The sequence below is a fragment of the Streptosporangium sp. H16 genome, assembly GCF_051918855.1.
Classification (GTDB): Bacteria; Actinomycetota; Actinomycetes; order Streptosporangiales; family Streptosporangiaceae; genus Streptosporangium.
The window spans coordinates 1-57671 of record NZ_JBPXMD010000036.1 but is presented as its reverse complement, the minus strand read 5'-3'; the positions used below and the strand labels follow the sequence as shown (position 1 = coordinate 57671).

50 protein-coding genes (1 of these 50 running past the window's edge) are annotated in these 57671 nt (G+C 68.9%); 21 read left to right on the top strand and 29 right to left on the bottom strand.

The annotated features are described in order from the left end of the window. The 3 genes from ACTOQ2_RS37100 to ACTOQ2_RS37090 form a co-directional block, all read left to right on the top strand. Positions 1–305, top strand: the final stretch of a protein-coding gene (locus ACTOQ2_RS37100) for an HD-GYP domain-containing protein (RefSeq protein ID WP_440105631.1). The gene continues 1051 nt to the left of window position 1, outside the view; 305 of the gene's 1356 nt are visible here — the last part of the coding sequence; its start codon lies off the left edge, out of view; it ends in the stop codon at positions 303–305. Continuing rightward, the gene (locus ACTOQ2_RS37095) at positions 302–1582 is read left to right on the top strand and encodes an HD-GYP domain-containing protein (protein ID WP_440105629.1); all 1281 of its coding nucleotides are present in this window, start codon (positions 302–304) and stop codon (positions 1580–1582) included. The genes ACTOQ2_RS37100 and ACTOQ2_RS37095 overlap by 4 nt, the downstream gene beginning before the upstream one ends. 171 nt (positions 1583–1753) lie before the next feature. Next, on the top strand, positions 1754–1966 hold the full coding sequence (locus ACTOQ2_RS37090) for a biotin/lipoyl-binding carrier protein (RefSeq protein WP_440105627.1): 213 nt from the start codon (positions 1754–1756) through the stop codon (positions 1964–1966). Here the strand turns inward: ACTOQ2_RS37090 and ACTOQ2_RS37085 are convergent. Then, positions 1956–2354, bottom strand: a complete 399-nt coding sequence (locus tag ACTOQ2_RS37085; RefSeq protein WP_440105625.1) for a thioesterase family protein — start codon at positions 2352–2354, stop codon at positions 1956–1958. The two genes, ACTOQ2_RS37090 and ACTOQ2_RS37085, sit on opposite strands and share 11 nt — an antisense overlap. Between ACTOQ2_RS37085 and bsaP the strand changes: the two genes are divergently transcribed. Both bsaP and ACTOQ2_RS37075 read left to right on the top strand, forming a co-directional pair. Beyond that, positions 2353–2562 (top strand): biotin synthase auxiliary protein BsaP, encoded by a 210-nt coding sequence (bsaP, locus tag ACTOQ2_RS37080; protein ID WP_440105623.1) that lies wholly within the window; start codon positions 2353–2355, stop codon positions 2560–2562. The genes ACTOQ2_RS37085 and bsaP overlap by 2 nt on opposite strands. Positions 2563–2886: 324 nt before the next feature. Continuing rightward, positions 2887–4638: a serine/threonine protein kinase gene (locus ACTOQ2_RS37075; RefSeq protein WP_440105621.1), complete on the top strand. Its 1752-nt coding sequence runs from the start codon at positions 2887–2889 to the stop codon at positions 4636–4638. A gap of 101 nt (positions 4639–4739) precedes the next feature. Here ACTOQ2_RS37075 and ACTOQ2_RS37070 read toward each other — a convergent pair whose 3' ends face one another. The 5 genes from ACTOQ2_RS37070 to ACTOQ2_RS37050 form a co-directional block, all read right to left on the bottom strand. Beyond that, positions 4740–6392 (bottom strand): acetolactate synthase, encoded by a 1653-nt coding sequence (locus ACTOQ2_RS37070; protein WP_440105620.1) that lies wholly within the window; start codon positions 6390–6392, stop codon positions 4740–4742. Positions 6393–6641: 249 nt separating this feature from the next. Beyond that, positions 6642–7637 carry a biotin synthase BioB gene (bioB, locus tag ACTOQ2_RS37065; protein WP_440105618.1) on the bottom strand — a complete coding sequence of 332 codons (996 nt, stop codon included), beginning with the start codon at positions 7635–7637 and terminating at the stop codon, positions 6642–6644. 39 nt (positions 7638–7676) lie between these two features. Further along, on the bottom strand, positions 7677–8399 hold the full coding sequence (gene bioD / locus ACTOQ2_RS37060) for a dethiobiotin synthase (protein WP_440088577.1): 723 nt from the start codon (positions 8397–8399) through the stop codon (positions 7677–7679). A 99-nt stretch (positions 8400–8498) separates the two neighbouring features. After that, a complete protein-coding gene (locus tag ACTOQ2_RS37055; RefSeq protein WP_436764206.1) occupies positions 8499–9218 on the bottom strand; it encodes a GntR family transcriptional regulator in 720 nt (239 codons plus the stop codon). Next, positions 9215–10375 (bottom strand): 8-amino-7-oxononanoate synthase, encoded by a 1161-nt coding sequence (locus tag ACTOQ2_RS37050; protein ID WP_440105616.1) that lies wholly within the window; start codon positions 10373–10375, stop codon positions 9215–9217. The genes ACTOQ2_RS37055 and ACTOQ2_RS37050 overlap by 4 nt, the downstream gene beginning before the upstream one ends. Positions 10376–10443: 68 nt before the next feature. Between ACTOQ2_RS37050 and ACTOQ2_RS37045 the strand changes: the two genes are divergently transcribed. Beyond that, a complete protein-coding gene (locus ACTOQ2_RS37045) occupies positions 10444–11907 on the top strand; it encodes a sensor histidine kinase (RefSeq protein ID WP_440105614.1) in 1464 nt (487 codons plus the stop codon). Positions 11908–12108: 201 nt separating this feature from the next. On the opposite strand, the gene ACTOQ2_RS37040 is transcribed toward ACTOQ2_RS37045, so the two are convergent. After that, positions 12109–12363, bottom strand: coding sequence for a WhiB family transcriptional regulator (locus ACTOQ2_RS37040; protein WP_362697760.1), 255 nt, complete (start codon positions 12361–12363; stop codon positions 12109–12111). 280 nt (positions 12364–12643) lie between these two features. Beyond that, positions 12644–13603, bottom strand: a complete 960-nt coding sequence (locus ACTOQ2_RS37035; RefSeq protein ID WP_440105612.1) for a diacylglycerol/lipid kinase family protein — start codon at positions 13601–13603, stop codon at positions 12644–12646. 78 nt (positions 13604–13681) lie between these two features. On the opposite strand from ACTOQ2_RS37035, the gene ACTOQ2_RS37030 reads away from it, so the two are divergent. Then, entirely contained in the window at positions 13682–14077 is a 396-nt protein-coding gene (locus ACTOQ2_RS37030; protein ID WP_440105610.1) for a hypothetical protein, read from the top strand. Here the strand turns inward: ACTOQ2_RS37030 and ACTOQ2_RS37025 are convergent. From ACTOQ2_RS37025 to sodN, 3 genes are all read right to left on the bottom strand, one after another. Further along, positions 14074–14853 carry an RNA polymerase sigma factor SigF gene (locus tag ACTOQ2_RS37025; protein WP_362697768.1) on the bottom strand — a complete coding sequence of 260 codons (780 nt, stop codon included), beginning with the start codon at positions 14851–14853 and terminating at the stop codon, positions 14074–14076. The genes ACTOQ2_RS37030 and ACTOQ2_RS37025 overlap by 4 nt on opposite strands. Before the next feature lie 17 nt (positions 14854–14870). Beyond that, positions 14871–15296, bottom strand: a complete 426-nt coding sequence (locus ACTOQ2_RS37020; RefSeq protein ID WP_030924831.1) for an anti-sigma factor — start codon at positions 15294–15296, stop codon at positions 14871–14873. A gap of 339 nt (positions 15297–15635) precedes the next feature. Beyond that, positions 15636–16037 (bottom strand): superoxide dismutase, Ni, encoded by a 402-nt coding sequence (gene sodN, locus ACTOQ2_RS37015; protein ID WP_362697771.1) that lies wholly within the window; start codon positions 16035–16037, stop codon positions 15636–15638. A 90-nt stretch (positions 16038–16127) separates the two neighbouring features. On the opposite strand from sodN, the gene sodX reads away from it, so the two are divergent. Continuing rightward, positions 16128–16430, top strand: coding sequence for a nickel-type superoxide dismutase maturation protease (gene sodX, locus ACTOQ2_RS37010; RefSeq protein WP_440073009.1), 303 nt, complete (start codon positions 16128–16130; stop codon positions 16428–16430). A 75-nt stretch (positions 16431–16505) separates the two neighbouring features. Here sodX and ACTOQ2_RS37005 read toward each other — a convergent pair whose 3' ends face one another. Continuing rightward, complete coding sequence (locus tag ACTOQ2_RS37005; protein WP_362697777.1) at positions 16506–17036, bottom strand: CGNR zinc finger domain-containing protein; 531 nt, start codon at positions 17034–17036, stop codon at positions 16506–16508. Positions 17037–17307: 271 nt separating this feature from the next. Here ACTOQ2_RS37005 and ACTOQ2_RS37000 point away from each other — a divergent pair, with 271 nt between their 5' ends. Further along, on the top strand, positions 17308–18510 hold the full coding sequence (locus ACTOQ2_RS37000) for an NAD(P)-dependent malic enzyme (RefSeq protein ID WP_440105608.1): 1203 nt from the start codon (positions 17308–17310) through the stop codon (positions 18508–18510). Positions 18511–18806: 296 nt separating this feature from the next. After that, complete coding sequence (locus ACTOQ2_RS36995) at positions 18807–20165, top strand: hypothetical protein (RefSeq protein ID WP_440105607.1); 1359 nt, start codon at positions 18807–18809, stop codon at positions 20163–20165. Between the two features lie 244 nt (positions 20166–20409). On the opposite strand, the gene ACTOQ2_RS36990 is transcribed toward ACTOQ2_RS36995, so the two are convergent. From ACTOQ2_RS36990 to ACTOQ2_RS36970, 5 genes are all read right to left on the bottom strand, one after another. Then, entirely contained in the window at positions 20410–22026 is a 1617-nt protein-coding gene (locus ACTOQ2_RS36990; RefSeq protein WP_440105605.1) for a hypothetical protein, read from the bottom strand. Positions 22027–22938: 912 nt separating this feature from the next. Beyond that, positions 22939–24555, bottom strand: a complete 1617-nt coding sequence (locus tag ACTOQ2_RS36985) for a hypothetical protein (protein WP_440105605.1) — start codon at positions 24553–24555, stop codon at positions 22939–22941. 513 nt (positions 24556–25068) lie between these two features. Beyond that, complete coding sequence (locus ACTOQ2_RS36980; protein ID WP_440105603.1) at positions 25069–26229, bottom strand: trypsin-like serine peptidase; 1161 nt, start codon at positions 26227–26229, stop codon at positions 25069–25071. 134 nt (positions 26230–26363) lie between these two features. Further along, positions 26364–27584, bottom strand: a complete 1221-nt coding sequence (locus tag ACTOQ2_RS36975) for a trypsin-like serine peptidase (protein ID WP_440105601.1) — start codon at positions 27582–27584, stop codon at positions 26364–26366. Between the two features lie 211 nt (positions 27585–27795). Further along, the gene (locus ACTOQ2_RS36970) at positions 27796–29388 is read right to left on the bottom strand and encodes a hypothetical protein (protein ID WP_440105599.1); all 1593 of its coding nucleotides are present in this window, start codon (positions 29386–29388) and stop codon (positions 27796–27798) included. A 318-nt stretch (positions 29389–29706) separates the two neighbouring features. Between ACTOQ2_RS36970 and ACTOQ2_RS36965 the strand changes: the two genes are divergently transcribed. Beyond that, entirely contained in the window at positions 29707–30357 is a 651-nt protein-coding gene (locus tag ACTOQ2_RS36965; RefSeq protein WP_440105598.1) for an SSI family serine proteinase inhibitor, read from the top strand. A gap of 155 nt (positions 30358–30512) precedes the next feature. Here the strand turns inward: ACTOQ2_RS36965 and ACTOQ2_RS36960 are convergent, their stop codons facing one another. Then, complete coding sequence (locus ACTOQ2_RS36960; protein WP_440105596.1) at positions 30513–31628, bottom strand: trypsin-like serine peptidase; 1116 nt, start codon at positions 31626–31628, stop codon at positions 30513–30515. A gap of 693 nt (positions 31629–32321) precedes the next feature. Between ACTOQ2_RS36960 and ACTOQ2_RS36955 the strand changes: the two genes are divergently transcribed. Further along, a complete protein-coding gene (locus ACTOQ2_RS36955) occupies positions 32322–33206 on the top strand; it encodes a hypothetical protein (RefSeq protein WP_440105594.1) in 885 nt (294 codons plus the stop codon). Positions 33207–33330: 124 nt separating this feature from the next. Beyond that, the gene (locus tag ACTOQ2_RS36950) at positions 33331–34293 is read left to right on the top strand and encodes a zinc-binding dehydrogenase (RefSeq protein WP_440105592.1); all 963 of its coding nucleotides are present in this window, start codon (positions 33331–33333) and stop codon (positions 34291–34293) included. A gap of 33 nt (positions 34294–34326) precedes the next feature. Here ACTOQ2_RS36950 and ACTOQ2_RS36945 read toward each other — a convergent pair whose 3' ends face one another. The 9 genes from ACTOQ2_RS36945 to ACTOQ2_RS36905 all read right to left on the bottom strand — a co-directional run bounded on the left by ACTOQ2_RS36945 (position 34327) and on the right by ACTOQ2_RS36905 (position 45223). Next, positions 34327–35016 carry a PadR family transcriptional regulator gene (locus ACTOQ2_RS36945; protein WP_440105590.1) on the bottom strand — a complete coding sequence of 230 codons (690 nt, stop codon included), beginning with the start codon at positions 35014–35016 and terminating at the stop codon, positions 34327–34329. Next, entirely contained in the window at positions 35013–35810 is a 798-nt protein-coding gene (locus ACTOQ2_RS36940; RefSeq protein ID WP_440105589.1) for a DUF4097 family beta strand repeat-containing protein, read from the bottom strand. The genes ACTOQ2_RS36945 and ACTOQ2_RS36940 overlap by 4 nt, the downstream gene beginning before the upstream one ends. Before the next feature lie 70 nt (positions 35811–35880). Continuing rightward, entirely contained in the window at positions 35881–36057 is a 177-nt protein-coding gene (locus ACTOQ2_RS36935; RefSeq protein ID WP_329094229.1) for a DUF6104 family protein, read from the bottom strand. A gap of 148 nt (positions 36058–36205) precedes the next feature. Next, entirely contained in the window at positions 36206–39904 is a 3699-nt protein-coding gene (locus ACTOQ2_RS36930; protein WP_440105587.1) for a multifunctional oxoglutarate decarboxylase/oxoglutarate dehydrogenase thiamine pyrophosphate-binding subunit/dihydrolipoyllysine-residue succinyltransferase subunit, read from the bottom strand. A gap of 193 nt (positions 39905–40097) precedes the next feature. Beyond that, the gene (locus tag ACTOQ2_RS36925) at positions 40098–40763 is read right to left on the bottom strand and encodes a B3/B4 domain-containing protein (RefSeq protein ID WP_440105585.1); all 666 of its coding nucleotides are present in this window, start codon (positions 40761–40763) and stop codon (positions 40098–40100) included. A 46-nt stretch (positions 40764–40809) separates the two neighbouring features. Beyond that, positions 40810–41088, bottom strand: a complete 279-nt coding sequence (locus ACTOQ2_RS36920) for a helix-turn-helix domain-containing protein (protein WP_362846078.1) — start codon at positions 41086–41088, stop codon at positions 40810–40812. Positions 41089–41095: 7 nt separating this feature from the next. Continuing rightward, complete coding sequence (locus tag ACTOQ2_RS36915) at positions 41096–41461, bottom strand: type II toxin-antitoxin system RelE/ParE family toxin (RefSeq protein ID WP_440105584.1); 366 nt, start codon at positions 41459–41461, stop codon at positions 41096–41098. 114 nt (positions 41462–41575) lie between these two features. Beyond that, the gene (locus tag ACTOQ2_RS36910; protein ID WP_440105582.1) at positions 41576–44113 is read right to left on the bottom strand and encodes a glycoside hydrolase family 9 protein; all 2538 of its coding nucleotides are present in this window, start codon (positions 44111–44113) and stop codon (positions 41576–41578) included. Positions 44114–44329: 216 nt separating this feature from the next. After that, a complete protein-coding gene (locus ACTOQ2_RS36905; protein ID WP_440105580.1) occupies positions 44330–45223 on the bottom strand; it encodes a glutathione S-transferase family protein in 894 nt (297 codons plus the stop codon). A gap of 320 nt (positions 45224–45543) precedes the next feature. Here ACTOQ2_RS36905 and ACTOQ2_RS36900 point away from each other — a divergent pair, with 320 nt between their 5' ends. After that, the gene (locus ACTOQ2_RS36900) at positions 45544–46326 is read left to right on the top strand and encodes an ABC transporter ATP-binding protein (protein ID WP_440105578.1); all 783 of its coding nucleotides are present in this window, start codon (positions 45544–45546) and stop codon (positions 46324–46326) included. Between the two features lie 260 nt (positions 46327–46586). After that, positions 46587–47093, top strand: a complete 507-nt coding sequence (locus tag ACTOQ2_RS36895) for a flavin reductase family protein (protein WP_440105577.1) — start codon at positions 46587–46589, stop codon at positions 47091–47093. Between the two features lie 361 nt (positions 47094–47454). Here the strand turns inward: ACTOQ2_RS36895 and ACTOQ2_RS36890 are convergent, their stop codons facing one another. Beyond that, entirely contained in the window at positions 47455–48513 is a 1059-nt protein-coding gene (locus tag ACTOQ2_RS36890) for an NAD(P)H-dependent amine dehydrogenase family protein (protein ID WP_440105575.1), read from the bottom strand. A gap of 338 nt (positions 48514–48851) precedes the next feature. Between ACTOQ2_RS36890 and ACTOQ2_RS36885 the strand changes: the two genes are divergently transcribed. Continuing rightward, positions 48852–49748: an SDR family oxidoreductase gene (locus tag ACTOQ2_RS36885; protein ID WP_440072986.1), complete on the top strand. Its 897-nt coding sequence runs from the start codon at positions 48852–48854 to the stop codon at positions 49746–49748. A 159-nt stretch (positions 49749–49907) separates the two neighbouring features. Here ACTOQ2_RS36885 and ACTOQ2_RS36880 read toward each other — a convergent pair whose 3' ends face one another. Beyond that, entirely contained in the window at positions 49908–50399 is a 492-nt protein-coding gene (locus tag ACTOQ2_RS36880; protein WP_440105573.1) for a MarR family winged helix-turn-helix transcriptional regulator, read from the bottom strand. 114 nt (positions 50400–50513) lie between these two features. Here ACTOQ2_RS36880 and ACTOQ2_RS36875 point away from each other — a divergent pair, with 114 nt between their 5' ends. The 5 genes from ACTOQ2_RS36875 to ACTOQ2_RS36855 all read left to right on the top strand — a co-directional run. Further along, positions 50514–51317 carry an SDR family NAD(P)-dependent oxidoreductase gene (locus tag ACTOQ2_RS36875; RefSeq protein ID WP_440105571.1) on the top strand — a complete coding sequence of 268 codons (804 nt, stop codon included), beginning with the start codon at positions 50514–50516 and terminating at the stop codon, positions 51315–51317. 206 nt (positions 51318–51523) lie between these two features. Continuing rightward, positions 51524–52147: an NAD(P)H:quinone oxidoreductase gene (gene wrbA, locus ACTOQ2_RS36870; RefSeq protein ID WP_440105569.1), complete on the top strand. Its 624-nt coding sequence runs from the start codon at positions 51524–51526 to the stop codon at positions 52145–52147. A gap of 493 nt (positions 52148–52640) precedes the next feature. After that, entirely contained in the window at positions 52641–56168 is a 3528-nt protein-coding gene (locus ACTOQ2_RS36865) for a ThuA domain-containing protein (protein WP_440105567.1), read from the top strand. A 131-nt stretch (positions 56169–56299) separates the two neighbouring features. Further along, positions 56300–57481 (top strand): ROK family protein, encoded by a 1182-nt coding sequence (locus ACTOQ2_RS36860; RefSeq protein ID WP_440105565.1) that lies wholly within the window; start codon positions 56300–56302, stop codon positions 57479–57481. Continuing rightward, the coding region (locus tag ACTOQ2_RS36855) for an ATP-binding cassette domain-containing protein (protein ID WP_440072976.1) at positions 57478–57671 on the top strand (194 nt) is incomplete at its 3' end. The genes ACTOQ2_RS36860 and ACTOQ2_RS36855, both read left to right, overlap by 4 nt.

The following is a 57671-nucleotide window of genomic DNA, read 5'->3' as shown; positions in this document are numbered from 1 at the left end:
GGCTGGCGGGCGACGAGATCCCGGAGTTCGCCAGGATCATCGCGGTGGCCGACGCCTTCGACTCGATGACCTCCGACCGCTCCTACCGCAACGCCCGCTCGCGCGAGGTGGCACTGGCCGAGCTGCGCAAGGGCGCCGGCACCCAGTTCGACCCGGTGATGGTGGTCGCGTTCGTCAAGGCCGTCGACCGTGACGGCTGGGAGCCGCCGCGCACGATCGTCACGCCCCCGGCCGACGTGTCGGAGACCACGGCGAAGGACCACGACGACCCGACCGTACCCATCCAGGTGGTGTCCGAGCGATGAACGGCTCCGGCGCCAACCGGGTTTTCCAGACGCTCGACTCGGGCCAGCTCCTGCTGATCTGCGCGGCCGGCCTCCTGGCGGTGGCCGGGGTGGCCCACACGGCCGCGACCGGCCTGCTCGACCCCCAGATCGCCGTCGCCTTCGGTGCTCTGATCGCGATCGGGGAGCTGGCCAGGCTCACCATGCCCGGCAACAGGGAGGTGGCGCCGATCGGCGCGGCGGCCGCGCTCGGTTACACGCTCCTGCTGGACATGGGCGGCGATCCCGCGCGGCACTCGGCGCTGCAGGTCGTCGCGGTGCTGGCGGCCGGCATGGTCGCGGGGGCGCTGCCGCATCTCGCGGTGGGCCGCCCGCCCCAGCTGGACGGGATGGCGCGCAGGCTCTTCACCGGCGCCCTGCTCGCGCTGGCCTACCGGCCCCTGGCCGGGCCGTTGTTCGACCTGGCCAGGGAAGGGGAGAGCGGCTGGTGGCCCGCGCTCGGCGTGATGGCCCTGTTCATCCTGCTCATGGTGGTGGTCGACGTGCTGCTGGCCGCCGTGCTGCGGGCCGAGCAGGTGCGGGCCGCCCTCAGGGTGGCCGTCCACGACGAGCTGTGGATGGCCGCGCCGCTGGGGGCCGCCGTCGCCGCCTCGGGCATCCTGCTCGCGCTCGCCTCGCACAGCATGGGCATGACCGCGCTGCTGGTCTTCGCCGCGCCGCTGCTGGTCACCCAGGTCGCCTTCCGCAAGTACGCCGGGATCAGGGCGACCTACCTGCAGACCGTACGGGCGCTGGCGCGGGTCACCGAGGTCGGCGGGTACGTCGAGCCGGGGCACTCCCGCCGGGTGAGCCGCCTGTCGGTGGCGGTCGGGCGGGAGCTCGGCACGGCGGAGCCCGAGCTGCTGGAGCTGGAGTACGCCGCGCTCATGCACGACATCGGCCAGCTGTCGTTGCGCGATCCCATTCCCGGCGGCGCCACGGTCCTCACCGACCCCGAGCAGGCGCGGCGCATCGCCGAGCTGGGCGCGGAGGTGATCAAGCAGACCGGGGTGCTGGACCGGGTGGCCGAGATCGTCCGCCGCCAGTGCGACACCTGCGCGGAGCAGCCTCCGGTGGCCAGCCGCATCATCAAGGCGGCCAACGCCTACGACGATCTCGTCGGTGGTTCCAGTGACCGCGACCGGGCGGGTGCCGCCCTGGAGCGGCTCCGGCTCGGCGTGGGGCGGGAGTACGACCCGACGGTTGTGGAGGCGATGGCCCGGGTGATCGACAGGCTGGCCCCGATTCACCGTCTCTAGGCCTCACGCGGGACGCGCGGGCGCCCCTGGGCGGTTCCTTCGTTCTACGCCGGGTCGCCCGAGCTGCCGGAGCTCGTCGGCGAAAACCGCGATACGAAACTGGCGGCCCGTATACGGACGTGATCGGCTCTGTCTGGCACAGTTGAGGAACGTTGACGATGGGAGTTTCCGGTGGCTGAGATCCGCGCCGAGATGGTGGCGAACGTCTGGAAGATCCTCGTGGCCGAGGGCGACCCCGTCGAGGCCGGTGACACCGTGGTCATCCTCGAGTCGATGAAGATGGAGATCCCGGTTCTCGCCGAGGACGGCGGCGTGATCGCCAAGCTGCAGGTCACCGAGGGCGACGTCATTCAGGAGGGCGACCTGATCGCCGTCATCGAGTAGTCCCGTCGTCGCGGACGAGCCGGGCGAGGAAGCGCTCGCGGTCGACGACCACGCGCTCGATCGTTCCCGAGGCGACGAGGGCCTTCCGGTCGCGGGCGGTGAAGCCGAAGACCAGGCGGCGCCCGTCGACCTCGGTGAGCTCGACGGCGATCTCGACATGCGTGCCGATCGGGCTGGCCTCCAGATGCTCCAGGGAGACCCGGGTGCCCACGGAGGTCTGGCCCGGGGTCAGGGCGCCCGCGATCGCCTGGACGGTGGCCCGCTCGGCGAAGGCGAGCAGGCGGGGAGTGGCCAGCACCGGCACGTCACCGCTGCCGACCTTCGTCGCGGTGTCCTCCCCTTCCACCATGATGAGAAGCCGTGCCTGCAGACCGGGAGCGAGCGTCATGCGCGTCAGCATAGGGTCTGGTCCCGTGACCCCGTACTGCGACCACTGCGGGCGCCCGGAGGGCGAGGCCGACCACGCCGCGTGCCTGGTGGCCCGTGAGATGGAGCCGCCCCGTTACTGTTCCCGCTGCCGTCGCCGGATGGTGGTGCAGGTGACCCCCGGCGGCTGGTCCGCGCGCTGCGCCGAGCACGGCACGACGAGCGGTTGACACCGGCCGGTTTCACCCCGGCTTAGGTGTTTTTTGCGGACCCTTGTAGGGTTTTAGGGAGTTCGCCCCGGATATCTCGGGGTGACGCCGTGGCACCCGGGTTGGCTGTTTCCTGCGTGACTCCCGAGTGGCCCTGGACACAAGGGTCTGCAAGGTGCACAAGTACGCCCAAAAGTGCCAGGTTTTGTGCGATGCTACGGCACGCGTCTCGTTTGTGAGCCATCCGGCACGCAGGGTTTCGTTACAGCGCCGTGACGATGCCGCGATACGGGTGCGCTTTGTTGAGAGCTCTGAGGTAGGAGTGGAGAGGGTTACGGGGGAGTCATGGTGGCCCAAGGCACGACGCTGGCGGGGCGGTATCGCCTAAGCACCCGCATCGGCGCCGGCGGTATGGGCGAGGTGTGGAAGGGCGAGGACATGGTCCTGGCCCGCACTGTCGCCGTAAAGGTGCTGCTCCCGGGCCGTACGGACGATCCGGGCTTCCTGGTTCGCTTCCAGGGTGAGGCCCGGGCGATGGCGACGATCAACCACCCCGGGGTCGTCGACGTGTACGACTACGGGGTTCACGAGGTGCCCGGCGCGGGGGCGACGGCATACCTGGTGATGAAGTTCGTCGACGGCGAGCCGCTCGACCGCCTGCTCGGGCGGCTGCGACGGGTCGCCCCCGGGGCCGCGATGGACCTCATCGCCCAGGCGGCCTCGGCACTGCAGGCGGTCCACGACCAGGGCATCGTCCACCGGGACATCAAGCCGGGCAACCTGCTGGTGCGCTCGGACGGCACGCTCGTGCTCACCGACTTCGGCATCGCCAGGTCCGACACCGCCAGCCGGTTGACGGACGCGGGCATGGTGCTCGGCACCGCCGCCTACTGCGCGCCCGAGCAGGCCGAGGGCGCGCCCGTCACGCCCGCCGTGGACATCTACGCGCTGGGCGTGGTGGCGTACGAGTGCCTGGCCGGGCAGCGCCCGTTCGACGGCGACACGCCCGTCACCATCGCGCTCAAGCACATCCGCGAGGCGCCGCCGCCGCTGCCGCCGGACATCCCGCCCGCGGTTCGCGCGCTTGTGGAGCGCTCCTTGGCCAAGGATCCGGCCCGGCGTTTCCCCAGCGCCGCGGCCATGAGCGCCGCCGCCAGGCAGGCGGCCTTCGGCGCGGAGGGCGGCGACACGCTGTCGGCGTCCGCGCAGCAGGCCGAGCCGCCGGGGACCGGATGGCAGGCGCAGGTCCCCCAGCCGGGCCCGCAGGGGCAGACCGGCCGGCAGCAGGGCCAGGGGTCGGCCACGCCGCAGACGGGCCGGCAGGGCGCTCAGGCTCCCGCCGGCGGCTGGCAGGATGCCCAGGCGCCGACCGGAAACTGGCAGGGATCGCAGGCGCCGACCGGCAGCTGGCAGGGAGGCTCGCAGCACTTCACCGCGCCGACGGCGGGAGCCGGAGCGGCCGTCGAGGCGGGCGCGCAGGGCCGTGGCCGCCGTGCCGCGCAGAAGCCGCGGCGCAAGAGCGGGCTGGTCGTGGCGTCGGCGGTCGCGGCCGTGATGTGCGCGGGCCTCGTCGCGGTGGCGATCAACGGGATGGCGGCCACCGGGCAGACGTCGAACACCGATCCCATGAGGTACCCGGTGGTCACGCCCAGCGCCGGCAAGCCGTCGAAGGTGTCCGGGACGAAGCCGCCCCGCAAGACGCCGACGGCCACTCCGAGAGCGTCGCGCCCGTCACAGAACCGACCCACCCCGAAGCCCACTCCGGACGAGGGGTCACCGACCCCCACCCCGACGACGGCGACGAAGAAGCCGACACCGACTCCCACCCCCACACCGACCCCGACGCCGAAGCCGAAGAAGAACGTTCCGGACACCATCGGCATGAAGCCCGAAGCGGCGACCGCGGCGCTCAAGCAGGCGGGTTTCAAGGTGACGCTCTCCTACAGCGCCGACGTCAAGCCGGAGAACTGTACCCAGATCGTCGAGTCCCGCCCGGGCGGGGGCACGATGTGGGACCCGTCCAAGCCGGTGGAGATCATCGCCGCCATCGCCGACTGCCCGCCGACGCCCACCCCGACGCCGACCGGCAAGCCCTGAGTTCCACAAGGTGAGGACCGGCGAGCCCCGGTCCTGCGAGGTGACGACCGGCTCGCGCCGCGGACCTTCCGGTCCTCGTGCGCGAGCCCGGTGGTGCTCTCCTAGACGCCCGTGGTGTGCCGGGGGTAGGCCACCGAGGGGTCGGTGGCGATGTTGACCATGTAGGGGATGCCGGAGTCGAACGCGCGGCGCAGGGCCGGGCCGATCTCCGACGGGTCGGTGACGAGCTCGCCGCCGCCGCCGAGGGCGGTCACCACCTGGTCGTAGCGGCACTGCGGCTGCAGCTCGGCGGCCACGTCGTAGCCGTAGAGCATCTGCATGGGGTGCTTCTCCAGGCCCCACATGCCGTTGTTGCCGCAGATCATCACGACGGGCAGGCGGTGTCGCACGAGCGTGTCGACGTCCATCAGCGAGAAGCCGGCCGCGCCGTCGCCGAGCAGCAGCACCACCTGCGAGGAGGGACGGGCGATCCTGGCGGCGATGGCGTATCCCAGGCCGGTGCCCAGACAGCCGTACGGGCCCGGGTCGAGCCAGTTGCCCGGCTGCCGCGGCTCGACGTACTTGCCCGCGTACGAGACGAAGTCACCGCCGTCGCCGATCACCACGGCGTCGTCGGCGAGGATCTTGCTCAGCTCCCCGTAGATCCGCATCGGGTGGATCGGGTTGGACGCGGACTCCAGCAGGGCGGTGTCGGCGGCGATGGCCGCCGAGGCGGCCTCGGACAGCTGCGTCACCCAGGGCGCGTAGGTCTTGGGGGAGACGCCCGCGTTGGCACAGGCCGCGCCGAGGCTCCAGAAGAGCAGCGAGAGGTCGCCGGCGGCGACGGCCGCGGGATCCATGTGCGTGGTCAGCTGCGACGGCGCGTCGGCCAGGTGCACGACCTTGGCGAGCGGAGCGCCGTCCTTGCCGCCGAACCAGCCGTAGCCGAGGCGGAAGTCGATCGGGGCGCCCGCCACGATCACCAGGTCGGCCTGCGAGAACGCCATCCCCCTGGCCCGGGTCACCAGCAGCTCGTGACCGGCGGGCAGGATGCCGCGGCCCTGGCCGTTGGGGATGACCGGCAGGCGGTACTCCTCGACGAAGCTCCTGGCGACCTCCTCGGCGCGGTCCATCCACACGTCCGAGCCGAGCACCAGCACCGGGTGCTGGGCCTCGGCGATCAGCTGGGCGATCGCGGCCAGCGCCTCGGGGTCGGGCTCCAGCGGCGACGGGGTCAGCGTCTCGGGGGCCTCCTCGAGGGCGGGCGCGGCCGAGAAGAGATGGTCCATGTGGAAGTCGAGGAACACGGGACCGCGGTGCGGGGCGAGGGCCGTGCGGAAGGCCATCTCCACGTCCTGCGCGACGGAGTCGGCGCCGGAGCCGGTGAAGGCCAGCTTGGTGATGGGCGCGAACAGCGGCGGGTGGTCGATCTCCTGCAGCGCGCCCGACCCCCAGCGCGACTGCGGGGCACGGCCTCCCATGACCACCACGGGGGACCCGTTGAAGTGCGCGGTGGCCACCCCGCTGACGCCGTTGGTGATGCCGGGGCCCGCGGTGAGCACGGCCAGCCCGGGTTTGCGTGTCAGCCGCGCGGTCGCCTCGGCGGCGAAGACGGCACTCTGCTCGTGGCGGACGTCCAGGATGGGCATGCCCTCGTGGACCGCACCGTCGTAGAGCGGGAAGACGTGCCCGCCGGACAGGGTGAACATGGTCTCGATGCCGTATGCCTTGGAGACGGCGACCGCTATGTCACCTGCGTGCTTGGGAGACTCCATATCGCGCAACCTACCAGTCAGTCACTTAGCGGGACAGGGATTGTTCTCCCTGCCCAGATCCCTTCGCCTAATGCGGCCGTCGCATATCCCGTCTATCCGGAAATAGGCCACGCAACCCCTGGTGGCGAGTCCGCGCGGGCCGTACGGCACCGGCGGGGGCTCGGGTACGGGCCGGAGTGCGGACCAGCCGGGGTGATCGCCGGCTCGCGGGGCTTCTCGCGTCTCTCACGAGGAGCCTTCGCGCGGGGCTCAGAGGGTGTCGGAGAGCGCCTTGATGGGCATCTTGAGGTCCGCCAGCAGGCCGAGGTCGGCCTCGGGCGTACGGCCCAGGGTGGTCAGGTAGTTGCCCACGATGATCGCGTTGATGCCGCCGAGCATGCCGTCCCGGGTGCCCAGGTCGCCCAGGGTCAGCTCGCGGCCCCCCGCGTAGCGCAGGATCGTGCGGGGCAGCGCGAGCCTGAAGGTGGCGATCGTCCGCAGCGCCTCCGACCCCTCCAGCAGCGGGAAGGACGCGAAGGGGGTGCCGGGACGCGGGTTGAGGAAGTTCAGCGGGACCTCGTCGGGCGCCAGCTCGCCGAGCTGCCCGGCGAACTCGGCGCGCTGCTCCCGCGTCTCGCCCATGCCCACGATGCCGCCGCAGCACAGTTCCATCCCGGCCTCGCGCACCATCAGGCAGGTGTCCCAGCGCTCCTCCCAGGTGTGGGTGGTGACGACCTCGCCGAAGTGCGACCTCGCGGTCTCCAGGTTGTGGTTGTAGCGGTGCACGCCCATCTCGGCCAGCTCGTCCACCTGCTCCTGGGTGAGCATGCCCAGCGAGCACGCGACGTTGATGTCGACCGCCTCGCGGATCGCCTTCACACCCTGGCGGACCTGGTCCATCAGCCGCCGGTCGGGGCCCCGCACGGCGGCCACGATGCAGAACTCGGTGGCTCCCGTCGCCGCGGTCTCCCTGGCGGCCTCGACCAGCGAGGGAATGTCCAGCCAGACGGCGCGGACCGGGGAGGAGAACTGCCCCGACTGCGAGCAGAAATGGCAGTCCTCCGGGCAGCCGCCGGTCTTGAGGGAGACGATCCCCTCGACCTCCACCTCCGGGCCGCACCACTTCATCCGCACCTCGTGGGCGAGGGCCAGCAGCTCGGCCAGGCGGTCGTCGGGCAGCTCCAGGCAGCGCAGCGCCTGCGCCGCGTCGAGGCCGCGTCCCTCCTCCAGCACCTGGGTCCGGGCGATCTCGAGGATGTCGCTCATCAAATACCTCCAGCGTGGCGAAGAACTCCGCGGCTCCGGCTACGGGGAAAGCCTAAGGGTGGCGCGGAAGGAAGGGGGGTCGAAGCCGCCGCCCAGCGCCGGGCCCAGTCCCGCGCGGGCCGCGCGGGCGAAGGCGTCGCGCTCCAGCGACCCGGCCCCCTCCGGGAGGGCGCCCGCCAGCGGCCGGGCGGCCAGCATCTCCAGGTCCGCCACGTTGCTCCGCTCGGCGAGGCCAGGCTCGGCCGGCCAGGAGCCGATCACCACTCCGGCGGGCTCCAGTCCCCGGTGGGCCATCGCCTCCAGCGTCAGCGCGGTGTGGTTGAGCGTGCCCAGCCCGGCCCTGGTCACCAGGAGCACCTGGGCCGAGAGCGCCCGGGCGAGGTCGGCGAGGGTCGCCCCCTCCTCGTCGAAGCGGACGAGCAGCCCGCCCGCCCCCTCGACGATCACCAGCCGGTGCGAGTCGGCCAGCTCCTTGATCCGGGCCGCCGCCCGCGTGACGGAGACCGGCGGCAGGCCGGACAGGCGCGCCGCCGCGGCGGGGGACAGCGCGGCGGGATACCTGGCCAGCTCGAAGGTCGTCCGTACCCCGGACAGCCGGATGACGTCGTCCACGTCGCCCGGCTCGGCACCGGACACCCCGGTCTGCGCGGGCTTCACCACCGCCACCGAGGAGCCCCGCTCCCTGGCGAGCGCGGCCACCGCCGCGGTGACGACCGTCTTTCCCACCCCGGTGTCGGTCCCGGTGACCACGAGAATGCTCACCCGTCTCACCTTAGGCGGGCGGGGCCGCGCGGGCGCGTGCGTCCGCGCGGCCCGGCGCCGTCGTGGGCGTCAGGGGGCTGTCAGGGGGGCGGGGCCGGGTCAGGGGCGGTGCAGGCGGGTGACGAACTTGTAGCGGTCTCCCCGGTACAGGGACTGGGCCCACTCGACCGGGTTGCCGTCCGCGTCGAAGGCGTGCCGGGTGAGCAGGAGCATCGGCAGGCCGACGTCGACGCCGAGCACCTGCGCGTCGTACGGGGTGGCCAGCACGGTCTCGATGATCTCCTCGGCGTCGGTCAGCCGTACGTTGTACGCGTTGTACAGCGTCTCGTACAGCGAGGAGTGCACCTCGAGCTCCCGCCGGAGGCGGGGGAAGCGCCGGGCCGACAGGTGGGTGGTGTCGATCGACATCGGCTCGCCGTTGGCCAGGCGCAGGCGGTGGATGCGCAGTACGCGGCCACCGGCGTTGATGGCCAGGCGGCGGGCCAGCGGCTCGTCGGCGGTGACGTAACTGGTGTCGAGGATCTTGGTATCGGGTTCGAGGCCGGCGGTCCTGAGGTTCCCGGTGTAGGAGGTCAGCTGGAGGACCTGGGCGACCTTGGGCTGCGCGACGAACGTCCCCTTGCCCTGGATGCGCACCAGGCGGCCCTCGACCACGAGCTCGGACAGGGCCTGGCGCACGGTCGTGCGCGACGTCTCGAAGCGGACCGCGAGGGCCCGTTCCGGAGGCAGGGCGCTGCCCGCGGGCAGGCTCTTGGTGAGGGTGAGCAGGCTACGTTTTACGTCGTAGTACTTCGGGATCCTCGGGGAGTCGTCGCTCACATGGTCACCTTCATCTCGGCCACGGCGGTGAGTGCACCCCGGATCACCGTTAGATCATCGGAACTCAGATTGGCCCGTGCCGTCAACCGCAGGCAAGAGCGGCCGACCGGCACCGAGGGCGGCCGGAAGCATCCGGCGCGCACCCCGTGTTCCGCGCAGATGAGGGCGGCCCGAAGCGCGGTCTCGGGTGGGCCGAGCACGATGGGGACGACCGCACCCGCCGGATCGCAGGTCTCCAGGCCGAGATCGCGGGCCATCGCGGCCAGCTCCCTCGCCCTGGTTCGCACGCGTCCGGGCAGTTCGGGCTGATGGTGAAGGATATCGACGGCGGCGAGTGCCGCCGCCACGCTGCCCGGCGCCAATCCGGTGTCGAAGATGAACGAGCGTCCCGTGTCGACGAGGGTCTGGATCACCTCGGGGGCGCCCAGCACGGCCCCGCCCTGCGATCCCAGGGATTTGGACAGTGTGATCGTTCTCACAACGCCCGGTTCGGCCGCGAGCCCGGCGGCGTGCACCGCGCCCTGCCCGCGAGCGCCGACGACCCCGATCGAGTGGGCCTCGTCGACGACCAGCAGCGCGCCCTGCCGCACCGCCGCCGCGTGCAACCCCGCGAGCGGGGCCAGGTCGCCGTCCACGGAGAAGACCGCGTCGGTGACCACGATCGCGTGCTCCTCGTCCCGGCCGGCCAGCGCCTTCTCCACGGCCGCCACGTCCTTGTGCGGGGTGACCACGACCCGCGAGCGCGACAGCCGGCAGGCGTCCACGATCGACGCGTGGTTGCCCGCGTCCGAGACCACCAGGGCGTCCCTGCCCAGGGCCGCGACGGCGGCCAGGTTGGCCAGGTAGCCGGAGGAGAACACCAGGGCTCCCCGCGCTCCGGCGAAGGCGCGCAGGCGCGTCTCCAGGCGCGCGTGGAGGGCCGTGGAGCCCGTGACCAGGCGGGAACCCGTGGAGCCGGTGCCCCAGTCTCGCGTGGCCGCCACGGCCGCCTCGACCAGCCGCTCGTCCCTGGCCAGGCCGAGGTAGTCGTTGGAGGCCAGGTCGATCAGGCCGTCGTCGTCGGGGGTGCGGGCGCGCAGGACCCGCCGCAGCCCTGCCGCCTCCCTCGTGGCCGCCGCCGTGCGGAACCGGGCCAGCGGGTCGGGGGTCTGCTCCATAATCGGCATCTTTCCAGCCGGACTCACCCGATTCGCGTTCGGGCCTGCAAAGAACGCATGATGCACGGGTGCCGACTCTAAGCGACCTGGCGGTCCGTCACACCGCGCTCGACGATGCGGACCTGGAGTGGATGCACTCGCTGGTCTCCGACTGGCAGCTCCTCGCCGACCTCTCCTTCGCGGACCTGATCCTGTGGATCCCGCTGAAGGAGGGCTCAGGCTGGATCGCGATCGCGCAGATGAGACCCACCACGGGGCCGACGGTCTACCACGACGACATCGTGGGGATGACGGCGGCCAAGGGGGAGCGGCCGCTCCTGGAGACCGCCTGGAACGAGCGGCGCATCTGCCGCGAGGGCGACCCCGACTGGTCGAGCGGGGTGCCGGTCCGCGAGGAGACCATCCCGGTACGGCGGGCCGACCACTTCCTCGGCGTCATCCAGCGCTCGACGAACCTGTCCTCCGCCCGCACTCCCTCCAGGCTGGAGCTGACCTACCTGCAGAGCGCCTCCGACCTGGCCCAGATGGTGGCCGAGGGCCGCTTCCCGTTCTCCGGCGCCGAGCCGATCCTGGTCCGCTCGCCGAGGGTCGGCGACGGCCTGCTCAGGCTCGACCGGGCGGGCCGCGTCACGTACGCCTCGCCGAACGCCCTTTCCGCCTACCGGCGGCTGGGCCTCAACGCCGACCTGGTCGGCGCGGAGCTGGGCCGTACGACCGCGACGCTCTGCTACTCCGACGAGCCGATCAACGAGAACCTGATGCTCGTCGCGAGCGGGCGGGAGCCCAGGGAGACGGAGGTGGAGTCGGGCGGCACGGTCGTGCAGCTGCGGGCGATCCCGCTGGTCGTCGGCGGCGGGAGGATCGGCGCGCTGGTGCTCATCAGGGACGTGACCGAGCTGCGGCGCCGCGAGCGGGAGCTGATGACCAAGGACGCCACCATCAAGGAGATCCACCACCGGGTGAAGAACAACCTGCAGACGGTGGCCGCGCTGCTGCGGCTCCAGGCCAGGCGGATGCAGCTGCCGGAGGGCAGGGAGGCGCTGGAGGAGGCGGTGCGCAGGGTCGGGTCGATCGCGATCGTGCACGAGACGCTCTCCCACACGCCCGAGGAACAGGTCGACTTCGACGACATCGCCGACCGGGTGATCGCGATGACGGGAGAGGTCGCGGCCCCGGAGACGCAGGTGGTGCCGCTTCGCGTCGGGACGTTCGGGGTGTTGCGCTCGGAGGTCGCGACGCCGCTGGCGATGGTTCTCACCGAGTTGCTGCAGAACGCGGTCCAGCACGGGCTGGCACAGCGCCAGGGCAGGCTGCAGGTGATCGTGTCACGGGGGGCCGAGCGGCTGGACGTGATCGTGTCCGATGACGGCAGCGGGCTGCCCGAGGACTTCGATCTCGACCGGACCACCAGCCTCGGCCTGCAGATCGTCAGGACTTTGGTGGTGGGCGAGCTGTCCGGGCGGCTCGCCATCGAGCCGCGCCAGGGCGGCGGGACCGAGGTGAGCCTGAGCATTCCCCTCCCCGCGATCTGAGCGGATCCGGGCGGGGGAGGGGGGAACGGCGTCAGGTCACGCCCTCGCCGCGGGGCGTGCCCGTCGCCCGGCCCGAGGAAAGAGGGGACCGGGGAAACCGGGGAAAAGGAGCGTTCTCACCGGGATGTCCCGGTGTGGCGGCCGGTTCGGAGGCTCGTACGGGAGCGGGCCTCTTCGAGATGATCAGGCGGGGCTTCGGCTTCAGACGCTCGTGCGGGTGCGGGCACGGGCCGTGCGGCGCTTGAGCGCGCGTCGCTCGTCCTCGCTCAGGCCGCCCCAGACACCGGCGTCCTGGCCGGATTCCAGCGCCCACTTCAGGCACGCCTCACTGATGCTGCACGTGTTGCAGACCTGCTTGGCTTCCTCGATCTGCATCAGGGCGGGGCCGGTGTTGCCGATCGGGAAGAACAGCTCGGGGTCCACGTCACGGCAGGCAGCGTTGTGGCGCCAGTCCATGCGTCCACTCCTTCGTATGAGGAGCCCTTGCGTCGGCTCCAGCGGCTCACTTTGTGAAGAGTTTCACTAACCAGCGCGAACGGCTCCCCGGTCCGTGGTTCAGGTCGGGGGTCCATCCGCTTGATCGCCGGTGGCCTGGGAGCGAGGTGGCCGCTCAAAGGTCCTACGTTCCGACGTCATTCCTGAGATTGTCAGCCACGCTTAGTACACGCAAGAGGTTTGGGAGAACGTTTTACCCGAAATGGATGTCGGATGCGTCACACAGGCCGCATTTAACAGATCAGACCAAGACCTGTAACGCGTCAGGGATAGAGCGGAACGTTATCCGCTCGACCTCCCCCAGGTAGTCCCCGTCCAGCTGGAACGCCACGGGGCGCCTGGAACTCAGGGTGAACTCCTTCTCGTCGTGCAGCTGCACCAGGTGGCGGCCCGTCGGCAGGGTGTCGCGGGCGCCGATGATCTGGGGCATCAGCTGGAGCATCGAGGGCAGGCCGAGGCGCTGCAGGCCCAGCAGGTCGAGCCCGGTCTCGAAGCTCGCCCACGGGGTCGGGGAGACCGGGCGGGGGCCGATGAACGACCACGGGGAGGTGTTGGAGATGACGGCCATGAAGATGCCGCCGGTCCGCGGCACCTCCGGGCCCTCCACGGTCATCGGCGGGTGGCGCTTGTCGGTCGACAGGTAGTGGTGCAACGCGGTGTTCACATAGCGGGTGGGCGTCGCCTTGCGGCCGGTCCCCCGCATCCCCTCGACCGCCCTGATCACCTCGGCGTCGTACCCCAGGCCGCTACAGAACGTGAAATACCTACTGTGGTCATCCCAGATCGCCTGGCCGAGCCCGACGGTCCGCCTCCGGCCGTCGCGGATCGCCTCCAGGATCGCCCCCATCGCCTCCACCGGGTCGTTCGGCAGGCCCAGGGCCCTCGCGAAGACGTTGGCGCTGCCGCCGGGGATCGCCAGCAGCGCGGGCCGGTCGGCCGAGCTGCCCTCGTCGCCCGCCTTGCCGTCCACCGGGTCGAGCAGCCCGTTCACCGCCTCGTTGATGGTGCCGTCACCACCCAGCACGGCCACCGCGTCGTAGCCGGAGGCGTGCGCCTTGCGGGAGAGCTGCGTCGCGTGCCCCCGGTACTCCGTCTCCTCGACGGTCAGGTTCATCGTCGCGCTCAGCGCCCTGATGAGAACGTCCCTGGTTCGCTGATTGGTCGTCGTCGCCTTCGGATTCACCAGGAGCATCGCGCGCATGGCCTCAGCGTATCCGCCGGAAACCGGACTGAGGCGGCGAAGAGGCGGGCGACGATACCCGGCGATAGGGTTGGCCCCGTGCCGAACCGCCCGCTGACCCTCACCGTCGCCGCCGCCGTCATGGCGCTGGAAGGCGCGACCGCCCTGATCCTCGGCGGCTACGCCGGCGTGGAGACGGTGATCGGCCGTCCGTCCGACCTGATGAGCTCGATCGCCGTCGCCGCGTTCGGGATCATCATCGGCGCCGCCCTGCTCTGGGTCGGCTGGGGAATGATCCACTCAGAGCGGTGGGCGCGGAGCCCGGGCGTGCTGACGCAGATCTTCGCCATCCCGGTCTCGGTCACGCTGATCCAGTCCGACCAGCGGGTGATCGGCTTCTCGCTGATCACCCTCGCGGTGATCGGACTGGTCGCGCTGCTGTCCCCGCCGACGACGCACGCCCTCTACGGGGACCAGGACCGGCCGTCCGGCTAGTCGTCGACGGTCAGACCCTCGCGGAGCTGGGCGAGGGTCCTGGCGAGCAGCCGGGACACGTGCATCTGCGAGATGCCGAGCTCGGTGGCGATCTGGGACTGTGTCATGTTGCCGAAGAAACGCAGCAGCAGGATCCGCTTCTCACGCGGAGGCAGCCGCTCCAGCAGGGGCTTGAGCGACTCGCGGTACTCGACGCCCTCCAGGGAGTCGTCCACGATCCCGAGGGAGTCGGCCACCGCCGGCGCGTCGTCGTCGCCGGAGTCGGGCGCGTCGAGGGAGACCGTGGAGTAGGCGTTGGCCGACTCCAGCCCCTCGAGCACCTCCTCCTCGCTCATCTTCAGGAACGCGGCCAGCTCGGCCACGGTCGGCGCACGCCCCTCCCGCTGGGAGAGCTCGCTGATCGCCTTGGTGAGCGAGAGCTTGAGCTCCTGCAGCCGGCGCGGCACGCGGACCGCCCAGCCCTTGTCGCGGAAGTGGCGTTTGATCTCGCCCACGATCGTCGGGGTCGCGTAGGTGGAGAACTCCACCCCGCGGCCGAGATCGAAGCGGTCGATCGACTTGATCAGTCCGATGGTCGCGACCTGGGTGAGGTCGTCCAGCCACTCGCCCCGGTTACGGAACCGGCGGGCGAGGTATTCGACGAGGGGGAGATGGAGCTCGACGAGCTCGTCGCGGATGCGCTGGCGTCGCGGGTCGTCGGCGGTCAACTCCACCAGTTCCGCGAAGAGCAGGCGCGCACGCACCCGATCGGGCACCGCGTGGTCGCTGGCGGCCATGGCACGAGTCCTTTCCGTCACGCCGGCCTCGCCGCGCCTCGGCGCTTGCGGAGGACGATCGCCATACGGTCGGGGGAGTCGGTTACGGCATCCACATCGTCAGCCAGGGCGGTGAGCACCATCCACGCGAAGTCGTCGCGCTTGGGAGGGGTGCTTCCCACCGTGCTGACCTCGACCCGCACTTTCATCAGCTGCCCGGTGAGCTCGAACTCGGCAGTCAGATCGGTGCCGGGAACGGCCTGGGTCAGTAACATCGCACACGCCTCGTCGACCGCGATCCGAAGATCCTCGATCTCGTCCAGCGTGAAGTCCAGCCGTACGGCAAGCGCGGCTGTCGCCGTACGCAGCACGGACAGATAGGCACTCGTCGCCGGCAGCCGGACGCTCACCACGTCACGGATCCCGCCCATGCCGACCGCGGGCGCCTCGGTGTGTTCGGTCACGTTCCTCCTCGCAGAGTCGCTGACTGCAACCTACAGCCCTGGGACGGTAGTTGGCCCGCTTGGACTCGCGATCGAGGCGATTTGCCACCGTCAAGAACCCCTGAAGATACGCAAAAGGGGCACTGTACTTGTGGCGGCTCCGGCGCGTCGCGACCCGGCCCGGGCGACGCGGGCGCGCCGGGATCCGGCCTGTCAGGCGAGGTCGAGGCATCGCGGCCCGGACGACGTGCCGGCGGCGGCGCGTCCTCGCGGACCCCGATCCGGATCAAGGGAGTGTCCCGGGGGACGTTTCCTTGATCCGGACTACCGGCGCCCCATCACGAGATCGTTGTGAGGGTTTTAAGCGGCCTTGGTCTCCCAGAAGATCTTGGAGATGTCGTCGATCTTGCCGAGGAGCTCGTCGGCCTTGGCGACGTCGACCGTGCCCTTGCCGCCGGCCGCGCCCGCGAGCTTGGTGGCCTCCCAGAACAGCTGGTGCAGCTGCGGGTAGGTCTCCAGGTGCGGGGGCTTGAAGTAGTCGGTCCACAGCACCCACAGGTGGTGCTTGACCAGCTCGGCCCGCTCCTCCTTGATGGAGAGCGCGCGGGCGCGGAACACCGGGTCCTCGTTTCCGGCGTACTTCTCCATGATGGCCTTGACGGATTCGGCCTCGATGCGGGCCTGGGCCGGGTCGTACACGCCGCAGGGCAGGTCGCAGTGAGCCGAGGCGATGTGCTTGGGGCGCATAAGTCGTGCGAGCATCGGAAATCCTTCCTTGATGCCGGGTTCAGAATGGTCCGGTTAACGACCTTACTCGTCTCCGAATGCCCGCGCGGGAGGGGGTTACGCTCCATGAGAGTCCGTGTCGCAGGTGAGTCGATGCTGCCCGCGCTGCGGCCCGGCGACTGGCTCTGGGTACGGCGCGGCGCGGCCGTACGGCCGGGGGACCTGGTCGTCGCCCGGTTGCCGTCCGATCCCGCCGTGCTCATCGTCAAGCGCGCCGCGTGGGAGGCCGACGGCGGCTGGTGGCTGGAGAGCGACAACCAGCGCGCCTCCGGCCGGCGCGACAGCTGGGACTTCGGGGCGCTGCCGCCGTCGTCGATCGTCGGCCGGGTGGTGCTGCGCTACTGGCCGGATCCCTGGCGGGCCCGGTGAGGCGCCTCCGGGGGTCTCCCGCTCACTGGACGATCTTCTGGCGGGCCCGGTGAGGCGGCTTAGGGTGTCTCCCGTCTACTGGACGACCTTCTGGCGGGCCCGGTAGGCGGCGACGTTGGCCCGGCTGGCGCACCGCTCAGAGCAGTAGCGGCGCGACCGGTTGGAGGAGGTGTCGAGGTAGGCCCTGCGACAGGGCGGCGCCTGGCAGAGGCCGAGCCGGTCGACGCCGAGATCGGTGATCATGGTGGCGAGTCCCATCACCGCGCCCACCGCGTACTGGTCGGCCATCCGGCCGCCCTCGGTGAGGTGCAGGTGCCAGCGCTCGCCGTCGTGACCGGAGATCTGCGGCTGGACCGGGTGGTGGATCAGCAGCGAGTTGAGCCGGTCGACCACCGCCTCCTCGTCGCCCGCCTCTGCGGTCTCGAACACGATCATCAGCTCCTCGCGCAGGTCGCGCAGGGCCTCCAGGTCGCTCCTGGTGATGCGGCAGCCGGGCCGGTAGCGGCCGCCCTCTTCCAGGAGCAGGCGCAGCCCGTCGAGGCCGGTCAGCCGGTCGGGACTGTTGATCAGTAGTACGGCCAGCTCCGCGTAGGAGGTCAGGTCCATCTGGGGATCCGTCGATGTAAGAGGCGGCATGGATTTTGAGTATTACACGATGTGGTGAGGTTAACACCGGGACGGCGAAAGTCGGCGACTTCCCTCCACGGGCGGCAGTCTCAACATGTGGCACAATCGAGCAACGGGTGACCCCCGTACCCCCTCCAGGCGACCGTGCTCAGTGGGCAGGTCCCGAGCGGCTACCGAAGCCCGGGACATGCTTCCTCCGGCCGCCTCCGAAGGAAACATCCGTCTGTCTGACTGAACTACAGGGGTCGCTGTGGCCGTCACGCCATCCTCCATCTCCCTCGAAGCTCTCGAAGCCCTCGATCTTGACCCGGCCTTCGCCCTGCACCGCGGGGGCAAGCTGGAGGTCCGCTCCACCGTCCCGGTCCGCGACGCCGACGACCTGGCGCTCGCCTACACGCCGGGGGTGGCCAGGGTCTGCAGCGCGATCGCCGAGGAGCCCGAGCTGGCCCAGGACTACACCTGGATCTCCAACGTGGTCGCCGTCGTCTCCGACGGCACCGCCGTGCTCGGCCTCGGGGACATCGGGCCCGCCGCCGCCATGCCGGTCATGGAGGGCAAGGCCCTGCTGTTCAAGCAGTTCGCAGGCGTCGACGCGGTGCCTCTCTGCCTCGACTGCACCGACGTGGACGCGCTGGTCGAGACAGTCGTCCGGCTCGCCCCCTCCTTCGGGGGGATCAACCTCGAGGACATCAGCGCGCCCCGCTGCTTCGAGATCGAGGCGCGCCTTCGCGAGCTCCTCGACATCCCCGTCTTCCACGACGACCAGCACGGCACCGCGATCGTCACGCTGGCCGCGCTGAAGAACGCCGCGCGGCTGACCGGCCGCTCGCTGGGAGAGCTGCGCGTCGTGGTCGCCGGCGCCGGCGCCTCCGGGATCGCGGTCAGCCGGTTCCTGCTCAACGCGGGCATCGGCGACATCGCGGTGGCCGACTCCAAGGGCCTCATCCACGAGGGCCGCGTCGGGCTCAACCCGGTGAAGGAGGCCCTGGCGCGCGACAGCAACAGGGCGGGCCTGCGCGGTTCCACCGAGCAGGCGCTGGCCGGGGCCGACGTGTTCGTCGGGCTGTCGGGCTCGACGGTCTCCGAGGAGGCCATCGCGTCGATGGCCCCGGACTCGATCGTCTTCGCGCTGTCCAACCCGACGCCCGAGGTGCGTCCGGACATCGCGCGCAAGTACGCGCGCGTGGTCGCGACCGGCCGCTCCGACTTCCCCAACCAGATCAACAACGTGCTGGCCTTCCCCGGCGTCTTCCGCGGGGCGCTCGACGTCCGCGCCACCACGATCACCGAGAACATGAAGGTCGCCGCGGCCGAGGCGCTGGCCGCGGTGGTCGGGGACGACGAGCTGTCGGCCGACTGCGTGATCCCCAGCCCGTTCGACGAGCGCGTCGCCCCCGCGGTCATCGCCGCCGTCTCCGCGCAGGCCCGCGCCGACGGGGTCGCCCGCCTCTAGCGGTCACCTCCCGGTCCCCGGCCGCCGGACTCCTCCGTACGGCCGCCAGCGCGATCGTGCACCCATGCCCTCTCATGCTCATCCCGTGCCCACCAGGCATGTGACCACGGACGCCCCTCGCCCGACCGGCGAGGGGCGTTCGCGCTTTCCGGAAACCCCGATATTCGTCACGGATCGTGCTATAAAAAGAGCTCTCAGTTACCTATGTGCGTAAGGTGTGCATCAGGCAGCGGTACGCGCACGACCGGAGCATGCGCGCTGCCGGCGCGCAGCTGGTTCTCGCGGTGAGGGGAGCTATGAGACGCGAGCCCAACCGACTACTCCAGAGGCTCATCGCCGAGGCGGGCTTCACCCACAAGGGGCTGGCCCGGCGGCTCAACGATCTCGGCGCTGCTCGCGGCCTGTCCGGTCTGAGGTATGACCACAGTTCCGTGCTGCGCTGGATCGCGGGCCAGCGGCCGAGAGACCCGGTCACCGGGCTGCTCGCCGAGATCTTCGCGCTCCGGCTCGGCAGGGCCGTGAGTCCCGAGGATCTCGGCCTGCCGGCCGTCCTGACGCCTCTGGACCTCGGGCAGGAGTTCAACCACACGTGGCAGGAGGGAATCTCGACCGTGACAGCACTGTGGCGCGGGGACGTGGAGAGACGAAGGTTCTTACTCGACTCCACCTTCGCGATCGGGGCCGGGTCCGCCGGGGCGGTGCGCTGGCTGACCCTTCCGCTGGAGGGCCGCCCCGAGGGGCGGGGCACCCGGCGCGTCGGCATGGACGACATCGCGGCGATCCGTGAGGTCACCCGGTCCTTCGGCGAGCTGGACAACAGGTTCGGTGGTGGGAGGGTCCGCCCCGCTGTCGTGAAATATCTGGATACGGCGGTTGCGCCGCTCCTCGGTGACGGCTCGTACGCCGAGAACACCGGCAAGGCGCTGGCGTCGGCCGCAGCCGAGCTGACCCGGCTGGCCGGATGGATGGCCTACGACCTGGAGCAGCACGGCCTGGCCCAGCGCTACCTGATCCAGGCGCTGCGCCTGGCGCGCGGGGCGGGCGACCACGGGCTCGGCGGCGAGATCCTCGCCGGGATGAGCCACCAGGCCATATATATAGGACAACCCGCCCACGCGCTCGACCTGGCCAGGGCCGCCCAGCTCTCCGCCCGCCGGGCCGGGATCTTCGCCCTGCTGGCCGAGACGCACGTGCTGGAGGCCCACGCGCACGCGGCGCTGGACGACCGGGAGGCGTGCGCGAGCTCCCTGCACGAGGCCGAGCTGTCCTTCGACCGGCGCCGGGCCGGCGACGAGCCCGACTGGATCTCCTACTTCGACGAGGCCTACCTGTCGGCGAAGTTCGCGCACTGCTTCCGCGACCTGGGCGACGGGCCGGGGACGGTACGGCACGCCAGGCGCTCGCTGGAGATGGACGGGCGCTACGTGCGCGGGCGGATGTTCAACCTGTCGCTGCTCTCGGCCGGGCTGCTCGCCTCGGGGGAGCTGGAGGAGGCCTGCTCCTTCGCGGTGGAGGCACTGGAGCTGGCGAAGGGCCTGGAGTCGGCCAGGACCCGGTCGTACGTCGCCGATCTGCGGCGGCGGCTGGATCCCCACGCCGCCGAGCGCCCGGTGGTGGAGCTGAACGAGCGGGTGGGGGAGCTCAACTCCGTCTGAGCGGATCGGGAGGTCTCGCCGAAGGCTTTCCGGTAGGAACCTGGGGCTCTTCCCTCGACGGGGATGAGAACTTCCCGATGGGGATGCCCAACCGTTTCCGGTGGGGAATGGCCGAAGGGGCCCGGCAGGATCTGCCGGGCCCCTTCGGGTGGAGCTGGTGATGCTGGGTCTAACGGTGGTGCTGGTGGTGCTGTGAGCCTGGGGTTTGGACGCTCAGGCTCGGGTGATCGTCAGGGAGCTACTACTACTTGACGATCTTGCCGGACCACACCGCGGAGGCCTTGGTGTAGATGGCCGCGGTCTCACCGTCGAAGTACGGCGAGGTGATGGTGTCGTAGCGGCCGTTCTTGTCCTGGTCGCCGAACAGGCTGGTGACACCGTTGACGTAGCCGAGACGCTTGGCGTTGCTGTACTTGGCGAGCCAGGGGCCACCGTCGGCGCCGGGGGTGAAGGAGCTCTTGAGGCCGATGTGCTCCTCAACCTTCTCCGCAGCCGAGACGTACACCTTGCCGGAGGTCTTGCCGTAGGTCCACTTCGGCGTAACGCCGGTGTAGGCCTTGTTGCCGTCGGGGTGCGGCAGCGCCGGGTAGCCGAAGACGAACACCGTCTGCTCGGGCTTCTGGTTCCAGGTGAAGCCCTGGCCGCCGACGTTGTCGCCCAGGCGACCGGCGTCCTTGGCGAAGCCCTCGACGATGAAGTAGGTCTCGACCCAGTACTTGGTCGGGATCGTGACGCTGACCCACTTCTTCACGAAGTACTGCTGCTTGGTCCAGCCGATGACGGTCTTGTTGTCGTTGGGGTCCTTGACCTCAGCGAGCGTGCCGTCGAACTTGCCGTCGGCCTTGTCAACCAGGAGCTGCTTGTACTCGGCCTCGCTGATGGAGACCGGCGCGCTGGCGGCGTTGAACGGAGCACCGTTGCCCAGGTCGTCCTTGAGGGCCTTGGCAGCCTCGAACTCAGCCTTGGTGACCGGAACGCCGATGACCTTGACACCCGCGGTCGGGCCCTTGCCAAGGACGTAGTCCTTGAAGTTGCCGTAGGTGGCGTCAGCCGGCTTGGCGACGGTGGCGACCTCGGGGTCGAGCGGCTTGGACTGGTACGGGCCGTTGACGCCGTACTTGACGACACCGGCCTCGAACTCGTCCTTGGTGACCGTCTTCTCGACGATGTACTTCTTGCCCTCGAACTTGGTGTACTCGGACTTGAGCACCTGGGTGGTCTTGCCCGCACCGACGTGGACACCGTTGTACACGGTCACGAACGCGTAGTCGCGGTCGCGGTCGTTGTACACGCTGTAGTCGTAGTGGGTGTAAGCCGTCTTACCGGCGTACACGCCCCACGGAGCCTTGCCCTGGTAGTAGCCGGGGACGAAGACCCAGTTGTCCATGACGCTGGCGTTCTTCTTGTCGTCGTAGACGCAGTGACCGGCCGTGGCGACCAGGTTGCGGTACTTCGACTGGATCGAGGTGGCCGAGCACCACTTGAACTTGCCCTCGGAGTCAACGAAGAACACCTTGCCGATGGTCTTCGGCAGGTTGATGTTCTTGACCTTCGCGGAGGACTTCTTCTCTTCGCCGATCGGGGCCACGATGCCGGGCTTGCCGTCGGGGGTGTAGCCGCCGCCCGCGCTCAGCTTCGAGGCCGCAACGGTCTCGTGCGTGTACGCGGTGGCCTTGGCCAGGTTGTTGGCGTCGCCGTTGGTCGCGAGCCAGAACTCGGCGACGTCCAGCGCGGCCGGAGCGTCCTTGGCCAGGGTGTCGTAGTCCCAGTCCGGAACGGCATTGGCGGTACCGGCCAGACCGGCGGCCAGCAGACCGGTGGCCAGAACGGCGCCACCGGCGGGGAGGAGGATGCGCTTCAAGGGGAACTCCTTGGTCTGATGTGGAACGCTTCTTGCGTCCCATGCGTCAGTAAAGGGAATGCCAGAAACATACAGCGCCGATCTTGAACACCGGAAGCCGCTTTGAGGATCAAAGACGGCCTTGATCGCGCCGATGCCATTCTGTGATGTTTGGGCACGCCTGAAGCTGATGTGAAAGTTGATGGGTGAGCTACGTGTTTACGCAGATAGGCGTAGGGTTGGTGTGAAAGTGACTGATGTGGCGTGAGTAGGTCACCACGTTCGGTTACCAGTCATATGTGATGCAGATCACATCAACTTGATGGCACCGATTCCGGAGCGGGCACGTCTAAAGGCCCGTCGATTCGGGATCCGGGGTGTGGACGAGCCTGAGAGCGTGCGGCACGGACCCCTGAAACCGATGCGGGTGCCCCTCTCGTCGCCCTCCCGCACCCGCACGGGAGCTTGATCCTTTCGCTGCTGGGTGCCGGCCGCAGGGGTGGTGAAAACCAGCCGGAGAGATCTGATTTCGGCTGAGAACGCGCTACGGCGGTGCCGAAGTGGGATAGCCGCGTTCACGGCCGCGAGAGAACACCCCGAGGAACGCGTGCGTGATCTCCGGTCTCCGGATTCGGTCGCCAGCTCCGTTCTCCGAGTCCGGGTTCCAGGGCTGATTCCCGGAGCCGGCGCCATCGGCGCTCCGGTGACATCGCCGCCACGTCGAAGAGCCCGGCGCCAGCCGGGCTCTTCGACGTTTCCGGGAACCGATCGCCGCTTTCACGGTCACCGGTGGGGAATGGCCGAAGGGGCCCGGCAGGATCTGCCGGGCCCCTTCGGGTGGAGCTGGTGATGCTGGGTCTAACGGTGGTGCTGGTGGTGCTGTGAGCCTGGGGTTTGGACGCTCAGGCTCGGGTGATCGTCAGGGAGCTACTACTACTTGACGATCTTGCCGGACCACACCGCGGAGGCCTTGGTGTAGATGGCCGCGGTCTCACCGTCGAAGTACGGCGAGGTGATGGTGTCGTAGCGGCCGTTCTTGTCCTGGTCGCCGAACAGGCTGGTGACACCGTTGACGTAGCCGAGACGCTTGGCGTTGCTGTACTTGGCGAGCCAGGGGCCACCGTCGGCGCCGGGGGTGAAGGAGCTCTTGAGGCCGATGTGCTCCTCAACCTTCTCCGCAGCCGAGACGTACACCTTGCCGGAGGTCTTGCCGTAGGTCCACTTCGGCGTAACGCCGGTGTAGGCCTTGTTGCCGTCGGGGTGCGGCAGCGCCGGGTAGCCGAAGACGAACACCGTCTGCTCGGGCTTCTGGTTCCAGGTGAAGCCCTGGCCGCCGACGTTGTCGCCCAGGCGACCGGCGTCCTTGGCGAAGCCCTCGACGATGAAGTAGGTCTCGACCCAGTACTTGGTCGGGATCGTGACGCTGACCCACTTCTTCACGAAGTACTGCTGCTTGGTCCAGCCGATGACGGTCTTGTTGTCGTTGGGGTCCTTGACCTCAGCGAGCGTGCCGTCGAACTTGCCGTCGGCCTTGTCAACCAGGAGCTGCTTGTACTCGGCCTCGCTGATGGAGACCGGCGCGCTGGCGGCGTTGAACGGAGCACCGTTGCCCAGGTCGTCCTTGAGGGCCTTGGCAGCCTCGAACTCAGCCTTGGTGACCGGAACGCCGATGACCTTGACACCCGCGGTCGGGCCCTTGCCAAGGACGTAGTCCTTGAAGTTGCCGTAGGTGGCGTCAGCCGGCTTGGCGACGGTGGCGACCTCGGGGTCGAGCGGCTTGGACTGGTACGGGCCGTTGACGCCGTACTTGACGACACCGGCCTCGAACTCGTCCTTGGTGACCGTCTTCTCGACGATGTACTTCTTGCCCTCGAACTTGGTGTACTCGGACTTGAGCACCTGGGTGGTCTTGCCCGCACCGACGTGGACACCGTTGTACACGGTCACGAACGCGTAGTCGCGGTCGCGGTCGTTGTACACGCTGTAGTCGTAGTGGGTGTAAGCCGTCTTACCGGCGTACACGCCCCACGGAGCCTTGCCCTGGTAGTAGCCGGGGACGAAGACCCAGTTGTCCATGACGCTGGCGTTCTTCTTGTCGTCGTAGACGCAGTGACCGGCCGTGGCGACCAGGTTGCGGTACTTCGACTGGATCGAGGTGGCCGAGCACCACTTGAACTTGCCCTCGGAGTCAACGAAGAACACCTTGCCGATGGTCTTCGGCAGGTTGATGTTCTTGACCTTCGCGGAGGACTTCTTCTCTTCGCCGATCGGGGCCACGATGCCGGGCTTGCCGTCGGGGGTGTAGCCGCCGCCCGCGCTCAGCTTCGAGGCCGCAACGGTCTCGTGCGTGTACGCGGTGGCCTTGGCCAGGTTGTTGGCGTCGCCGTTGGTCGCGAGCCAGAACTCGGCGACGTCCAGCGCGGCCGGAGCGTCCTTGGCCAGGGTGTCGTAGTCCCAGTCCGGAACGGCATTGGCGGTACCGGCCAGACCGGCGGCCAGCAGACCGGTGGCCAGAACGGCGCCACCGGCGGGGAGGAGGATGCGCTTCAAGGGGAACTCCTTGGTCTGATGTGGAACGCTTCTTGCGTCCCATGCGTCAGTAAAGGGAATGCCAGAAACATACAGCGCCGATCTTGAACACCGGAAGCCGGTTCAAGGGGGAAGAAACGGGCCTGGGAGGCCGAGACCGTTTCGTGATGTTTGAAGACCCTTGATGCTGATGTTGCGATTGAGGTGGACCTGAGGTGTTTCCGCAGATAGGTGGAATCCTGGGGCGAAGGTGACTGATGTGACGTGTTCGGACGATCACGATGAGCTATAGACCTCATGTGACGCAGATCACATCAACTTGATGGCACCGATTTCGCGGCGGGCACGTCTAACGCGCTCGTCCGCGACCGGAACGGCCTTCCGCGCCGCCCCGCGACACGCCTTCCCGGCCCCGGAAACCGGCCTCCTCGCCATGGAAACGTCCCGGAAAACGGGTGCGGGACCCGGCGCCGCGCGCCGGGTCCCGCCGATGGTTCGGAGGCCGAGAGAGTCCCTCGTCCTGCGATGGACGAGTTACCTGTAGAGCTCGCCCCTCGGGCCGACGATCCTGCCGGACCACACGTTGGCGGCCTTGCGGTAGATGTCGGCGGTCTCGCCGTCGAAGTACGGCGAGGTGATGAGGTCGTAGCGGTCGTTCTGGTCCTGGTCGCCGAACAGGCTGGTGACACCGTTGACGAGGCCCAGGCGCCGGGAGCTGCTGTACTGCGAGATCCACGGTCCGCCGTCGGCGCCCGGGGTGAAGGCGCCCTTGAGGCCGACGTGCTCCTCGACCTTCTCCGCGGCCGAGACGTACTCCTTGCCGGAGGTCTTGCCGTAGACGTACTTGGGCGTCACGCCGCTGTAGGGCCTGTCGCCGTCGGGGTGCGGGGCCTGGGGGTAGCCGAAGACGTAGACGGTCTTGCCGGTGCTCTGGTTCCAGGTGAAGCCCTGGCCGCCGACGTTGTCGCCAAGGCGGCCGACGTCCTTGGAGAGCAGGATGTAGTAGTGCGAGCCACGTGACCACTTGGGCCCGGTGAACCCGTTGTACTCGCTCTTGGTGACCTGCTTGACCCCGTTGAAGGCGACGCCGTTGTAGACCGTGACGAAGGCGTAGTCCTTGTCGTAGTCCTCGTAGTTGGCGAAGTCGTAGTGCGTCCACGCCGACTTGCCGACGTAGATGCCCCACGGGGCCTTGCCCTGGTAGTAGCCGGGGACGAAGACCCACTTGTCGAGGGTGTCGCTGTTGCTGCCCGGGTCGTAGACGCAGTGCCCGGCCGTGGCGACCACGTTGCGGTACTTGCCCTGGATCGAGGTGGCCGAGCACCAGCGGTACTGGCCGTTGACGACGAAGAACACCTTGCCGATGGTCCTGGGCAGGTTGACGTTCTTGACGCGGCCGGACGGGGCCTTCTCCGAGCCGGTCGGACCGACGCTGCCGGGCCTGCCGTCGGGGGAGAAGCCGCCGCCGACCTTCATCTTCGGCGCACCGGGGTCGGGGTTGTAGACCGTCGCCTTCTTGAGGGCGGCGAAGTTGGAAGCGGCCCAGAAGTCGATGACCGAGACCGCCGAGGCGTTGTTCCTGGCCATCGGGTCGGTCGCCCAGTCGGGGGCGGCCTGGGCGGTGCCGGCCAGGGTGGTGGCCAGCAGGGCGGTGGCGGCTGCGGCGCCACCGAGGGGGAGAAGAGAGTGCTTCACTACAGGAGCTCCTTGCGCTGCAACGTTCCCGGACGGGACGTCAGGGAACTGCGGGACGACAAGCTACGAACCTATGCAGGGATCGAGGGCGCAAACACCGTATAAGGGTCTCTTAAGGCTCTCTTAAGGTGACGTTATGATCGGGGCGCCTGCTGGGTCGCGGCCCAGTGATAGACGACGTAGGTCGACGCGATGAAGTACGGGGAGGAGATCCTGTCGTACTTGCGGTCGGTGTTGACGTCCCAGGCGAAGCTGTTGACGCCGTTGAGATAGCCGATGGAGTTCTTGTTGTCGTAGAAGATCAGCCACGGGCCGCCACTCGCGCCGTTGGTGAACGGGCAGGCCAGGGCGACGCCCTGCTCGACCAGGCGGGTGGGGGCCTTCACCCTGACGGTGAGCCCGCGGCACGACTTCAGCTGCTGGCCGTTGTAGGGCCTGCTGCCGTCGGGGTGCGGGGCGGCGGGGTAGCCGAAGGCGAGGGCGGACAGACCGGCGCCGCGGTTGGTCGCGAGGCCCTGCCCGCCGACGTTGTCCTCAAGGCTTCCGACGCTCTCCATCTCGTAGCTGCCGGACGTCTTGCCGGCCTTCCACCTGAAGCCGTCGTGCACGGTGACGAACGCGTAGTCGTAGTCGTAGTCGCCCCTGCCGACGAAGTCCTCGTGCAGGTTGAGGGAGTGGCCGACGTAGATGCCGTAGGGGGTGCTGCCCTTGTTGTAGCCGGGGATGAAGATCCAGTATTCGGCCGGGCTGCCCGTCTTGGCGTCGTAGGCGCAGTGCCCGGCCGTGGCGACCAGGTTGCGGTTGGTCGCCGCCACGGAGGAGGCGGAGCACCAGTAGTCCTTGGCGCCGATCCGGAAGAACACCTTGCCCACGGTCACCGGCGAGCTGCCGGAGGCCGGGGCCCGCTTCTTCGGCAGGGTGGGCTTGACGACCGGCGCGGAGCCTCCCGACGCGGTGGAACCCTTCTCGCCGGTGGTCGTGCTCGTCTCCGCGGCCATGGCCGTCGTGGCGGACTCCCCGGTGGCGGACGCCGCGGCGGCGGTGGCGCTCCCGGCCGTCGCGCCTCCCGGGGTGGCCGCCGAGGTGGGCGACGCCGAGGAAGGAGGCCCCTCGTTCTTCATCTCGGGCGAGGCGGGCACGTTGTCCATGGCCTGCTTGAGCCTCGCCGGACTCCAGTACTCCGCGATCCGCCTCATGTCGGCGCTGCTCTTGGTCAAAGTGATCGAAGTGATCCCGTTGGGCGCCCAGTACAGCGGAGTGGCGGCGGCGCTCCCGGCGAACGCGGACGTCATGGTCACACAGGCGGCGACCAGCCCGCCGAGTGTGGCCGTGATCCGCCGAGCGCGGGAGGACATGGGCTTCCTTTCGGGGGATCGTGACGTTCGGGGAGTTACTGGAGGCGCAAGGGATGATTTTTCCAGATCAACTTAGTTTTGGGCAGTTCGTTGGACCGATCCGCTCATACTCTGTTATCTGATCAGTGTGGCCGAAGGTGTATAAGCACCCCGTGAAGGCCAGAAAGGGCCCGGTGCGCACCGGGCCCTTCCACGTTCACGAAGCCGGTGTCTAGGCGGGGAGCTTCCCGGTCCAGAGGTTGGCGGCGTGCTTGTAGATGCCGTACGTGTCACCGTTGAAGTACGGGGTGGTGACGCGGTCGTAGCGCTTGTTGTTGTCGCTGTCGATCGTCAGGCTCACGACACCGTTGAGGTAGCCGGTCCGCTTGCTGTTCTTGTACTGCAGCAGGAAGGGACCGCCACTGGCGCCCGGGGTGAAGGCGCACTTGATCGCCTGCTGCTCCTCGGCCTTGTAAGCCGACACGACGGGCGCGGCGCCGGTCGTGCCGTAGCACCACTTCTGGGTGTGACCGGAGTACGGCTTGTCGCCGTCGAGGTGGGCCGAGGTCGGGTAGCCGAAGGTGAAGACCTTCTTGCCCAGCTTCTGGTTCCAGCTGAAGCCCTGGCCGCCGACGTTGTCGCCCAGGCGGCCGGCGTCGGCGAGGAGCACCACGAAGAACCGGGTGTAGAAGTAGACCTCCTTGACGCTGGTCTTCACCCACTTCTTGATGAAGTACCGCGTCTTGAACCAGGCGATCTCGTGGCCGTTGGCGTCCTTGGTCGCCTCCAGCTTGCCGAGGAACTTGCCGTCGCCCTTTTCCACGAGGAGCTGCTTGTACTCCTCCTGGCTGATCGCGACCTTGCCCTTGTCGTCGCTGAAGCGGGTGAACTTGGAGTTGTTCTCCAGGCTGTTGGGGGCGGCCTTGTAGACACCCTCGTCGACCTCGACCGCGGTCAGCTTGACGCCGTTGCGGCCGTCCTTGACGTACTCCTCGATGTACTTCTCCGCGTCAGCGGGCTTGGCGACCGTCTCGACCTTGGGGTCGAGGGTCTTCTTCCAGTACGGCCCCTTCTCGCCGTACTTCTGGATCCCCGCCTCGTACTCGGACTTGGAGATCTCCTTGTCCTCGGTGTACTTGTGACCCTTGGTCGCGGCGTACGTGGAGGTGTTCACTTCCTTGACGCCGGTCTGCTTGATGCCGTTGTAGACGTTGACGAAGGCGTAGTCGTAGTCGTAGTCCTCGTAGACCGTGAAGTCGTCGTGGGTGTTGACCTTGGCGCCGACGTAGATGCCCCAGGGGGCCTTGCCCTGGTAGTAGCCGGGGATGAACACGAAGTTGCTGAAGGGCTTGTTCGTGTCGGTGTCGTAGACGCAGTGGCCGGCGGTGGCGACCAGGTTGCGGAACTTCGACTGCACGGAGGTGCCGGAGCACCAACGCTCCCGGCCCTTGTCGTCGATGAAGAAGACCTTGCCGACGGTGATCGGGAGGTTCACGTTGCGCGACCTGCCGGCGGTCTTGCCGCCCTCGCCGGTCGGGGCGACGATGCCGGGCTTGCCGTCGGCGGCGGCCCTGGCGGCGCCGGTCTTGTTCAGCTTGGCGGAAACGGTGGAGTCGGCGAGGTAGGTCGTCGCCGACTTCAGCTTCGAGGCGGTCCAGTAGCCCGCGATGGCCTTCGCGTGACCGGAGGGGGTGAGCGCCGACGACTTGACGTCGGGATCGGCCGTGCTCGCCTGGGCGGTGGCGGGGAGAGAGGCGCCGACCATGGTGGCGGCGGCGAGGACGCCGCCGAGGGGAAGGGCGAGGCGCTTGGCTCGGGAGTTCAATGGAGCTCCTTCTTTGTCATGAGTCACTCGGGACGCAACTCACGCATGCGTAAAGAGACAAGAGGTGACCGTACTCGGCAAAGATGGGTTAAAAAGCTATAAATCGGGCAAGCCGTCGGACCGTTATATTTTTGTTACTAAATCCGTGGAACCGGGAATCCTCGGAGTCCGTCTGATCTACCTGAACTTGATCGAGAGGTCCCCCGCGGGTCATGTGACCGTATGAACTGCGGAAACACCCAGGCTTGTCGGTGTCCCGCGAGGGTGTCCGAGGGCAGGCTGAGCCGGCATCCGCGTCACACGTCATCGGGGGATCTCATGCGGCGTCTTCTCTGCCTGGCCGTGGTCGGCCTCTTCCAGTTCTCGGGTACGGCCGTGGCGTCCACGGTGCCGCCTCGCGATCCCGGCCCGGGGTGGCAGGAGACGAGACCGCACCTCTACCCCGGCGACTCGGGACCGCAGGTGACGAGGCCGCTCCCGCTCCATCCGGGCGGGCCCGCCCACGTCATGCCCGGGCCGGTCGAACCGTTTCCCAGCGCCAGGCCCCCGCGCAACGCCAGGGCGCTCGTGCTGAGCCTCGCGCGGGGCGACAAGCCCCTGCCCGTGGCGGGCCACGCGCTGCTGCTGTGCGACCGGCCCGGCGGCACCCACCCCGACGCGGTCCGCGCCTGCGAGGCGCTGGCCGAGGTGCGGGGCGATCCCGCCAGGCTCAGGCCGAGGACGGGTGTGGCGTGCACGCTGCAGTACGACCCGGTCACGGTGACCGCCGTAGGGATCTGGAACAACCGTTTCATCCGGTTCGAACGCACTTACGGCAGCCCGTGCGCGCTGCGGGCCGCCACCGGCACGGTCTTCGCCCTGGGAGGCGATCCCCGGCGGCCGGGATGGAACGTTCCGGACACGGTGACGGCCCTTCCCGGGCCGCCGCCCGGAACGTTCCCCGGGCCGATCCGGCGGCCGGGTTCGTAGCCGTCCCCGCTTTTTTCGAGAAAGGGCCCGGTCCCAGGACCGGGCCCTGCTCGCCGACTGCTCGCCGACTGCTCGCCGACTGCTCGTTTCCTGCTCGCTCACCGCTCGTTCGCCGCGGCCGGCCGAATGGCCTTACGGCCGGCCGCGGGTGCGGGTCAGCTGGTCCAGCGGTTGGCCGCGGCCTTGTAGACCTTGTAGGTGTCGCCGTTGAAGTACGGCGAGGAGATCTTGTCGTACCGGTCGTTCTTGTCGGTGTCCCAGGCGATGCTGTTGACGCCGATCAGGTAGCCGGTCCGGCTGGAGCTCTTGTACTTGTAGAGCCAGGGGCCGCCGCTCGCGCCCGAGGTGAAGGCGCACTTGAAGCCGATGTGCTCCTGGACGTTGTACTTCGGCGCGGCCGGCATGGCGCCGGTCTTGCCGTAGCACCACTTCATCGTGCGGCCGGAGAAGGGCTTGTCGCCGTCGGGGTGCAGGCCGGCCGGGTAGCCGAAGGAGAAGACCGTGTTCTTGACCTTCTGGTTCCAGGCGAAGCCCTGGCCGCCGACGTTGTCGCCGAGACGGCCGACGTTCTTGATGACCGGCTTCCACTTGTTGTCCTTGTCCTTCTCCCAGTTCACCTTGAACCCGGAGTGGACGTTGACGAAGGCGTAGTCGTAGTCGTAGTCCTCCTTCACCACGAAGTCGTCGTGCGCGTTGAACCACTTGGCCGCGTAGATGCCGTAGGGGTTCTTGCCGTCCCACGCCTGGTTGCCGTCCCAGTAGGACGGGATGAAGATCCAGTTGTCGTAGAACTGGTTGGTCTTCACGTCGTAGACGCAGTGCGCGGAGGTGGCGACCACGTTGCGGTACTTGCCCTGGACCGAACTGCCGGAGCAGTACTTCCAGCTCTTCGGGTCCGACGGGTTGGCGCCGGGCAGGGTGAAGAAGACGCGCCCGACGGTGTTGGGCAGGTTCACCTGCTTGCTCTTGGAGGACTTGGTGCCCTCCGCGCCGATCGGCGGGACCGACCCGCCGGGGCCGTCGGGGCCCGCCGCGCTGGAGGCCTTGCCGCCCTTGACGCTCAGGTCGAGGTCGCCGGTGGCGTCCGTGGCCTTGCGCATCCGCTCGGGCGACCAGAAGGAGGTGGCCTGGTTGGCCGTCTCCGAGGCCTGGGAACTGACCACGTCCTTGGGGGCCGTACCGGCGTTGGCACCGGTGGTGGCGCCGATCGCTCCGGCGATCATGAGAACGCCGGTGAGGGGGATCGTGAGGCGCCGTGCTCGGGAATTCATGAAGCTCCTTTCGTTCTCAGCGCGGAGACGGGACTTCTCCTCGCCGGGAAAACGATCGGAACGTTACTGACTGGATCAAGCGGCGGGCAGGAATTGACGGGAAAAAGTCTGAGATGGTTCCATCCGATGCTGTCTTGTTATTTAAATAGCTATTTGTTATAACTTAACGAATAGGCATTTCCGCAGCTCATCGCGGTTGTGGGGCGATCTCAGAGGCATCGCCGTCATCACCGGTAACAGCGATTACCGAGGGTTTCTCGAGCAACTTCGATACCTTTGGAATGTCGGGTGCGGTGGCGTTCTCGATGCTGTTCCGCGGTGTCTCATGGTCATTTTCCGCGAGGTGGCCGCGGTGGACGAGACGAATACGGAACACCGGTCCCGGGACACGGATGCCGCACCACGGATCCCGCGACGCGACCCTCGGAACACGGACACCGGAACGTCATGGGGCACCGGAGCACGGACCGCACGACCCGGACCGCACGACCCGGCCACCCGAGCGCGGGCGCCGGGACCCGGGCAGCCGGGACCCGGGTGCCGGAACGCGGACGTCGCGGTGTGACGGTGCCCTCTCCCCGGCTCCTCGGGGCATCGATTCTGATTCGTGACGGTACTGACGCGGACGCCGAGACCGCCGGACCCCGAAGATGGGGCCGAGAACCGTACCTTCTGCAGGAGGCGGCCGAGGACGTGGCCGGTGGTCAGCACGACATCATCGAGGCGAGGTCCCGGAAGGGGCCGTGGCCCTGGATCGGCGTCGCCGCGCTGGCGGCGCTCGTGGCGTGGAACCTGACGACGGCCCGGGAGCGGCCGGACACGATCTCGCCGTCGTTCCCCCCGCCGGTGCCCACCCGGGCCGGGACCGTCGCGGAGCAGGTCCCGAACGTGCTCCACCCGGGGTTCCGCCAGAAGGGCGGCAGGGAGATCCTCGACGTGGTCTTCCCCGACGGCTCGGCGGCGGAGGTGAGCTACCCGGCGGAGCTGGGCCTGGCCGGCCTGGGGGTCCGGCCCGCGATGTCGGGCCGGCTCGACGGCGACACCGGCCCGTACCGGCAGCTGACCGTGCCGTCAGGCGGTCCGGCGGGGGTCTCCCGAGGACAGCCGATGATCAGGCGACTGGCCAAGCGGGTCACCCTCTGGCATCCGATGAGCCCCGCCGAGGGCGAGGTGCTGCTGTTCGCGTTCGACCCGTGGTTCGTGGCGCTGCGCGACCTCAAGGACGGCATGCCCTTCGAGCAGCGCATGCTCTGGGCACGCAACCTGCGCGGCAAGGTGACCAAGGGCGGCTACCTCGTGCTCGAGGCCACGCCCCCGGTGCGGCTGGCCACGCAGGGGGAGATCCTCGACGGTGAGCCGCTGGGGCCGCAGCTGTGGTTCGGCGGGGCCAGGGAGACGCTGCTGGTGCTGGCTCCGGTGCCGGGCTGCGACGTCGCGTCGATCGAGCTCTCCGTCATCGAGCAGCGGCGCCGCTTCTCCGCGGAGACCTGCCAGGACGGCGTGTACGTCGCGGCCTCGGGGGAGCGGGGACACGTCGAGAGGACCATGGCGGGCATGACCGTCAGGCGGACGGCGTAACGGCGGCCCGTTCACCGTGACCGCCGCGCGGGTGGGTGTAGGCGCGGCCCCGTTCACCGCGCGGAGGGCGTGAGCCACGGCCCCGTACGCGGTGGTGGCCGCGCGGACGGCGTAGGGTGCGGCCATGTTCGCTGTAACCGCCACGCGGATCGATCCCGACAACCCCCTCGCCGGACTCACGCTCGGTGAGCGCCCGGAACCCGAGGTTCCCGACGGGTGGACCACCGTCACGGTGAGGGCCGCCTCGCTCAACCACCACGACCTGTTCAGCCTGCGGGGGATAGGCCTTCGCCAGGAGCAGCTCCCGATGGTGCTCGGCACCGACGCCGCCGGGCTCGACGAGGACGGGAACGAGGTCATCGTGCACTCGGTGATCGGCAGCGGTGCCGACGAGACACTCGACCCGAAGCGCTCGCTGCTCTCGGAGAAACACGACGGCACCTTCGCCGAGCGGGTCGTCGTGCCCCGTCGCAACCTCGTGCCCAAGCCCGCCGCGCTCAGCTTCGAGGAGGCCGCCTGCCTGCCGACGGCCTGGCTGACCGCCTACCGCATGCTGTTCGACAAGGCCGGGCTCGAGCCGGGCTCGACCGTGCTGGTCCAGGGTGCGGGCGGGGGCGTGGCCACCGCGCTGATCCTGCTGGGCCGGGCCGGGGGATACCGGGTCTGGGCGACCAGCCGCTCGGAGAAGAAGCGGGCGCGTGCCCTGGAACTCGGCGCCGACCAGGTCTTCGAGAACGGTGCCCGGCTGCCCGAGCGGGTCGACGCGGTGATGGAGACCGTCGGCCAGGCCACCTGGGGGCACTCGCTGAAGGCGCTGCGCCCCGGCGGCCGGATCGTGATCTCCGGCGCGACCAGCGGCGCCGTCCCGCCGGCCGACCTGAACCGCGTCTTCTTCCTGCAGCTGTCGGTGATCGGCTCCACCATGGGCACCCGCGACCAGCTGGGCAGGCTGGCCCGCTTCCTGGAGCAGACCGGCACTCGCCCGCTGATCGACCGCTCCCTCCCGCTGGCCGAGGCCCGCGAGGGCTTCGCGGCCATGCACGAGGGCGAGCTCTTCGGAAAGGTCGTCTTCACCCTGCCGGGATGAGCCCGGCGGGCGCCTTACGAGGCGTCGCCGGGATCACCGGAGCGCGTCGCGGATGCGGCGGGCCGCGTCGTACAGGGCGTCCTGGGCGGTCGCCAGGGTCTCCTCGCTGACCTGCGCGGCCGCCGCGTCCCTGCGGACCTCCTCGACGAACTCGGCCAGCATCTGCCCGAGCCGGGCGTCTCCGGCGCGTGGCCCCTCGCCGGTGAAGCCGTCGGCCCAGACGCGCTTCCACTCGTCCTTCCACTCGCCGGTCTGGCGCTGCCACTCGCGCTTCTGGCGCTGCCACTCCGTCTTCTGCTCGCGCCAGACCTTGCGCGGGTCCTGCTCGGGGCTCTGACGCACCTCGCGCGCCATCTGGGTGAGCTCCTCGCGCAGCGACTTGACCGTGTCGCGCACGTCCTCCTTGACCTCGCGGGCGATGTCGCGGACGGAGTCGGAGATCTCCTGCTCCAGGTCGGCGAGCTCGTCGAGCCGCTCGTTGAGCTCGTCGCGGCCCCGGTCGCTGATGGTGAAGACCTTCTTGCCGTCCACCACCTCGTGGGTGACCAGGCCCTCCTCCTCCAGGCGGGCCAGGCGCGGGTAGATCGTGCCGGGAGAGGGAGAGTAGACGCCGAGGAAACGATCCTGGAGCAGCCGGATCACCTCGTAGCCGTGGCGCGGGCTCTCCTCCAGCAGCTTCAGGAGATAGAGCCGGAGCCTTCCGTGGCCGAAGACCGGGCTCATGCCTGGACTCCCTTCAGAAGAGTGACGTCGGCGGCGACGGTGTTGGCCGTCAGCGACGCCATGCCGCCGCCGATCCGGCCGCCCAGCGTCTTCGCGCCGGGCTGGGCGGAGTGGTCGAGTTCGGGGAAGGCGGTGTCGAGCCTGCCCGAGTTGGAACGGATCTTGACGTCGGTCTCGACCGTGTGCGGGAGCCGGAGCACGATGTCGCCGGAGACGCTGTTCATCGTGACGTGGCCGGTCGGCGGGAGCTCCAGGTCGGCGGTGATCCGGCCGGAGACGGTGGTGACGCTCAACCGCCGGGGCGTGCCCTGGGCGACGGTGAGATCGCCGGAGATGCTCTTGAACGACAGGTCGCCGACCAGGCCGCGGCTCTCCACGTCGCCGGAGACGGTGTCGGCGTTGATCTCGCCGCTCACCCCGTCGAGCACGATCCCGCCCGAGACGCTCCTGACCGAGGTGCGGCCCTCGAACCCGGTGACGACCGCGGACGCGGAGACGACCCCCACGTTGACCGGGCAGTTCTTCGGCACGGTCAGCGCGAGCGTGGCCCGGCGGCGGCCGGGGCGCAGCCAGCCCCGCAGTCCGTCCCAGGTGAGATCCCTGTAGGTGACGGTGAGCGTGCCGTCGTCGTCGTGGGTGACGAGCAGCGGGGGGCTGTCGACCTCGGTGACCTCGAGCCTGGGAGGGCCGTCGCTGGCCAGCACCGCCAGCTTCCCCGCCACGATGCGCACGTTGAGTTTCCTGACGGAGTCGAAGGTGAGCTGCTCCGGCTTCTCTATCGTCCATTGCCGCATGTACGTGACCTCCTTGTACTGAACACGATATGTCGCGTTGTCCGGAGGGTCAAGATATATCGCGTTTTTCTCAGTCGTCCTCGTCGTCCAGCCGGGCCAGCCAGGTGGCCAGCCGTTCCACCGGCGTCTCGAAGTCGGGGTTCAGGTCGACGAACTCGCGCAGCCGCTCGGCCAGCCACACGACGGTGACCTCCTCCTCGCCCCGGCGCGCGACGAGTTCCTCGATGCCCCGATCGGTGAAGTACATCGCGTTCTCCCTCAATGACACTGATGACGCTGTGGTCGTGCTCGCGACCTCGTGACGACGCTCGCGACAAACGGGGAAGTCCCCCGCAGAGGCTCCTGCGGGGGACTTCCGTGGTGACGCCTGCGGCGGACCGGCCTGGGCCGGTCGCCTAGTTGAAGATCTCGCCCAGCATCTGCTGCAGCTCCGCCTCGTGGGTGGAGTGCGAGCCGGTCGCCGGCGAGGAGTTGGCCTTGCGGGAGACCCGCTTGATCGAACGCCCGCCGAAGACCCCCGGGTTCTCGGCCATCTTGAGCGCCAGGAACGGCCACGGACCCATGTTGAGTGGCTCGTCCTGCGCCCACACCAGCTCGATGTCGGCGGCGTAACGGCTCAGCTCGGCCTCCAGCGGGTCGGCGGGGAACGGGTAGAGCCGCTCGAGGCGAATGATCGCCACGTCGTTGCGGCCCTGCTTGTCGCGGGCCGCCGCCAGGTCGTAGTAAAGCTTGCCGGAGACCAGCACGACCTTGCGGACGCCGGCCGGGGGAGCCGTGATGTCGCCCAGCACCGGCTGGAACGACCCCGAGGTGAAGTCGCTGACCGCCGAGATCGCCGCCTTGTGCCGCAGCAGCGACTTGGGCGTGAACACCACCAGCGGGCGGTGCCGGTTCGACAGCGTCTGCCAGCGCAGCAGGTGGAAGTAGTTGGCCGGCAGCGTGGGCTGCGCCACGGTCATGTTGTCCTGGGCGCACATCTGCAGGAAGCGCTCGATGCGGGCCGAGGAGTGGTCGGGCCCCTGCCCCTCGTAGCCGTGCGGCAGCAGCAGGGTGACGCCGGAGCGCTGGCCCCACTTCTGCTCGCCCGACGTGAGGTACTCGTCGATGATCGACTGGGCGCCGTTGACGAAGTCGCCGAACTGCGCCTCCCAGGCGACCAGCGCCTCGGGCCGCTCCACGCTGTAGCCGTACTCGAAGCCGAGCGCGGCGTACTCGCTCAGCAGGGAGTCGTAGACGTAGAACTTCGTGGTGCCCTGGTTGAACGTCTTGAGCGGGGTGTGCTCCTCGCCCGTGACGCGGTCGACCAGCACGGCGTGCCGCTGGGTGAACGTGCCGCGCCGCGAGTCCTGGCCGACGAGGCGGACCGGGTGGCCGTCGATAAGCAGCGACCCGAAGGCCAGGGTCTCGCCCATGCCCCAGTCGATGCGGTCCTCGGCGACCATCTGCCCGCGGCGCTGCAGCACCGGCAGCAGGCGCGGGTGGACGGTGAAGCCCTCGGGCATGTTGAGCTGGGTCTCCACGATCCGCTTGACGGTCTCCTCGGAGACGGCCGTCTTGACGTCCTCGTGCGACCAGGGGACGGTCTCCATGTCCACCGGGCGGGAGAACTCGCCCGTCGGGTCCTTGGCCGCCGCGCGGGTCTCGGCGAAGGCGTTCTCCAGCTTGGCCTGGTAGTCGCGGAGCGCGCCCTCGGCCTCCTCCACCGTGATGTCGCCCCGGCCGATCAGCGCCTCGGTGTAGAGCTTGCGGGTGGAGCGCTTGGCGTCGATCAGGTCGTACATCAGCGGCTGGGTGAAGCCCGGGTTGTCGGACTCGTTGTGCCCCCGGCGCCGGTAGCAGATGAGGTCGATCACCACGTCCTTGCGGAACGCCTGGCGGTACTCGAACGCCAGCTTGCCGACCCGGACCACGGCCTCGGGGTCGTCGCCGTTGACGTGGAAGATCGGGGCCTGGATCATCCGGGCCACGTCGGTGGCGTACACGCTGGAGCGCGAGCTGGCCGGGCTGGTGGTGAAGCCGACCTGGTTGTTGACCACGATGTGCACGGTGCCGCCGGTGCGGTAGCCCCGCAGCTGCGACAGGTTGAGCGTCTCGGCCACCACGCCCTGGCCCGCGAAGGCCGCGTCGCCGTGCACGAGCACCGGCAGGACGGTGAAACCCTCCTCGCCGCGCTCCAGGAGGTCCTGCTTGGCGCGGACCACACCCTCCAGGACCGGGTCGACCGTCTCCAGGTGGGAGGGGTTGGCGACAACCGAGGTCTTGAGCTTGGAGCCGTCGGGCGAGACGAAGTCGCCGCTGGCGCCCAGGTGGTACTTCACGTCGCCGGAGCCGTGGGCGCTGCGCGGGTCGATGTTGCCCTCGAACTCGCCGAAGATCTGCCCGTACGACTTGCCGACGATGTTGGCCAGCACGTTGAGGCGGCCGCGGTGGGCCATGCCGACCACGGCCTCGTCGAGCCGCTCCTCGGCCGCGGCGCTCAGCACCGAGTCGAGCAGCGGGATCAGCGACTCGCCGCCCTCCAGCGAGAAGCGCTTCTGCCCGACGAACTTCGTCTGCAGGAACGTCTCGAACGCCTCGGCGGTGTTCAGCCGCTCCAGGACGCGCAGCTGCTCCTCGCGGTCGGGCTTGGCGTGCGGCCGCTCGATGCGGGCCTGGATCCAGGCCCGCTCCTCGGGGTTCTGCATGTGCATGTACTCGACGCCGATGGTGCGGCAGTAGGAGTCACGCAGCACGCCGAGGATGTCGCGCAGCTTCATCAGGGGCCGGCCGCCGAAGCCGCCGGTGGCGAACTCGCGCTCCAGGTCCCACAGGGTGAGGCCGTGCGACTTGATGTCGAGGTCGGGGTGCTTGCGCTGCTTGTACTCCAGCGGGTCGGTGTCGGCCATGAGGTGGCCGCGGACCCGGAAGGCGTGGATCAGCTCGATGACCCGGGCCGACTTCGCCACGTCGTCGTCGTGGGTGGTCGAGATGTCCTGGACCCAGCGGATCGGCTCGTACGGGATCCGGAGGGCCTCGAAGATCTCGTCGTAGAAGCCGTCCTCGCCGAGCAGCAGCCGGTGGACCTGCCGCAGGAAGTCGCCCGACTGGGCGCCCTGGATGATGCGGTGGTCGTAGGTGCTGGTGATCGTCATCACCTTGCTCACCGCGAGGCGGGAGAGCGTGTCGGGGGAGGCCCCCTGGTATTCGGCGGGGTACTCCATCGCGCCGACGCCGATGATCGTGCCCTGCCCCGGCATCAGGCGCGGCACCGAGTGCACGGTGCCGATGGTGCCCGGGTTGGTCAGCGAGATCGTCGTGCCGCTGAAGTCGTCGACGCCCAGCTTGCCCGCCCTGGCCTTGCGCACGACCTCTTCGTACGCGACCCAGAACTGGCGGAAGTCCATCCCCTCGGTCGCCTTGATCGACGGGACCAGGAGCTGGCGGGTGCCGTCGCTCTTGGCGACGTCGATGGCCAGGCCCAGGTTGACGTGCTCGGGCTTGACCAGCACCGGCTTGCCGTCGACCTCGGCGTAGGAGTGGTTCATCTCCGGCAGGACCTTGAGGGCCTTGATCACCGCGTAGCCGATGAGATGCGTGAACGACACCTTGCCGCCGCGACCGCGCGACAGGTGGTTGTTGATCACGATCCGGTTGTCGATGAGCAGCTTCGCCGGGACCGCGCGCACGCTGGTCGCCGTGGGCACGACGAGGCTGGCCTCCATGTTGGCCGCTGTCCTGGCGGCGGCGCCGCGTAGTCGGACTTCCTCGGCACCGGCGGCGGCGGGCAACTGCGTCTCCTGCTTGGGTTGGGCCGCCGGGGCGGGCTTGGCCGCCGCCGGCGCTGGGGTCGTCGCCGCGGGGGCCGGGGTGGCCTGAGCCGCAGCCGGGGTGGCCGAGGGCGCAGCGGGGGTCGGTGGAGCGGGCGCGGCGGTGGCCGCCCCCGGGGGTGCGGCACGGCCGGACCCCGAATCAGGGCTGTAGTCGGCAAAGAAGTTCCACCAGGCCCGGTCGACCGACTCGGGGTCCTGGAGGTACTTCTGGTACAGCTCGTCGACAAGCCATTCGTTCTGACCAAAGGCTGCCAGCGGGTTTGTCCGCGACGACTCAGACGACACGGCGGAAATCGCCCTCTTCCGCAGATCGGCGTTGATGATAGAGAACCTGTCCAAGGCTACTCGCCTCGGCTCGGACCTGCGCCAGTCTGACGACAGCTTCCTTGCCGATCCTCTCAGCATGGGTTAAAACGGTCAGCCACCGGGTAACGGTTTACCCGCTCAGGCGCTGGTCAGCCCGATGTGGCAGGCATGATCAGCCCGGCCAGACCAGCCGGGACTCCACGCGTATCCCCGGGGTGACATCTTCGAGCAACCCGGCCAGCTCGTCCCCGGCCGCGCGCAGCTCCTCCGAGGACAGGGGGGCGAGCCGCTCCAGCAGGAACAGCGCGTCCGTCGTCTCCTCGGTGATCCGGGTGCGGACGCACTGCCGCCAGTTCCAGCGGCGGCAGGTGACGCCCCTGTCGTCGCGCCAGACGACCTCGCCGGCCTCCGGGTGGTCGATCGCGGGCTCGCCCTTCTCGACGATCTCGAACGGCTCGTCGCCGCTCGCGCGCACCAGCCTCGCCGTCCCCTCGTAGCGGGCCAGGTCCTCCCCGCCGATCGGCAGGCCGTGCCTGATGCTGATCGCGTTGTAGGCGTCGACCACCTGGTTGATCTCCGGCGGCGGCATCCGCCTGACCAGCGCGTCCACCGACGGCCTGGTCCGCTGCGGCTTCGCCCCGAACCCCCGGTAGGCCTCCCGCCACGCCTCGACCTTCGGGTCGTCGACGGCCACGGCCTTCTCCGCCGCCTCCGCCAGCCAGGCCCGCGACCTGTCGTCCGTGGGCCCGTTGCGCAGCCCGTACACCCCCATCACCAGCACCCCGAAGTCGGGCCTGAGCATGCTGACGGCGGGGTCCACCCGGATGTCCTCGATCACGCCCCCAGTTTAGGGCGCCCACCGCCCTCGTCCCCCGGGAGCGGCGTCAGGCGGCCGCGTGGGGGGTGAAGGTGACGTTCAGGTCGGCGTCCAGCGCTTTCGCCAGGCGCCGGAGCAGTGCCAGCGTCGGGGTGACCCCCCCTGTTTCCAGGCGGGACACCTGCGGTTGGGTCATCCCGGCCCGCTCGGCCAGCTCGGCTTGCGAGAGACCGAGTTCCGTCCGGCGGTTGTAGACCTGCTGCCCCAGAAGCAACGCCTCGCGGGCCTCCTGGTAGGCGTCGGCCCGGCGCTCGGCGCCCGTCCGCTCCCACGTGCTGTGAGCCATGCCCCACTCAGTCCTTCCAGACGCGGTCGTAGATCTCCGAGGCGACCACATGAAGATTCTCACATTCGACCTGTGCTCGACGAGCGCGTTCAACCTGACCGGTCTCCCTGCGGCGTGTCTTGGTGAAGACGGTGAGAAGGACGATGCGTCGGCGGGGAGCGAGCCAGTAGGTGATCCTGACCTGACGGCGTGTGAGCGAGAGGCGCAGCTCACGCACTTTGCCGCCAAGGTGCTTGGAGTACGGCTCGTCGAGCGTCTCGGCCTGTTCGGAGAGGAGATCGGCCAGGGCTTCGACCTTCACGTAGTCGCGCTCGGACAGCGACTCAAGCCAAGATCGGATCTCAGGCTCGATCTCGATGACATATAGCCTCACGGAGCGTGAGGCTATATGTCATCGATTATATAATCCGCGATACGCTGAGATCGGTAACCGCAGGTCACCGGCTCGCGCCTCCGATTGTGGACGTACGGGGTCAAGCCGCGTCGGTCACGTGCAGAGGGTGCCGTTGAGGAGGAAGCGTTCCGGTCTGGGGTTGGGTCCGGGGGCGTCGGCACCGATGAAGCCGAAGGTGATCGAGCGGCCGGGCTTGATGGTCTTGTTCCAGGCGAGGTTCTTGGCCGTCACGGTCGCGCCGTCCTGGGCGAGGTCCGCGCTCCAGTGCCTCCGGACGGCCTGGCCGCCCAGGAAGGACCAGCTGAGGGTCCAGCCGTCGATCGCCTTGGTCCCGGTGTTGGTGATGGTGACCTGGGTGTTGAACCCCTCGGGCCACTGGCCGTGGTTGGTGTAGGTGATCTTGCACGGGCCGGGGGCGGCGGGGGTGTCGAGGTAGGAGGCGATCCAGGAGAGCGGGGAGTTCCAGTTGATCGTCAGCTCGTTGGTGGCCCACGACTCGATGTCGTCGATGTAGCAGAACTGGGGCTTGCAGCCCTGGAGCTTGGCCTGGGCCACCGGGTCCTGGATGGCGGAGTTCGGGCCTCCGGCCAGGGTGCCGCGCGGCGGGTTGGGCAGGGACGGGTCGAGCTGGCGGGCGTACCAGCGGCTGTGCTGGTTCTTCGAGGCGACCTCGCCGTAGCCGGTCACGTACGACTGGTTGAGGGCGTTGCGCCCGAAGATGTAGTCGAGCCCCTCCAGCACCCCGTCGTGGTATTTCGCCTCGCCGCTCAGGTCGTGGGCGACGGCCATCACGACCATGTTGTTGAGCACCAGGTTGTTGGAGCCCCAGTCGTAGTCCGGCGGGTTGTACGGAACGCCGTACGGGTGGGCCTTCTGGACGGCGAGATACTTGTCCGCACCTTCCAGGACGGATTCGCGCACCCGCGCCCGGTCGGGGAGCGCGCTGGGCACGGAGGCCAGCTGCAGGCGGCCGAGCTGGGCGGTGTTGCCCCAGTCGAAGCCGCGCTCGCGCCAGATGTCGCCGGTGTGGTGCGGCGAGGCGAGCACGTAGTCCTTGAACTCCTTCTCGCCGGTGGCGAGATAGAGCTCGGCGGCGGCCCAGTAGAACTCGTCGGTCACGTTGTCGTCGTTGTAGGCGCCGCCGCCCACCCCGTCCGCCGGGTCCGCGTATCGCGCGGGGTTCGCCTTCGCCGCCGCCCACGCCTTCCTGGCCGCCGCGAGGTTGCGCGCGGCGAACGCGGCGTCGTACGGGGCGAAGAGGCGGGCCGCCTGGGCCGCGGTGGCGGCCAGGTTGAGGGTGGCGGCGGTGGAGACCGGGTGCAGCTCGCGTGGCTGGGGGTCCAGGTGGGGCAGCAGGGGCAGGCCGGTCCACGCGGCGTCGTGGATCTTGTGGTGGGCCATCCCCTCGTACGGCTTGCCCTCGGGGACCTGCATGCTGAGCAGGAACTCCTGTTCCCAGCGGGCCTCGTCGAGGATGTCGGGCACCCCGTTGCCGCTCTCGGGGATGTCGAGGTCGCCGTCCTTGTGGACGCCGTCGGCCTTGGCGCGCTCGAAGGCGGACATCAGCTGGTGGACGGAGATGCCGCCGTTGACGACGTACTTGCCGTGGTCGCCCGCGTCGTACCAGCCGCCCTTGACGTTCAGCGTGTAGTCGCAGACGCCGGGCTGGCAGGGCACCTCGACGTCGCCCCGGTTGGGGGCGACCCCGACGTGGCCGGCGGGCCTTCCGTAGCCGGGGCGGAGCTCGTCGAGGATCGGGATGCCGCTGCGCTGGGTGTAGTAGAACTTCAGCGCGTCGGTCCTGAGCTCGCCGTAGACGTTCGCGCCGATGTCGAAGGGGCGGCTGGTCTCGCCGTCGGCCTCCAGCGTGTAGCCGGTGCCGGGCGCGGTGACCGCGCCGAAGTCGATCGAGTGCACGTTCTGGCCGGAGCTCCCGTCGACGCCGCGCGGGACGGTGTCGCCCTCGGCGACGACCTCCCCGCCCTCACCGCCGCGCCTGAGCTTCCAGGCGACCGGCTCCGTCCCCTCGGTGACGAGGGTGGCGTTCTTCGGCCCCGAGGGCAGGTAGCCGACCATGTTCACCCGGACGCGGGGCCCGGTGTCCGGTTCGTAGACGTCAGGTTCGGCCCCGCCCTTGAGGGAGACGTTGTCCACGCAGAACCTCCATGGGGTGGCGCTGCCCCCGAGTTGGAACGCCACCTGCGCGCCCGGCAGGTCCACGGGCGAGGTGAAGGTGTAGCGGTAGTCGTTGCCGGACACGCTCAGCTCGGGGTTGGCCGACAGGTACTGCGTGTAGGGGTCGACCGGGAGCTGGACGAGGGCCTTGGCCACCCGGCCCGGCGTGGCGATCCCGAAGAAGGAGAACTCGTACGTCTCGTCCTTGACCAGGGGGATGTCGTTCTGGCCGATGATGACGTCCCAGGGGTTGGCGGTGCCGCCGGGTATGTCGGCGCACAGACGGCCGTCCTCGACCTCCAGCGCGGTGTTGCCGGTGCTCCACCAGGGAGCCGTGCCGGTGTCGAAGGTGCCGTTGACGATCTGTTCCGGGCCGTCCGCTGCGGCGGGCAGGGGGGTCAGGGTCACCAGGGCGGCGGCCGTGGCGAGGGCGAGCCAGGCAGGTGGTCTGATCACGGGGGGTCCTTTGGGCGGGGGAGGTGCCAGGTTGCGGGAGCTTGGGTCCGAGGATCCCGTTGAAGGGATCCAAGTGGGAGCGCTCCCACAACCTGGGTGCCCGATGTTTCCAGCGCGTTTCGCCCACCGTCAACCGGCCCCTCTCCCCGACCACTCGCTCACCGGGTCAATGACCGATTTGTCGGATGAAACTTTCAGGCCCTCCCGGAGTCCGTCTCAGGGAGCGGTCCAGTCGACCTCCGGCCCACGGGGCACGATCCCGCTCGGGTTGACGTTCGTCTGCGTCACGAAGTAGTGCCGCTTGATCTGGTCGAAGTCGGTCGTGTCGCGGAACGCGGGAACGGCGTACAGCCGGCGTGCGTAGGCCCACAGGACCGGGTAGTCGATCAGCCGCCGCACCGAGCACTTGAAGTGCGAGTTGTAGACGGCGTCGAACCTGGCGAGCGTCGGGTAGAGCCGCACGTCGCTCTCGGTGAGTGCGTCGCCGTGCAGGTACCGGCGGGTGGACAGCCGCTCCTCCAGCAGGTCGAGCGTGGCGAAAACGTCGGTGACCGCCTCGTCGTACGCCTCCTGCGAGCGGGCGAACCCGGCCCGGTAGACGCCGTTGTTGAGGCCGCGGAAGATCACCTCGTTGAGCGCGTCGATCTTCTCGCGAAGCTCCTCCGGGTAGAGGTCGGGGGCGCCCTCGGCGTGCCAGGGTGCGAAGGCCGTCTCCAGGGTGAGGGTGATCTGCGGGTAGTCGTTGGTCACCAGGCGCCCGGCGGTGACGTCCCAGACGCAGGGCACCGTGTAGCGGCCCTCGTAGCCGGGGTCGGTCGCCAGGTAGAGCTCGGAGAGGTACTCCACCCCGGTCACCGGGTCGCCCCCGGGGATCCGCCAGCCCTTCTCGTCCCTGATCGGGTCGACGATCGTCACCCCGACCACCTCCCGCAGGCCCAGCAGCTCGCGGACGATGAGGGAGCGGTGCGCCCACGGGCAGGCGTAGGAGGCGTAGATCTGGTAGCGGCCGGGCTCCGGCGGGTGCTCGCCGCCCGCCTCGATCCGCGTCGTGAACCGGTTCGGCTGCCTCTCGAAGCGACCGCCGCCGGAGATCTCCTTTTCCAGCTTCATGCTTCGACGGTACGGGACCTTCGGCCGGGAGGGGCACCCCCTCCGCCGAGGTATTTCATGTATAACAAGTAGGAAATATTGACTTACCGCGAAGCGATGCGTAGCTTCTCCGGTATGGGCATCTATCTGACTCGGTGCGCGCACGTCGACCTCTGCCGCGTGTTCAGCGCACAGTGTCCGTGATCATGAATCCACCCGCCGTCCCATCCCACACCTCACAGGACGCATAGGACGCCTCTCGTGATCATGATCAGACATGTCCCCATCCCCCTCCCCGCCGCTCCCGTCATCCCCGTTCGTGCCCTCAGGGGAGGTGCCCGGTGAGACTCCGGATCCAGGGGGTCGGCAAGGAGTTCACCGGCCGCGACACCCACCGCTCCTTCGCCGCCCTCGACGACGTCAACCTCGACGTACGGGAGGGGGAGCTCCTCGCCCTGGTCGGGCCGAGCGGCTGCGGCAAGTCCACCCTCCTCGACCTGATCGCCGGGCTGGCCGCGCCGACCACCGGCCGGATCCTGCTGGACGGCGTCCCCCTCGACGGCCCCGGTCTCGGCCGGGGGATCGTCCTGCAGCAGTACGCGTTGTTCCCCTGGCGCACGGCACTGTCCAACATCGAGTTCGCGCTGGAGGGCAGGGCCGCCACGAAGGGGGAGCGCGCCGAGCTGGCCAGGGAGTATCTGGACCTGGTGGGGCTGGGCGAGTTCGGCGACCGTTATCCCCACGAGCTCTCCCTCGGGATGCCCCAGCGCGTGGCCGTCGCCAGGAGCCTGGCCGCGGATCCGGCCGTGCTGCTGCTGGACGAGCCGTTCGCCGCGCTGGACGCCGGGACCAGGGAGTCGCTCCAGGAGGAACTGGTACGGATCTGGGAGAAGACCGGTACGACGATCCTGTTCGCCACCCGGAGCATCGACGAGGCCGTCTACCTCGGCCGGAGGGTCGCGGTCATGACGTCCCGGCCCGGCAGGATCGGGCGGACCGTCGAGGTGGATCTCGGCTCCCGCGAGGGAGATCCGAGGGGCGGTTCCCGCTTCGGGGAGTACCGCCACGAGGTGTGGAAGCTTCTCCGTTCCGACGTCGACCAGAAAGCGCCGGTGGCCTCATGAGCATCGTGACCGTGGTGGGAAACCCGCGGCTCGGATCGCGCACCCACGGGGTGGCCGTCCGGGCGGCGGAGGCCGTCGCCCGGCGGATCGGGGACGGGGAGGCCCTGGCCCCGCGGCACTCGGGAAAAGGGCTCCCGCGTGACGCGGGAAGAGATAGAGACCCCCATGGGTTTTGAGTAGTGTCCTTTGTTCCTTAAAGGGGAAAAAGTGACGAAGTGGATCATCTTCACAGTAACCCACACAGTCCTAAGCGAGGCGGCATGACCGAGACACTGTCCGGCAGGGCGGTCGACGCGGAGCGTTTCCGGCAGGCCCTCGCCGTTCACGCGGCGGGAGTCGTCGTCGTCACCGCTCAGGTCGAGGGCATGCCGGTCGGCCTCACGGCGACCTCGTTCTCATCCGTCAGCCTCACGCCCCCGCTGGTCTCCTTCTACGTGGACCAGTCCTCGACCACCTGGCCCTGGCTCAGGCAGGCGGACCACTTCGCGGTGAACGTGCTGGCCAGCGACCAGGCCGAGGTGGCCTCGCGCTTCGCCAGGAAGGGCGTCGACCGCTTCGCCGCCCCCACCTCCTGGACCCCCGGGCACCTGGGCGTCCCGCTGCTGGAGGGCGTCTCGGCCCACCTGATCTGCGCTCCCCACTCCACCGTCGACATCGGCGACCACGTCCTGGTCGTCGGACTCGTGATCGAGACCAGCCTCGAACCCGGCGGACGCCCGCTCCTGTATCACCAGGGCCGCTTCGGGCGCTTCATCCCGCACCCCTGACCCCTCTCGATCCCTCCTGATCCCGCGGGAACCCTCCGGCCGATCTCGCGGGGGACGTCCGCGCCGGAGCGTTCCTCGCGGGTGCCGCGGCCGGCGCGGGAGGGGGGACGCGGCGCGGGAACCGGAGGTGTCGCGGGCGGCCGGCGCATTGGCGCACGCGCGGAGGCCCGCAGATCCGTTTGTTGAATGAAATACTGATTGCCGCAATTTCTCACTTATGGCATTACATATACCAGTTGTCGTGAATGAGACTTCTATCTGTCGTACCCAGGCTCATCATGCGGCTTGTCCGGCCCGCCCGCGGGGCGGCGCCGTGGAGTGTCCACGCGGGGGATGCCTCGGAGGGGGCCGAGGAGGATCCTCAGGCGAGGCGGACGGTGCCCCGGCCGGTGGCCAGGGGGAGCTCCACCGCGGTGCGGATGCCCGGTGGGGCGGCGCAGAGGGCGGCGACGGAGTTCACGGCGTGGGCGGCGGCGCTGGCCAGGCCGTGCGAGATCTCACCCACGGTGAGCATCAGCTGGGGCACGCCCTCGATGTGGACGCTGAAGCCGGGATCGGCCCAGCGTTCCACCCGGGTGGCGTCGGCCTTGTAGACGCACTCCACCGTCATGAAGGGACGGCCGCGGACCAGCCCGCTGAACATCCAGCGGGACGCGCACACGGTGCCCGCCCTGACCAGTCCCGCGCTGATCTCGAACTCCTCGGACGCGAGCTCGAACTCGTCGCTCTCCTCGACCTCGTCGAGGGCCACGCCGAGGTTGTCGGCCACGAACTGGACGCTCTCGGCGAACAGCGAGCGCTGGAAGGCGCGGAAGGGGCGCACGGCGGCGACGTAGTCCTTGGCCGAACGCGTGAAGCCGAACAGGTCCACCACGATCTGCCGGGAAGGGTGCCCCCGGAAGTCGGACGACTCCCGGATGTAGATGTGGTCGACGCGGCTGGACAGGCCGGTCAGCGTGAGCGGCAGGATGTCGCTCATGAAACCGGGGTTGACGCCGGTGCCGTGCAGGGACGTGCCCCCCGCGCGGCAGGCGGCCTCCAGGCGCTCCACCACCCCCGGGCCGTAGCACTTGGGATACACGAACCCGGTGGTGGTGATGACGTTCTTGCCGGCGGCGAGCAGTGCGCAGATGGTCTCCACGTCGCTCGGATACTCCCCGCCGAAGTAGGACGCCGGCAGCGGCATGTGCAGCACGCAGTCGGCCTCCGTGGCGAGAATCTCCTCGACGTCGTCGGTGCAGGTGACACCGGCCTCGGGGAGCCCCACGAGGGTCCCCGCGTCCTGTCCTACCTTGTCCGGGTCGTAGACCAGGACTCCGGCCAGTTCGAACTCCGGCCGGGTGATCACGCTGCGCAGGGAGTATCTGCCGACGGCGCCCGTGGCCCACTGGACCACGCGCAGGGGCGGCGATAAGGACATATAGGGCCTCCAGCCCAAAATATTGGGCGGGGCCGTACTAGGAAAAAGTGAGGGGTGTCGTCGTTGACCCTCGCCCGTGTGGGGCAAAAACTTTAGCAGAAATTAACACGCGTGCTTACTATCCGCAATGATCCCACGCGTTTTTGGTTACCACTCCGCGCCTTTCTTTCCGGTGCCGGGCCGGTGCCGGGAAGGGCTCTCCGGCGATTCGTCATGGTTCGGCGGATGTCGTCCCGGTGATTTCGCAGGTGGTGTCCCGAGGATCCCCATGGCATCACGAGGGCCGGGCGAGCTATTGTTCAAACGACTAGAATTATGTTCTCGTGGGAGGGTTGCGGATGTCAGAGCTGCGGTTTGACGGCAGGGTCGCGGTCATCACCGGCGCCGGGCACGGACTCGGCCGCTCGCACGCGCTGTCGCTCGCCGAGCGCGGCGCCAAGGTGGTGGTCAACGACCTGGGCGGGGCACTGGACGGCACCGGCGCCTCCGCGGGCCCGGCCGCCGAGGTGGTCGAGCTGATCAGGAAGAACGGCGGGGAGGCGACCGCCAACACCGACAACGTCGCGACCCCCGAGGGGGCCCAGGCGATCGTGGGGACCGCGATCGACACCTACGGGCGGCTGGACATCGTCGTCAACAACGCCGGCATCCTGCGGGACAAGTCCTTCGGCAAGATCAGCGTCGAGGAGTTCGACCAGGTCCTCGCCGTCCACGTCCGCGGCTCGTTCCTGGTCAGCCGGGCGGCGTTCCCTTACCTCAAGGAGCAGGGGTACGGCCGGATCATCAACACCTCCTCGCCCGCCGGGCTGTTCGGCAACTTCGGCCAGGCCAACTACTCCACCGCCAAGATGGGCCTGGTCGGCCTCACCAAGACGCTCGGCATCGAGGGCGCCAGGGCCGGGATCAAGGCCAACGCGATCGCGCCGATCGCCTGGACCCGGATGACCGAGGAGATCCTGCCCGCCGAGTTCGAGGCCAAATTCACCGCGGAGCGGGTCAGCGCCCTGGTGACCTTCCTGGCGCACGAGGCCTGCGAGACCAGCGGCGAGGTCTTCAGCGTCGGCGGCGGCCGGATCGCCCGGGTGTTCGTGGCCGAGGGGCCCGGCTGGCGGCAGGACGACCACACGGTGGAGGACATCCGGGACAACTGGGAGGCGATCCTCGCCGAGCAGCCGTACCTGACCCCGACCACTCTCGGCCAGCAGGCGACCGCCTCGATGAAGGCCATGCTCTGACGGTCACGTACCGGCCGGGGCGGCCGCCGTGGTCGTGACGGCCGGCCGGCCGTTCGAGGGCGCTCTCGTTTCGAGGGCGCCCTTTTCGTTCGCATCGAAGGGGCAGGGGGCGAATCCCCTCGGCGCGGGCCGGCTCTTCCGGCCAAGGCTTCGCGGGCGTCACTGTGACGGCCAGCCCATCGTGGTGAGCTTCCGCACGTCGACCATCCCGGTGGCCAGCGCCTCGCTGATCTCCCGCAAGGCCTCTTGCTGCTCACGGGTGAGGCGGTCGAACATGAGTGCCCGAACCTGCTCGGCGTGGCGGGGGGCGGCCTGCCGGACCTGCTCCATGCCTTCGTCGGTGAGTTCCGCCAGCTGGCCACGCGCGTCCGAGGGAGACGGCACCCGGCGGACCCAGCCGTCGCGCACCAGCCGGTCGACCGCGTGGCTCAGCCTGCTGCGGTCGAAGACACACGCGGCCGCGAGGTTGGCCATCCGCATCGAGCGCCCGGGCGCTTCCGAAAGCCGGGTGAGGATCTCGTAGTAGGTGAAGGAGAGATCCGACTCCTCCTTCAGGTCTCGTTCCAGTCGATCGAACAACAGCCTGCTGGCGATCAGGAAGCTGCGCCACGTCCGCTGCTCCTCCTCGTCAAGCCACCGGGTCTCCGCCATCTCGACCTCGCACGAGTTAGTTGAAATTTCAGCACCTTATGCTAGCGTAGAAGAAGGTGCTGAAATTTCAACTACTTCGCGAGGGGGAGATAGATGGACCGTTTGAAGGGCAAGGTGGCGATCGTCACCGGTGCCGCGGGCGGCCTTGGGTTCGCGGGAGCGCGGGCCATGGCGGCCGAGGGGGCACGCGTGGTGATGATGGACCTGTCTTCGTCCGTCCACGAGCGGGCGAAGGAGCTCGTGGGGGAGGGCTTCGACGTCGCGCCGTACGGCGGTGACGTCAGCGTCGAGAACGACATCGCAGGAGTCGTGGCATTCGCCAAGGAGACCTACGGCGGGCTCGATGTGCTGTGGAACAACGCCGGATTGGTGGGCAGCGACTGGATCAAACAGGACACCGACGTGGTGGGTGTCAGCCGTGATTACCTGATGCGGACCTTGGAGGTGAACATGGTCAGCGTCTTCCTCGGCAGCAAGCACGCCATCCCCCTGATGGCCGAAGCCGGGGGTGGATCGATCATCAACACTTCGTCGGTTCAGGCCGCAGGCGGAGACCTCGCACTGGTCTCGTACGGCACGAGCAAAGCGGCGATCGACTACTTGACGAAGTCCATCGCCACCTCGTTCGGCCATCTGGGCATCCGCTGCAACGCGGTGGCTCCGGGGCTGATCCCGCCGCCCGCCGCACCAGAGGCGTCCGGTGGCGCACACCCCCTGGAGGACGTCGCGCCGGTGAAGCTGGTCCTCGACTCCCAGATGCTCGCGTACGTCGGAGAACAAGCCGATGTGGCCAACGCGGTCGTTTTCCTCGCGTCCGACGAGTCGAAGTTCATCACCGGCCAGCGGATCAACGTCGACGGTGGAACGACCGGTCACCTGCCGACGCTCTCGGATCGTCGCAAACTGGCCGGAGCCTGAGCAGCCGGCGCACGACCGCCTGGACCACGACCACCATCAAGGGACGTCCGGGTGAACTCGGTGACCATGCCCGAGAGTTCCCTGTCCGGATCCGCATCGACGATGCGAGCCGTTCTCGCCGGAGGGCGTGCGAATACCCCCGCCACCGCGGATCAACCGCCCGGCACATCACGAATTCCTGAACCCTTCACAAGAGAGGACCAACCATGTCCGATATCGTCAACCTTGCCGTGATCTACTACTCCTCGACGGGCACCGGAACGGCGATCGCCAAGGAAATGGCCGAAGCGGCTGAGGCCGCCGGTGCGAATGTCCGCGTCCGCAAAGTACCCGAGCTGGCACCGCAGGCCGTGATCGACTCGAATCCGCTCTGGGCCGCCCACCACGCGGCCACCGCCGAGGTGCCGGCCCCGAGCCTCGACGACGTCGCTTGGGCGGACGCCGTCATCTTCGGCTCACCGACCCGGTTCGGCAACGTCGCCGCTCAGCTGAAGCAGTTCATCGACACGTTGTCTCCCCTCTGGCAGACGAATGCGCTGGCCGACAAGGTCTACAGCGCCTTCACCTCGACCGGCACCCGTCACGGTGGGCACGAGTCGACCCTGCTCGCCATTTACAACAGCATCTACCACTTCGGTGGCCTGATCGCGCCGCCCGGCTACACCGACCCCGTCAAGTACGTCGACGGCAACCCGTACGGCACCTCACACCACGCGGTGTTCGGCCCCGACCTGGGCTCGATCGACGATGACACCCGCAACGCCGCCCGCCACCAGGCCGAGCGTGTCGTGCGGCTCGGGCGGGCGCTCAAGCGAGGAAACGCCGCCTGACGGACGGCTCTTCCGGCAATTGCCGGCCGCATGGAGCGGAAGAGCCCCAGGAAGGTGTCCTGGAACGCGTCAGGCCTGCCACCGGAGCGGGCGCCGGTCTCGACCGGCGCCCGAAAGGTTCGTCGCATGAAAGGTTCACGATGACTTCCGGCGATTGTGGAACGGTCCGAACGGTGCGCTGAGGTTGTGGAAATCAGATGAATTGCCCGGTAGGGAGGGTGAAAGGGGTCGGGAGGACCGGGGCCGCTTTCGCAGCGCGGGTGAGAGGTTCTGCTTGACGCGAGCAATCTTTTGCTTGACGGTCGGCAGAACTCGTCCCTACCATCCTGAAATGAGGAGGAAATAAGCTAGAAATCAGCAGATTTCGAGATTTGCACCACTCTGCCGGCGTCGCAACCGGCTCGCCCACCCTCTTCCTCCCGATCTTCCGGCATGCCCGCCCAGGCCGTCCGGTTCGTTTCGCATGTCCTTCTCGTTCCCCCCAGGAGATTCCATGCGCCGCCCGCTCACCGCCTTAATGGTCCCGATCCTGCTCCTGTTATCCGTGGTCTCCGGTTTGTCGATGTCCCCGGCGAACGCGGGAACCGCGAAGGCGGCCGCCTTCCGGGTGCTGCTGTTCACCGAGGCCGCCGGCTACGTGCACGCCTCGATCGGGGCCGGCATCACGATGGTCCAGCAGCTCGCCGCCGCCAACGACTTCGAGGTCGTCCAGTCCGCGAACTCGACCGTGTTCAACGACGCGAACCTGGCCACCTTCGACGCGATCATCATGCTGCAGAACTCCGGCATGGTCTGGGACAACGACGCCCAGCGTCAGGCCACCCAGAAGTTCGTCAACGACGGCGGTGGGATCGTGGCGATCCACAACACCACCGACATGGACATCGAGACCCAGTTCCCCTGGTGGGACCAACTCATCCAGGGCGGCGCGCACATGACCGCGCACTCGGCCATCTTGCAGGGCACCGCCAAGGTCCTGGACAAGAAGCACCCCTCCACCGCGGGCCTGCCCGACCGCTGGGTCCGTACCGAGGAGTGGTACAACTTCAGCAAGAACATGCGCGGCGACGTCCACGTCCTGGTCGCCGCCGACGAGAGCACCTACAACGCCGGCAGCAACAGGATGGGCCCCGACCACCCGATCTCCTGGTGCCGCACCACCGAGGGCGGGCGCGTGTGGGCGACCGCGATGGGCCACGAGAGCGCCTCCTACAGCGAGGCCAACTTCCGTCAGCACGTGCTCGGCGGCATCAAGTGGGCGGCCGGCAACGCCGCGGGCGACTGCGGCGGCACCGTGTGGAACCGGTACCAGAAGGTGACGCTCGACAGCGCGCCCGACCAGCCGATGGGCCTGGACATCGCCCCCAACGGCGACGTCTACTACATCGCCCGCTCCGGCAAGCTCATGCTGGTCCGCAAGAGCAACGGCCAGATCGTGACCACCGGCACGCTGAGCGTCTACACCGGCGGTGAGGACGGGCTGGTCGGCATCGCCCTGGACCCGAACTTCGCGACCAACCGCTGGGTCTACCTCAACTACTCGCCGACCGGTTCCGCGGCGATCAACCAGGTCTCCCGGTTCACCCTGAACGGCGCCGGTGACAGCCTCGACCTGTCCAGCGAGAAGAAGCTTCTCAGCATCCCGGCCACCAGGGTCGACGAGCCGGGGCACACCGGCGGGTATCTCACCTTCGGTCCCGGCGGGAACCTATACATCGGCGTCGGCGACGACATCAACCCCTTCGCCTCCGACGGGTACACGCCGATCGACGAGCGTCCGGGCCGCGCCAACTTCGACGCGCAGAAGACCAGCGCCAACACCAACGACCTGCGCGGCAAGATCCTGCGGATCCACCCCGAGACCAACGGCACCTACACGATCCCCTCGGGCAACATGTTCCCGCAGGGCACCGCGCAGACCCGCCCGGAGATCTACGCGATGGGCTTCCGTAACCCGTTCCGCTTCTCGGTGGACTCCGAGACCGGCTGGATCTCGGCGGCCGACTACGGCCCCGACGCGGGATCGGCCAACGCCAACCGCGGGCCCGAGGGCACCGTGGAGTGGAACCTGATCAAGTCGCCCGGCTTCTACGGCTGGCCGTACTGCGTGGGCAACAACATCCCGTTCAACGACTACAACTTCGCCACGAACACCTCTGGGGCGAAGTTCAACTGCTCGGCGCCGGTGAACAACTCGCCCAACAACACGGGCCTGACGAACCTGCCCGCGGTCAAGCCCGCCAACGTCTGGTACAACTACCACCTCGTTAACGAGTGGCCGGAGATGGGCAACGGCGGTGGCGCGGCCCCGATGGGCGGCCCGTTCTACCACTACGACGCGGCCAACCCCTCGGAGACGAAGTTCCCCGCGTACTTCGACGACACCCCGTTCTTCTACGAGTGGAGCCGCAACTACCTGATGGAGATGCGGCTGGACGGCAGCGGCAACGTCCTGAAGACCAACCGCTTCCTGTCCAACCTCGGGTTCAGGTCGCCGCTGGACATGAAGTTCGGCCCCGACGGCGCGATGTACCTGATCGAGTGGGGCGTCGGCTACGGCGGCACCAACCCCGACGACGGCGTCTACCGCATCGACTACATCAACGGCGGCTCACGCTCCCCGGTCGCCAAGGCGGGTGGAACGCCCACCTCCGGCCAGGCCCCGCTCACCGTCCAGTTCTCCTCGGCCGGTTCCTCCGACCCCGACGGCGACGCCTTCACCTACGCGTGGGACTTCACCAGCAACGGCTCGACCGACTCCACCGCGGCGAACCCCTCGTTCACCTACACCTCCAACGGCACCTACACCGCCAAGCTCACGATCACCGACCCGTCGGGCAAGAGCGGCTCGGCGACGGTGCCCATCACGGTCGGCAACACCGCGCCGGTCGTGAGGTTCGGCTCGCCGCCCGACGGCACGACGATCAACTTCGGTGACTCGGTCCCGTACACGGTGACCGTCACCGACCCCGAGGACGGCACGATCGACTGCTCCAAGGTCAGGGTGGTCACGGCGCTGGGCCACGACACCCACAGCCATGACACGGGCCAGTTCACCGGCTGCTCGGGGACCGTCGTGACCACGAACTCCGGACACGACGCCGACGCCAACACCTTCTACGTCCTCACCGCGACCTACACCGACGCGGGAGGCCTGTCCAACACCGCCAACCTGATCCTGCAGCCCCGGCAGAAGCAGGCCGAGTACTTCACCGGCTCCTCCGGGGTCCGGGTCATCGACCAGGCCGGCGCGCAGGCAGGCAAGCGCGTCGGGGACATCTCCAGCAACGACTGGATCTCCTTCTCGCCGATGAGCGTCCAGGGGATCACGTCGGTCTCCTACCGGCTGTCCTCGCCGTCGGGCGGCGGCACCATCGAGCTGCGCGCGGACTCGCCCACCGGGCAGCTGCTGTCCACCACGACCGTGCCGAGCACCGGAGGCTGGGACACCTACCAGCAGACGGCCGCCACATCCGTGACGGCGCTGTCCGGCAGCCACCCGCTGTTCCTGGTGTTCAAGCCCTCCGCGGCGAACCAGTTCGACCTCGACTCCTTCACCCTGAACACGACAGGAGGACCGACCGGGCCGGTGGCCGGCGGCGTCTACACCCTGGTCGCCGCGCACAGCTCCAAGGCGGCCGACGTCGAGGCTCAGTCCACGGCCGACGGGGCCAGGGTGGTCCAGTGGACGGCCGGCACGGGCAACAACCAGCGGTGGAGGTTCGGCGCGGCGGCCGGCGGCGCCTTCACCCTCACCGGAGTCCAGAGCAGCAAGTGCCTGGACGTCAACGGCGGCTCCACCTCACCGGGCGGGCTGATCATCCAGTGGACCTGCCACAACGCCGCCAACCAGCAGTGGAGGTTCACCGCCAACTCCAACGGCACCTACAGGATCGCCTCGGTCGCCAGCAACCTGTGCCTTGAGGTGCCCGGCGCCTCGACGGCCAACGGCACGCAACTGACCCAGGCCACCTGTGGCACCGCCACCAACCAGCAGTGGAGGCTCACCCGGATCAGCTGACCCAGCATGGTCAAGTTCGCCGACTTTTGCCGATTGAGGCAAAAGTCGGCGAACTGTTAGGTAAAAGTGATTCACAAACCCGCCTAAAGAGGGTTAGCTTCTGCACACCTGCTCGGAACAGGGAGGGTGTAGTGAAGCGGACCGTCGTCCGGCCGGAGAACGCGCACCAGGCCGCGTTGCTCCGGCTGCTGCGCGAGGGGGCGCGGTCGCGCGCCGAACTCGGCGACGTGACCGCCCTGTCGCGCTCCCGGCTCAACCTGGAACTCGACCGCCTCGTCGAGCTGCGCCTGGCCGAGCAGGCCGGGCTGGCGGCCTCGCGCGGCGGGCGCAGGTCCGGCCTGGTGCGGATCTCCGGAGATCTCCGCTTCGCCGGGATCGACATCGGCGCGACCTCCATCGACGTGGCCGTCACCAACGGCGAGATGGAGATTCTCGGCCACCTGAGCGAGCGGTGCGACGTGCGCGACGGTCCGGTGGCCGTGCTCGACCAGGCCATGGAGATGATCGCCAAGCTGGGCGAGCAGGGCCTGTTCACCCAGCTGTACGGCGCGGGAATCGGCCTCCCCGGACCGGTCAGCTTCCGCGAGGGGGTGCCGGTGGCGCCCCCGATCATGCCCGGCTGGGACCGCTTTCCCGTCAGGGAGGCGGTCGGCCAGGCCCTCGGCTGCCCCGCCGTGGTCGACAACGACGTCAACATCATGGCCCTCGGCGAGCTCCACTCGGGGCTGGCCAGGCAGGTGGACGACTTCCTGCTCGTCAAGATCGGCACCGGCATCGGCTGCGGCATCGTGGTGGACGGCAAGATCTACCGCGGTGTCTCCGGCAGCGCCGGCGACATCGGCCACATCCGCGTCGACGACCAGGGGCCCGTCTGCGCCTGCGGCAACGTCGGCTGCCTGGAGGCCTACTTCGGCGGGACCGCCCTCGCCAGGGAGGCCACGGCCATCGCCGGGCGCTCGGCCTACCTGAGCCGGCGCCTCGACGTGACGGGCACCCTCACCGCCGAGGACGTCGCCAAGGCCGCCGAGATGGGCGACGCCGAGGCGGTACGGCTCATCCGCGACGGCGGGCGCAGGGTCGGCACGGTGCTGGCCGGGCTCGTCAGCTTCTTCAACCCCGGCCTCGTGATCATCGCGGGAGGAGTGGCCCAGCTGGGCCACGTCCTCCTGGCGGAGATCAGAAGCGTCGTCTACCGCCGGTCGCTGCCCCTGGCGACCGGCAACCTGCCCATCGTGCTCTCGGAGCTCGGACCCGACGCCGGCGTGGTCGGCGCGGCCAGGCTCAGCAGCGACCACGTCCTCTCGGCCCCATGATGAACCAGCGAGGCCCCATGTCAGAAGCCAACCCCCTGCTCCTCATGCGCGGGATCGTCAAGCAGTTCCCCGGAGTGCGCGCCCTCGACGGCGTCGACCTGGAAGTGCTGCCCGGAGAGGTGCACTGCCTGCTCGGCCAGAACGGTGCCGGGAAGTCCACGCTGATCAAGACCCTGGCGGGCGCTCACCA

Coding starts and splice junctions, on each gene's coding strand:
- ACTOQ2_RS37040 (WP_362697760.1), bottom strand. CDS start 12,363: ATGGACTGGCGCCACAACGCTGCCTGCCGTGACGTGGACCCCGAGCTG.
- ACTOQ2_RS37035 (WP_440105612.1), bottom strand. CDS start 13,603: ATGCGCGCGATGCTCCTGGTGAATCCGAAGGCGACGACGACCAATCAG.
- ACTOQ2_RS36905 (WP_440105580.1), bottom strand. CDS start 45,223: ATGAAGCTGGAAAAGGAGATCTCCGGCGGCGGTCGCTTCGAGAGGCAG.
- ACTOQ2_RS36965 (WP_440105598.1), top strand. CDS start 29,707: ATGCGGCGTCTTCTCTGCCTGGCCGTGGTCGGCCTCTTCCAGTTCTCG.
- ACTOQ2_RS36940 (WP_440105589.1), bottom strand. CDS start 35,810: ATGCGGCAATGGACGATAGAGAAGCCGGAGCAGCTCACCTTCGACTCC.
- ACTOQ2_RS36890 (WP_440105575.1), bottom strand. CDS start 48,513: ATGTCCTTATCGCCGCCCCTGCGCGTGGTCCAGTGGGCCACGGGCGCC.
- ACTOQ2_RS36975 (WP_440105601.1), bottom strand. CDS start 27,584: ATGTCCTCCCGCGCTCGGCGGATCACGGCCACACTCGGCGGGCTGGTC.
- ACTOQ2_RS36935 (WP_329094229.1), bottom strand. CDS start 36,057: ATGTACTTCACCGATCGGGGCATCGAGGAACTCGTCGCGCGCCGGGGC.
- wrbA (WP_440105569.1), top strand. CDS start 51,524: ATGTCCGATATCGTCAACCTTGCCGTGATCTACTACTCCTCGACGGGC.
- ACTOQ2_RS36950 (WP_440105592.1), top strand. CDS start 33,331: ATGTTCGCTGTAACCGCCACGCGGATCGATCCCGACAACCCCCTCGCC.
- ACTOQ2_RS37050 (WP_440105616.1), bottom strand. CDS start 10,375: ATGGAGCAGACCCCCGACCCGCTGGCCCGGTTCCGCACGGCGGCGGCC.
- sodN (WP_362697771.1), bottom strand. CDS start 16,037: ATGCTCGCACGACTTATGCGCCCCAAGCACATCGCCTCGGCTCACTGC.
- ACTOQ2_RS37075 (WP_440105621.1), top strand. CDS start 2,887: ATGGTGGCCCAAGGCACGACGCTGGCGGGGCGGTATCGCCTAAGCACC.
- ACTOQ2_RS36960 (WP_440105596.1), bottom strand. CDS start 31,628: ATGAATTCCCGAGCACGGCGCCTCACGATCCCCCTCACCGGCGTTCTC.
- bsaP (WP_440105623.1), top strand. CDS start 2,353: ATGCGCGTCAGCATAGGGTCTGGTCCCGTGACCCCGTACTGCGACCAC.
- ACTOQ2_RS36945 (WP_440105590.1), bottom strand. CDS start 35,016: ATGAGCCCGGTCTTCGGCCACGGAAGGCTCCGGCTCTATCTCCTGAAG.
- ACTOQ2_RS36895 (WP_440105577.1), top strand. CDS start 46,587: ATGACCGAGACACTGTCCGGCAGGGCGGTCGACGCGGAGCGTTTCCGG.
- ACTOQ2_RS37025 (WP_362697768.1), bottom strand. CDS start 14,853: ATGGCCGCCAGCGACCACGCGGTGCCCGATCGGGTGCGTGCGCGCCTG.
- ACTOQ2_RS36920 (WP_362846078.1), bottom strand. CDS start 41,088: ATGGCTCACAGCACGTGGGAGCGGACGGGCGCCGAGCGCCGGGCCGAC.
- ACTOQ2_RS37095 (WP_440105629.1), top strand. CDS start 302: ATGAACGGCTCCGGCGCCAACCGGGTTTTCCAGACGCTCGACTCGGGC.
- bioB (WP_440105618.1), bottom strand. CDS start 7,637: ATGAGCGACATCCTCGAGATCGCCCGGACCCAGGTGCTGGAGGAGGGA.
- ACTOQ2_RS37085 (WP_440105625.1), bottom strand. CDS start 2,354: ATGACGCTCGCTCCCGGTCTGCAGGCACGGCTTCTCATCATGGTGGAA.
- ACTOQ2_RS36995 (WP_440105607.1), top strand. CDS start 18,807: ATGAGACGCGAGCCCAACCGACTACTCCAGAGGCTCATCGCCGAGGCG.
- ACTOQ2_RS36880 (WP_440105573.1), bottom strand. CDS start 50,399: ATGGCGGAGACCCGGTGGCTTGACGAGGAGGAGCAGCGGACGTGGCGC.
- ACTOQ2_RS37070 (WP_440105620.1), bottom strand. CDS start 6,392: ATGGAGTCTCCCAAGCACGCAGGTGACATAGCGGTCGCCGTCTCCAAG.
- sodX (WP_440073009.1), top strand. CDS start 16,128: ATGAGAGTCCGTGTCGCAGGTGAGTCGATGCTGCCCGCGCTGCGGCCC.
- ACTOQ2_RS36885 (WP_440072986.1), top strand. CDS start 48,852: ATGTCAGAGCTGCGGTTTGACGGCAGGGTCGCGGTCATCACCGGCGCC.
- ACTOQ2_RS37005 (WP_362697777.1), bottom strand. CDS start 17,036: ATGGACCTGACCTCCTACGCGGAGCTGGCCGTACTACTGATCAACAGT.
- ACTOQ2_RS36865 (WP_440105567.1), top strand. CDS start 52,641: ATGCGCCGCCCGCTCACCGCCTTAATGGTCCCGATCCTGCTCCTGTTA.